At 62.9% G+C, this 57,671-nt stretch carries 39 protein-coding genes, 2 tRNA genes and 4 pseudogenes (2 of these 45 only partly in view); 10 read left to right on the forward strand and 35 right to left on the reverse strand.

Annotation, left to right across the window (positions count from 1 at the left end):
• The 14 genes and pseudogenes from CAI21_RS11890 to CAI21_RS11955 all read right to left on the reverse strand — a co-directional run.
• Positions 1-343, reverse strand: the 5' end (the start) of a protein-coding gene (locus CAI21_RS11890) for a Mur ligase family protein (RefSeq protein WP_116302483.1). It extends 3,299 nt beyond the left edge of the window; 343 of the gene's 3,642 nt are visible here — the first part of the coding sequence; it begins with the start codon at positions 341-343; its stop codon lies beyond the left edge, outside the window.
• A 225-nt stretch (positions 344-568) separates the two neighbouring features.
• Positions 569-1,495, reverse strand: a complete 927-nt coding sequence (flgL, locus tag CAI21_RS11895; protein ID WP_116302484.1) for a flagellar hook-associated protein FlgL — start codon at positions 1,493-1,495, stop codon at positions 569-571.
• A 3-nt stretch (positions 1,496-1,498) separates the two neighbouring features.
• Positions 1,499-2,902, reverse strand: a complete 1,404-nt coding sequence (gene flgK / locus CAI21_RS11900) for a flagellar hook-associated protein FlgK (protein ID WP_116302485.1) — start codon at positions 2,900-2,902, stop codon at positions 1,499-1,501.
• 211 nt (positions 2,903-3,113) lie between these two features.
• Positions 3,114-4,076 (reverse strand): flagellar assembly peptidoglycan hydrolase FlgJ, encoded by a 963-nt coding sequence (gene flgJ, locus CAI21_RS11905; protein WP_116302486.1) that lies wholly within the window; start codon positions 4,074-4,076, stop codon positions 3,114-3,116.
• A gap of 14 nt (positions 4,077-4,090) precedes the next feature.
• The gene (locus CAI21_RS11910; RefSeq protein WP_116302487.1) at positions 4,091-5,203 is read right to left on the reverse strand and encodes a flagellar basal body P-ring protein FlgI; all 1,113 of its coding nucleotides are present in this window, start codon (positions 5,201-5,203) and stop codon (positions 4,091-4,093) included.
• 17 nt (positions 5,204-5,220) lie between these two features.
• A complete protein-coding gene (gene flgH / locus CAI21_RS11915) occupies positions 5,221-5,895 on the reverse strand; it encodes a flagellar basal body L-ring protein FlgH (RefSeq protein ID WP_116302488.1) in 675 nt (224 codons plus the stop codon).
• 27 nt (positions 5,896-5,922) lie between these two features.
• Positions 5,923-6,707, reverse strand: a pseudogene (gene flgG, locus CAI21_RS11920) (flagellar basal-body rod protein FlgG).
• Between the two features lie 54 nt (positions 6,708-6,761).
• Positions 6,762-7,502, reverse strand: a complete 741-nt coding sequence (gene flgF, locus CAI21_RS11925) for a flagellar basal-body rod protein FlgF (protein ID WP_116302489.1) — start codon at positions 7,500-7,502, stop codon at positions 6,762-6,764.
• A gap of 11 nt (positions 7,503-7,513) precedes the next feature.
• Positions 7,514-8,791: a flagellar hook protein FlgE gene (gene flgE / locus CAI21_RS11930; protein WP_116302490.1), complete on the reverse strand. Its 1,278-nt coding sequence runs from the start codon at positions 8,789-8,791 to the stop codon at positions 7,514-7,516.
• 26 nt (positions 8,792-8,817) lie between these two features.
• Positions 8,818-9,483 (reverse strand): flagellar hook assembly protein FlgD, encoded by a 666-nt coding sequence (locus tag CAI21_RS11935; RefSeq protein ID WP_116302491.1) that lies wholly within the window; start codon positions 9,481-9,483, stop codon positions 8,818-8,820.
• 12 nt (positions 9,484-9,495) lie between these two features.
• Positions 9,496-9,915 carry a flagellar basal body rod protein FlgC gene (gene flgC / locus CAI21_RS11940; RefSeq protein WP_116302492.1) on the reverse strand — a complete coding sequence of 140 codons (420 nt, stop codon included), beginning with the start codon at positions 9,913-9,915 and terminating at the stop codon, positions 9,496-9,498.
• 6 nt (positions 9,916-9,921) lie between these two features.
• Positions 9,922-10,323: a flagellar basal body rod protein FlgB gene (gene flgB / locus CAI21_RS11945; protein WP_116302493.1), complete on the reverse strand. Its 402-nt coding sequence runs from the start codon at positions 10,321-10,323 to the stop codon at positions 9,922-9,924.
• Positions 10,324-10,652: 329 nt separating this feature from the next.
• A pseudogene (locus tag CAI21_RS11950) lies at positions 10,653-11,467 on the reverse strand (CheR family methyltransferase).
• A 167-nt stretch (positions 11,468-11,634) separates the two neighbouring features.
• A complete protein-coding gene (locus CAI21_RS11955) occupies positions 11,635-12,567 on the reverse strand; it encodes a chemotaxis protein (protein WP_116302494.1) in 933 nt (310 codons plus the stop codon).
• 148 nt (positions 12,568-12,715) lie between these two features.
• Between CAI21_RS11955 and flgA the strand changes: the two genes are divergently transcribed.
• The 3 genes from flgA to CAI21_RS11970 all read left to right on the forward strand — a co-directional run bounded on the left by flgA (position 12,716) and on the right by CAI21_RS11970 (position 14,414).
• Positions 12,716-13,477 carry a flagellar basal body P-ring formation chaperone FlgA gene (gene flgA, locus CAI21_RS11960; RefSeq protein WP_116302495.1) on the forward strand — a complete coding sequence of 254 codons (762 nt, stop codon included), beginning with the start codon at positions 12,716-12,718 and terminating at the stop codon, positions 13,475-13,477.
• Between the two features lie 141 nt (positions 13,478-13,618).
• Entirely contained in the window at positions 13,619-13,930 is a 312-nt protein-coding gene (flgM, locus tag CAI21_RS11965) for a flagellar biosynthesis anti-sigma factor FlgM (protein ID WP_116302496.1), read from the forward strand.
• Between the two features lie 7 nt (positions 13,931-13,937).
• Positions 13,938-14,414: a flagella synthesis protein FlgN gene (locus CAI21_RS11970; RefSeq protein WP_116302497.1), complete on the forward strand. Its 477-nt coding sequence runs from the start codon at positions 13,938-13,940 to the stop codon at positions 14,412-14,414.
• A 97-nt stretch (positions 14,415-14,511) separates the two neighbouring features.
• On the opposite strand, the gene ccmI is transcribed toward CAI21_RS11970, so the two are convergent.
• The 5 genes from ccmI to gltX all read right to left on the reverse strand — a co-directional run bounded on the left by ccmI (position 14,512) and on the right by gltX (position 21,897).
• Positions 14,512-15,378, reverse strand: a complete 867-nt coding sequence (ccmI, locus tag CAI21_RS11975; protein WP_116302498.1) for a c-type cytochrome biogenesis protein CcmI — start codon at positions 15,376-15,378, stop codon at positions 14,512-14,514.
• Between the two features lie 160 nt (positions 15,379-15,538).
• Positions 15,539-17,491, reverse strand: a complete 1,953-nt coding sequence (locus tag CAI21_RS11980; protein ID WP_116302499.1) for a heme lyase CcmF/NrfE family subunit — start codon at positions 17,489-17,491, stop codon at positions 15,539-15,541.
• Positions 17,492-18,006: 515 nt separating this feature from the next.
• The gene (locus tag CAI21_RS11990) at positions 18,007-19,947 is read right to left on the reverse strand and encodes a methyl-accepting chemotaxis protein (protein ID WP_116302503.1); all 1,941 of its coding nucleotides are present in this window, start codon (positions 19,945-19,947) and stop codon (positions 18,007-18,009) included.
• 420 nt (positions 19,948-20,367) lie between these two features.
• A tRNA-Ala gene (locus CAI21_RS11995) sits at positions 20,368-20,443 on the reverse strand.
• Between the two features lie 44 nt (positions 20,444-20,487).
• Positions 20,488-21,897, reverse strand: a complete 1,410-nt coding sequence (gene gltX, locus CAI21_RS12000) for a glutamate--tRNA ligase (RefSeq protein ID WP_116302504.1) — start codon at positions 21,895-21,897, stop codon at positions 20,488-20,490.
• Between the two features lie 129 nt (positions 21,898-22,026).
• Between gltX and CAI21_RS12005 the strand changes: the two genes are divergently transcribed.
• Positions 22,027-22,101: transfer RNA gene (locus CAI21_RS12005), tRNA-Val, on the forward strand.
• A gap of 221 nt (positions 22,102-22,322) precedes the next feature.
• Here the strand turns inward: CAI21_RS12005 and CAI21_RS23190 are convergent.
• Entirely contained in the window at positions 22,323-22,502 is a 180-nt protein-coding gene (locus tag CAI21_RS23190; RefSeq protein ID WP_181919401.1) for a hypothetical protein, read from the reverse strand.
• Here CAI21_RS23190 and CAI21_RS12010 point away from each other — a divergent pair.
• Positions 22,453-24,104 (forward strand): annotated as a pseudogene (locus CAI21_RS12010) (alpha/beta hydrolase). The gene CAI21_RS23190 and the pseudogene CAI21_RS12010 sit on opposite strands and share 50 nt — an antisense overlap.
• Positions 24,105-24,159: 55 nt before the next feature.
• On the opposite strand, the gene CAI21_RS12015 reads toward CAI21_RS12010, so the two are convergent.
• The 14 genes and pseudogenes from CAI21_RS12015 to CAI21_RS12070 form a co-directional block, all read right to left on the reverse strand.
• A complete protein-coding gene (locus tag CAI21_RS12015) occupies positions 24,160-24,549 on the reverse strand; it encodes a VOC family protein (RefSeq protein ID WP_116302506.1) in 390 nt (129 codons plus the stop codon).
• 72 nt (positions 24,550-24,621) lie between these two features.
• Positions 24,622-24,996, reverse strand: coding sequence for a VOC family protein (locus tag CAI21_RS12020; protein ID WP_116302508.1), 375 nt, complete (start codon positions 24,994-24,996; stop codon positions 24,622-24,624).
• Positions 24,997-25,246: 250 nt separating this feature from the next.
• The gene (locus CAI21_RS12025; RefSeq protein ID WP_220348068.1) at positions 25,247-27,001 is read right to left on the reverse strand and encodes an ABC transporter ATP-binding protein; all 1,755 of its coding nucleotides are present in this window, start codon (positions 26,999-27,001) and stop codon (positions 25,247-25,249) included.
• Positions 26,998-28,785 (reverse strand): ABC transporter ATP-binding protein, encoded by a 1,788-nt coding sequence (locus tag CAI21_RS12030; protein ID WP_220348071.1) that lies wholly within the window; start codon positions 28,783-28,785, stop codon positions 26,998-27,000. Before CAI21_RS12030 ends, CAI21_RS12025 begins: the two co-directional genes overlap by 4 nt.
• Positions 28,775-31,873, reverse strand: coding sequence for a thioesterase domain-containing protein (locus CAI21_RS23865; RefSeq protein ID WP_220348073.1), 3,099 nt, complete (start codon positions 31,871-31,873; stop codon positions 28,775-28,777). The genes CAI21_RS12030 and CAI21_RS23865 overlap by 11 nt, the downstream gene beginning before the upstream one ends.
• Before the next feature lie 71 nt (positions 31,874-31,944).
• Positions 31,945-32,301: pseudogene (locus tag CAI21_RS23870) on the reverse strand (AMP-binding protein); the annotation flags it as partial.
• Positions 32,298-34,313 (reverse strand): condensation domain-containing protein, encoded by a 2,016-nt coding sequence (locus tag CAI21_RS23875; RefSeq protein ID WP_220348076.1) that lies wholly within the window; start codon positions 34,311-34,313, stop codon positions 32,298-32,300. The pseudogene CAI21_RS23870 and the gene CAI21_RS23875, both read right to left, overlap by 4 nt.
• A complete protein-coding gene (locus CAI21_RS12040; RefSeq protein ID WP_116302509.1) occupies positions 34,313-35,713 on the reverse strand; it encodes an FAD-binding oxidoreductase in 1,401 nt (466 codons plus the stop codon). Before CAI21_RS12040 ends, CAI21_RS23875 begins: the two co-directional genes overlap by 1 nt.
• Positions 35,655-36,452, reverse strand: a complete 798-nt coding sequence (locus CAI21_RS12045; protein ID WP_116302511.1) for a VOC family protein — start codon at positions 36,450-36,452, stop codon at positions 35,655-35,657. Before CAI21_RS12045 ends, CAI21_RS12040 begins: the two co-directional genes overlap by 59 nt.
• Entirely contained in the window at positions 36,439-38,688 is a 2,250-nt protein-coding gene (locus CAI21_RS12050; RefSeq protein ID WP_116302513.1) for a Gfo/Idh/MocA family oxidoreductase, read from the reverse strand. Before CAI21_RS12050 ends, CAI21_RS12045 begins: the two co-directional genes overlap by 14 nt.
• Positions 38,685-39,773 carry a saccharopine dehydrogenase NADP-binding domain-containing protein gene (locus CAI21_RS12055; protein WP_116302514.1) on the reverse strand — a complete coding sequence of 363 codons (1,089 nt, stop codon included), beginning with the start codon at positions 39,771-39,773 and terminating at the stop codon, positions 38,685-38,687. Before CAI21_RS12055 ends, CAI21_RS12050 begins: the two co-directional genes overlap by 4 nt.
• 13 nt (positions 39,774-39,786) lie before the next feature.
• Positions 39,787-40,971: a class I SAM-dependent methyltransferase gene (locus CAI21_RS12060; protein WP_181919396.1), complete on the reverse strand. Its 1,185-nt coding sequence runs from the start codon at positions 40,969-40,971 to the stop codon at positions 39,787-39,789.
• Positions 40,972-41,053: 82 nt separating this feature from the next.
• A complete protein-coding gene (locus CAI21_RS12065) occupies positions 41,054-47,356 on the reverse strand; it encodes a non-ribosomal peptide synthetase (protein ID WP_220348089.1) in 6,303 nt (2,100 codons plus the stop codon).
• A gap of 55 nt (positions 47,357-47,411) precedes the next feature.
• Positions 47,412-48,200: a thioesterase II family protein gene (locus tag CAI21_RS12070; protein ID WP_116302517.1), complete on the reverse strand. Its 789-nt coding sequence runs from the start codon at positions 48,198-48,200 to the stop codon at positions 47,412-47,414.
• A gap of 177 nt (positions 48,201-48,377) precedes the next feature.
• Between CAI21_RS12070 and CAI21_RS12075 the strand changes: the two genes are divergently transcribed.
• The 5 genes from CAI21_RS12075 to CAI21_RS12095 all read left to right on the forward strand — a co-directional run bounded on the left by CAI21_RS12075 (position 48,378) and on the right by CAI21_RS12095 (position 56,119).
• Positions 48,378-50,018, forward strand: coding sequence for a (2,3-dihydroxybenzoyl)adenylate synthase (locus CAI21_RS12075; protein WP_116302518.1), 1,641 nt, complete (start codon positions 48,378-48,380; stop codon positions 50,016-50,018).
• Between the two features lie 22 nt (positions 50,019-50,040).
• On the forward strand, positions 50,041-50,928 hold the full coding sequence (locus tag CAI21_RS12080; RefSeq protein WP_116302520.1) for an ABC transporter ATP-binding protein: 888 nt from the start codon (positions 50,041-50,043) through the stop codon (positions 50,926-50,928).
• Positions 50,925-54,281, forward strand: a complete 3,357-nt coding sequence (locus tag CAI21_RS12085) for an ABC transporter permease (protein ID WP_116302522.1) — start codon at positions 50,925-50,927, stop codon at positions 54,279-54,281. Before CAI21_RS12080 ends, CAI21_RS12085 begins: the two co-directional genes overlap by 4 nt.
• Positions 54,282-54,383: 102 nt before the next feature.
• On the forward strand, positions 54,384-54,731 hold the full coding sequence (locus CAI21_RS12090; protein ID WP_116302523.1) for an isochorismate lyase: 348 nt from the start codon (positions 54,384-54,386) through the stop codon (positions 54,729-54,731).
• Positions 54,728-56,119 (forward strand): isochorismate synthase, encoded by a 1,392-nt coding sequence (locus tag CAI21_RS12095; protein ID WP_116302525.1) that lies wholly within the window; start codon positions 54,728-54,730, stop codon positions 56,117-56,119. The genes CAI21_RS12090 and CAI21_RS12095 overlap by 4 nt, the downstream gene beginning before the upstream one ends.
• A 70-nt stretch (positions 56,120-56,189) precedes the next feature.
• On the opposite strand, the gene CAI21_RS12100 is transcribed toward CAI21_RS12095, so the two are convergent.
• Positions 56,190-57,671 carry the 3' portion of a TonB-dependent receptor gene (locus CAI21_RS12100; protein ID WP_116302526.1) on the reverse strand. It continues 684 nt past the right edge of the window, so the window shows 1,482 of its 2,166 coding nt (coding positions 685-2,166); the start codon falls outside the window, past its right edge; it ends in the stop codon at positions 56,190-56,192.

Raw genomic sequence — 57,671 nt, forward strand, 5'->3', positions numbered from 1 at the left:
CGAAGCCCAAGCTATTACGGTAATCCGCGTTATGGGGCTCGACATTGGCGGCGCGGGTTAGCATGTTCTCGGCAATCTCGAGATTGCCCGTGCTAACCGCCATCAGCCCCGTCAGGTGCAGCGCGCCATCATGATCCGGTTGCAGCGCCAACGCCTTCTGACACGCAGCCATGGCTTGAACGACCTGCCCTTGTTCGTGCGCATGCATGGCCTGCTGCAACAATGACTCGATACTCGCGCTCTGCTCAGCAGCCGCTTTAGCAACAGCGGCACTGCTGGCTCCGCGACCGGAAAGCGTATGTTGACGTTTGTTCGCAGTACGATTGTTTTTCCTGCTGCTCATTATGGCGTGGTCCCCGCATCGGATCGCGCATACCAGCCCTATACGCGATAGAACTGTGGCGTTTTTTTGACATATACGGGGAGATTGCAGGTTGTATGCCAAGCGGGGCGGAAGTCCGCAAATAGACGGCGATTCTTAGAGGAACTGCGACCAACGTCGCACCGCCGGGAGGAGAGCTCAGCGTCCGCCGCCGAAGCACCGGACGCTGTCGCTGCGAGCTAACCGCTAGATGTAATTGAACAAAGACAAGCCCTGAATCTTCATATAGCTCATCTGAGACGCTTCCAAACCGACCAGCTCCAGCGTGAAACGACTGATCGCCTCGGCGTAGTCGAGATCCTCCGCAGCCGACAGCGCCGCTTTGAGTTCCACTAAAGCCATGCTGCTGCCTTCCATTTCGGATTCGATAACGTTGATACGGCCGCCAACCCGCGCCCGATTTTCGAGAACGTGTTCCGTCGCGCGCTGGAAATCGGCCATAACCTGGCCTAAATCCTCATGAATATCGATCGCCGCCGGGTCATCCGGCTGCAATGCGTTCAGCATATTGTTCATGGTTTCAAATAAGGAGCGGGTGCCGCCCTCGCCGTCGGGAATATCCATGAACGCGCGCTGACCACTATTGGCGATGGTGACCTCGCGGCTTGGGCCAACTTTAAACCGCCGCTCGCCTTCATCGCCCTGATACTCCACGTCACCGTCGCCGTCGAACACGAACGGCGGGGTCTGACTCTTGTAACCGCCGAACAAATACTCGCCGGTGCCGTCCATGGTGTTGCCCAACTGTACCGTTGCCTGCAACAACTCCTTGACTTCTTCGCCGATAAGGGCGCGCTCGGCAGGGCCGTTAGTGTCGTTTTTCGCCTGCATAGCCAGCGTATTGAGGCGAATAATAATGTCCCCCACTTGATCGAGCACGGTATCTTCCATGTTCATCCGCATCAATGCACGATCGGCGTTCTTTTGATACTGCTCAAGCTCGTCGATGGACCTCGTCAGGTCGAGCGCGCGCGCGGCTGCGGCCGGATCGTCCGCCGGCGTTAACACGCGCCGCCCGGTCGCCAACTGCTGCTGCGTTTTGCTCAGCTGCGCCTGCCGCTCAAGCATGCTCTGCAAGCTCACCGCCTGAAACTGACCGGTGGAAATACGCATGAATTACCTCCTCACCGCATCCAGCAACGACTGGAACAGGGTGTCGGCCACAGCAATCGATTGCGCAGCCGCGTGGTAGGACTGCTGTAGGCGCATCAAGTTGGCGGCTTCTTCCTCCAGGTTGACCCCAGAAACTTCTTCCCGCGCCGCAATCGCTTGATTCAGTAATACCTGCTGCGCATCCATGTTCATATTGGCGCGCATCGTTTGAGTACCGACACGACCGACAAGCGACGCGTAGAAGTCCTGGTACGATGCATTACCCAGCTCGTCGTGCCGCTCGTTGGCCAGCTCGATCATCGCCAGCATATTTTCGTTATCGCCAACCTGCGGATCGCCGTTCGGGTCTAGACTACCTGCGGCTGCCAATTGGCGCGCATCGTCGAGCGCCACAACTAAGCGACCACCCTCCATGGCGAAGAAATCGCCGCCCGGGTTACCGTCCAGGTCGTAACCCTGGGAATGCGCTTCGTTAAACGTATCGTGTATGGTTTCCGCCAAGCGCCGCAGCTCTTCCCGCTCGGGGTCGAGGATGTTCTCCCGGAAATCCAACAAACCGCTAATCGAGCCGCCGGTAAGATGACGCGTGATGTTAATCGGATCCCCGTTGCCGCGCACGATGCCAATCTCGACCCGAGAAGGGTCGTCGGGATTATGAACGGCGGGCTCGACGGTAGTCAGCTCAAATGCGCTGTGACCAACAACTAACGCCTGTCCGCTGCCGATAAACACGTTCATCGTACCGTCGCTTTGGATCACGCTGGAGACGCCGACGCGTTTGGACAACTCGCTTAGGGCATGATCCCGCTTATCGAGCAGATCGTTGGGCGGCCCGCCCGGGCGCCCTTCAAGCATCTGGATTTCTTTGTTTAACCGCGCAATCTCGCCGGCAAATTCGTTGACCTCGCGAATCTGCACTTCGATGTTACGGTTAATATCCTGATCCAGCTCGCTGAAACGATTCTCGAAGAAGGCAAACCGCGCCGCCAAATTATCCGCTTCCGCGATCACGATCTCCCGCGCCGAGATCGACGTCGGATCGGTCGTCACCTGCTGCATGGCGTCGAACAAGCCTTGCATAGCCGGTGCGAGGCCGGCGTTTTTATCGGCGACGAGATTATCCAGCCGGGCGCCAAGATCCGCGTAAGCCTTTAACTCATGGAATTCGGACTGATTAGTTCTGACCGAGTTGTTACGCGTCTCGTCCATTATGCGATTAATGGAGGTTACGTTAACCCCGGTCCCCATCCAGCCTCCCGGAGAGGGATGCGGCATCCGCGTACCGTAACTGACACTCTGACGGCTATAACCTTCGGTGTTCACATTACTAATATTATGTGAGGTCGTTGCCAGACCGCGCTGAAAAGCTAATAGGCCAGAAATACCAATGCCCAATAAGTCTGCCATGAGAAAGGCACTCCACTGATTCCCGGAATCCGCCGGGTTTCTCTATTCTTGTCAAGAATATCGGCGTGTGAGATAGCTTCTTTAGCCGATCGACGAAAAATCCTTGCAACGTTCCGGAGGGCGTCACGGGAAGAGAGGACGGCCCGCCCGAAGGGGCCTGCCGGTTGTCGAAAAAACATTTTCGGCAACCGGCTAGTGGCTCGGCATTGCCTTAGCGAAGACCTACGGGCGCCGCGGAATTGAGAATTCCGCCGTTCATAATGCGGGTAATTTTATCCGCGTAGTTAGGATCGGTAGCATAACCTGCATCCTGCAGGGCGCGAACGTAGGCTTCCGGATCGTCGGCCACCGCTAATGCATCCCGATAACGCGGATTACTGCGCAAGAAGTTTTCGTAGTCCTGAAAACTCTCTTCTATGGAGCGATAGGCACGGAAACTGGCCATCTCTCGTTCGGGAACGCCGTTTCGATACTCTAACGTCGGAACGTTGACGGTATCGCCGCTCCAATCGCGATGCGCCTTGATACCGAACAAGTTGAAGCTGCTATCGCCATCGCCGCGTCGCATAACGTGCTGCCCCCAACCGGTTTCCAGGGCGGCCTGGGCGACCAGGGCGCGGGCCGAAACGCCTAAGTTACGTGCCGTTTTCTCGGCAGCACTCCATACGGCGCGCACGAAGTCCTCGGGTTGATTAAAATTCAAGGTCCTCTCGCCGGCGTCCGCCTTCTGCTCGACATTGTCGGCGGCGGCAACGGCAGACGACTCAGCGTCGCCTGCCGGCGTGGCCGCTACCTGCACCTGGGTAGGGGTTGGTAAACGGTTAGCTAAATAGCGCTCCATGCTGGTGTCGACCTCGCCCGGCTTGTCCGGCTCAAGCCCCATGTTTTCCATAAGCTGCCGCTTAATCATCGGCGCCAGGCCGAGCCCTTGCCCTTGGGAGATCTGCAACGACATTTGCTGGTCGAATAAGCCGCGATATTGCTCTTCCTGGCTACTGCCGAATAAGGTATCGCCCATACTGGTACTGCGCATACTCTTCAGCATGGTTTGTACAAACAGGCTTTCAAACTGCTGCGCCACCTGTTGTAAGGTTTCGCGGCTCGGATTGCTCTGCAAATCGGCCTGCAGGCGCATCATCGCGCTGGTGTCGAAGATATTGCCGTAATCGCTCATGAGCACGGGCCCGCTTAGATAATGATCAATTCCGCTCGCAGCGAACCGGCACGCCGCAACGCTTCCAGAATCGCCACCAGGTCGCCCGGCGCCGCACCGACTTGGTTAACTGCGTTAACGATCTCTTGCAGCTCGGTTCCCGGGCCAAACAAGAACATCGGGTTTTGCTCTTCGGTAATCTCGATGTCGTCCTGCGGCACCACTACCGTTTCGCCGTCGGTAAAGGGCTGCGGCTGACTCACCACCGGGTTAGCCGTAATCGTAACCGTCAAGCTACCGTGGGTGACCGCCGCCGGCCGCACCGTCACATGACTGCCGATAACCACGGTACCGGTACGGGCATTCACGATGACACGCGCCGGCGCATCGCCCGGAGTGAAGCGTAGGTTTTCAAGATAAGAAACGAAGCTGACTCTCTGATCGCTGCTGGCCGGCGCCCGCACCGCGACCGATACCGCATCGCGCGCTTCGGCGGTACCCGGCCCCAATTGTTCGTTGATGGTTTCCGCCATCCGTTTCGCCGTCGTAAAGTCAGGCGTATGGAGATTCAACACAATGGATTCGCCCGTCGCAAACGGACTCTGCACTTCTCGCTCCACGGTCGCTCCGTTGGGAATCGTACCGCTGGAGGGAACGTTGACGGTCACGCGGGAACCGTCGGCACCGCCGGCGCCGAAACCGCCCACAATCAGATTACCTTGCGCGATGGCGTAGACTTCTCCATCGGCACCGCGCAGAGGCGCCATCAACAAACTGCCGCCCCGCAAACTGCTGGCGTTACCCAACGAAGATACCGTGATATCGATGGTTTGGCCGGGTTTAGCAAAAGGCGGCAGATCGGCCATGATCATGACCGCCGCCACGTTACGCGACTGAAAATTAACGTTCGGCGGGATCGTCACTCCTTGAGCGGCCAGCATCGCGCGGATGCTTTGCACGGTGAAGGGCGTCTGGGTCGTCTGATCGCCGGTGCCGTCAAGGCCGACAACCAGCCCGTAACCGACCAATTGGTTGCTCCGCACCCCGGCAACCGAGGCAACATCCTTGATCCGTTCTACCGCCTGTACCGGCGCGGCAACGAACAGGAAGGTCAGCAGAACGAATACGGTTATGCGATTACGATACATAGCTGTTCTCCGCCCGCTCACATCGGCATCCAGATACTGAAGAATAGGCGCTGCAACCACCCCATTTGACTGGCATCGGCCAAGGCACCGGTGCCGGTATAGCTGATCTGGGCGTTTGCAATCCGCGTCGACGAGATCGTGTTACCTGTGCCCAGGTCTTCCGGTCGGATAACGCCGTTCACCGTCACGTATTCGTCGCCACGGTTAAGCGTGAGTTTTTTCTGCCCCTGAACGACTAAATTACCGTTCGGATGGACTTCAATAACCGTCGCCGTCAACGTGCCTTGGAGCTGGTTGCTTTGCCCCGTCGTGCCGCCGCCTTGGAACGAGCGATCGGCCTCGGCCGAGGCCGATAAAGGATTACCGCCGATGGTTGCCGCCCGCCCGCCAAAGATCGGCACGCCGATATTGGCCTCGCTGCTGCGTGTGATATTGGCATTGGCGTCTTTGCTCGCCGCCGTCTGCTCTTCGAGAATAATCGTGACGAGATCCCCAACCCGGCGCGCGATGCGGTCCTCGTACAGACGAACATCGCGACCGGCCTGGAAAATACCGCCCGTAACCTCCTGCGGGGGAGTTCTTAACTCCGGCTGCGGCAATGGCGGCGGCGGATCGGGCTGAACGCGCGGTGCGGCGCAAGCGCTGATCAATACCACCACCGGCAACCAAGCCAATTTGAGCAGAGCGTTCATGCTAACTCCCCCTTTTCCGCCGTTGGCTTAGAGCGTGTTGGTGATGAACTGCAACATTTGATCGGTGCTGGAGATCGCCTTGGTGTTGGTCTCGAACGAGCGCTGAGTCTCGATCATGTTCACCAACTCCTCGGCAATGTTAACGTTGGAGCTTTCCAACGCGCCCTGCACCAGACTGCCCAAGCCGTTCAAGCCGGGCGTACCTTCTTGGGGTGCCCCGCTGGCAGCGGTTTCTACAAACAGATTCTGCCCGATCGGTTGCAGGCCGGCCGGGTTAACGAAATCGGCGAGCTGAACGTTACCGATCTGGATCGGCTGAGGCTGACCAGCGATCTGAGCAGTTACCGTTCCGTCCTTACCGATAGTGAGGTTCTGGATACCGTCCGGCAGCTGCAACCCCGGCTGTAAGCGTTGTCCGCTGGAGGTGACGACTTCACCTTGGTCGTTGACCTGGAAAGAACCGTCGCGAGTATAGGCGATGGTGCCGTCAGGTTGATCGATTTGGAAAAACCTCGCCCTTCAATGGCCATATCAAGGCCATTATCGGTTTGTACGAGATTGCCTTGGGTGTGCATTTTTTCGGTGCTGGCGACGCGCACACCGGTTCCCAAGGAAAGCCCCGACGGCATCAGGGTGTTTTCCGAGGTCTGACCGCCGGCCTGTCGTACCGTCTGATAGATCAGGTCTTCGAAGTTGGCGCGGTCTTTCTTAAAACCGGTGGTATTGACGTTCGCCAAATTGTTGGAGACCACGTTCATACGCGTTTGTTGCGCATCTAAGCCGGTCTTCGCGACCCACAACGCTGGGTTCATGAGATCACCTCATTCATTCTTGTCGTGAAACGAGTTAGCAATTACTGCGCCAGATCAGCTCTGACGCAATAAGCGCGTACTCACTTCGTCGTTTTCTTTCGCCGTCGACATTAATTTGACGTAGGTTTCGAACTGGCGCGCGTTATCTATCATCTGCACCAACGCATCGACCGTGTTGACGTTGCTGCCTTCTAGCACGCCACTGGCGATCGTGACGCCGGCATCGGCCACCGCTTCGTCGCCACCTACCAGACGGAACAGACCGTCAGCGCCTTTTTCCAACTGATTTGGCTCAGGATCGACCAGCTTAATCCGATCGAGCACCGCCAAAACATTGGCATCCTGGCCGAGCGGCACGATGCTGATCGTGCCGTCGTTGCCGATTTCCACCTTGTCCGCCGGCGGTATAGCCACGGGACCGTTATTCCCCATCACCAATTCGCCGGAACCAGTTTCCAACAAGCCTGCATTGTTAATGCGCAAATCGCCGCGCCGGGTGTAGGCTTCCGCGCCGTCCGGGGCTTGAACGGCAATCCAACCGTCGCCTTGCACGGCGATATCGAGATCGCGCCCGGTGTTCATCATCGTTCCACCGGACATATCCGCCCCGATCCCGGTTTCCTGCGAATAGACTCGGCTTGGCAAACCGGGGCCGTACACCGGCGCGCTCAAATACGCGTCGAGATCGGCCCGAAAACCGGGCGTGTTCGCATTGGCCAGGTTATGGCTGGTATGTTGCTGCGCCTGCAAATTGTGCTTAGCGCCCGTCATAGCCAGATAGAGAAAACGGTCCATGGTCGATCACCTTAACGGGTTGCGTTCATCAGTTCCTGCGTGATCGCATCCTGCGTACTGATCATCTTCGCGTTGGCCTGATAGCTCCGCTGAGCGGTGATCATCTTCACCAGCTGTTCGCTGATGTTGACATTGGATTGCTCCAAAGCACCCGCTTGCAAGCCGCCGAAATCTCCACTCTCCGGCGCCCCAAGAATCGGCTGACCGGAGTCGAAAGTTTCTAGCCACGCATTATTACCGTGCGGCTGCAAGTTATGCGGGCTCGGGAATTTGGCCAACGCGACTTGTCCCAACGGATCGGTTTGACCGTTCGAGTAACGCGCAAAGATCGTACCGTCGCTCTCCACCGTCACCGTGGTGAACTGGCCGGCCGCGAAGCCGTCTTGCGCCAATTCGCTGACGCTGAAGGATGAGCCGTACTGCGTCATGTTGCGCAGATCCAAGCCGGTGATATCCAAATCGGCCGCACCGGCGAGAGGGCTGCCAGGCCCAGTCGAGAACGTTACGTTCTGGAGGTCGGCATTGGTAAAATCAGGTGGCATCACGCCTGCCGGGCTGATGCCGACCATCATCCCGTTGTTATCGAACTGGACGTGAATGGGGTCCGAGTTATCCGGCTCCTGGCCGCCCAGTCGCGTATGAACTTCCCAGGTATTTTCGTCCGGATCGTCCGTTTTAACGAAGTAGAAGTCGATCATGTGCTCGCGCCCGAGGGAGTCGAAAACACTACCCGTGGTCGCGTAGGAATAGGTATTGGGATCGTCGGCATCGAAGGCGCCAGCCGGCAAGGTCTCCGCGAACGCATGCATGTTGGCGCTGACCCTAAAGTTCTGTGTCGCGTTCGGCGCGATATCGCCGGTGTTAATGCGCATCGGCCCCAAGGCATTGGTGACATTCCCGTCCGGCGACATCTGGTAGCCGGTCAACCGATGGCCGTCCGGGTTGACGATATAGCCGTCCGGATCAGGGTCGAAATTACCCGCCCGGGTATAGCTAATGGAGCCGTTGTTATCCATTCGGAAGAAGCCGGTACCGTTCACCATCATGTCCAAGGTTTTTCCGGTAAACTCCGGCTGCCCCTGCTCGAACAATTGCTTCACGTTGGTCAGTCGCACACCGTGACCGATTGCATTCTGCGCGACACCTAAGTGGCTGGTCGCAAAGATATCGGCGAATTCGGCACGCGACTGTTTGAAACCGTGAGTCTGACCGTTAGCAATGTTATTGCCCGTCACGTCAAGACTAGCGGACGCGGCTTTCAAGCCGGTCAATGCACTTTCGAAACTCATTTCGTATTCTCCGTTATGGTTCCCGATTACATGATCTGACGTACGTCAGCCAGACTTAACTCACCGAGCCCTTCCAAGCTCAACATGGGGCTTCCCCCGTTCTTGCTGAGGCTTACGCTAGTGACCTTTGCTCCCATTAGGGTTGCGACCTCGATGGTCTCGCCCATGAAGACGGTTTCGGCACGAACCTGATACCGCCCGGGGGGCATGGCGCGGCCTTCGCTATCGACCCCATCCCACGTAAAAGGCACTTCGCCCCCATTCTGAGCTCCGAGCGATATCTGGCGCACGAACTCGCCGCTCTCGCTGTAAATCCGCAGCGTCAAGTTATCGACACTACGCGGCAGCTGAATAAAACCTCTCATGCCGCCTTCTTCTTTAAGGCTACCTTTATTCGTTTCGACAATGACTTCGCGGTCGATCAGCGACGCTGCGCGCAGCGCCTGATCGCCTGCCAGATCCTGTTGAAACTTCTTAAAAGACTCTTGTAACTCAGTGATTCCGCTAGCCGTTGTAAACTGCGCGATCTGCGACAAGAACTCGCCGTTATCCATCGGATTGAACGGATCTTGGTTTTGCAACTGCGCAATCATCAGGGTCAGAAAATCCTGCTGCCCCAGCTCGTTCTGCGGATGGCTCGCTGACCGCTGTTCGCCCAGAACACCGCTTCCGCCTAATGCACTAAGATTCATCCCCTCGCCCCCTTAGCTACCCAATCGTAGGGTCTGTAGCATCAGTTCTTTGGAGGTGTTCATCACCTCGACGTTGTTCTGATAAGAACGCGATGCCGACATCATATTGACCATCTCTTCCACCGTGTTCACGTTGGAGCGGTACACGTACCCCTGCTCGTCCGCCATCGGATGATTAGGCATATACATCGCCTTAGCCGGCGCATCGCTCTCAACAATGCCGCGGATTTCCACCGGGACGTGCTGTTGCGGCGCGTTGCCTTGGGCATCCCGCAATGCAGCGGCAAATATGGGCTGCCGGGAACGATAAGCCTCGGCTTCGCTACCGGCGACGGTTTCGGCGTTCGCCAAATTACTGGCGGTCAGATTCAGGCGCAGCGACTGCGCCGTCATTCCGGAGCCGGAAATATCAAATACGTGAAACAGCGACATGGTCGATTATTCCCCCCTGAGTGCGCCGACTAAGCCCTGAATGCGATCGCCAAGGAAGGTCAGCGACGCCTGGTAATGCACCGAGTTTTCGGCAAACTTACTTTGTTCGGCATGCATCTCTACCGTATTGCCGTCCAACGCCGGGCCATACGGCACGCGGTAGAGCATTTCCGCACGGCCGGCGCTAAAGTTTGCAGGTTGCAGGTGGCGCTCGTTCGTCGTTTGTAACGGCGCCATTTTCTGACCGGCGGTGGCTTGCTGCATAGCCGCCTGAAAATCGAAATCGCGGGCTTTAAAATGGGGCGTATCGGCGTTCGCGAGATTCTCCGCCAATACTTTGGCGCGCTCGGAACGCAGGTTCAGCGCAGCGGGATGAGCGCCTAAGGCTTTATCGAAAGAGATACTCATGTCGCACCTCAAATAACGGACTTATGCCGTCATTTGCAATGTGCGTGCCAACAATCAAAAATTACCGGATAGGAGGTTAAATCGATCAGGACAACCAAAAGCGCCCGGCACGGTAAGCGGACTGCATCGCTCCGCCCAGGAGCATATGCCGCCGCCCCTGCCCACGGGTTCTTTCATTCAAAAACAAGCGGATATGTCTCGCAACGGACCTGGCGCTGCCGAAATTTTGACTCCTACCAGGTAGGATTTCCGTCACTATTCCGGCATACCGACACCCAAGATCGCCACCGGCTCGGCAGCAAAGCAAGAGGACGCTATTCCATGGCTCCTCAGTTACCGCGCACCTGATAGATCACCCCTTTCGGCAAGCGGATCATCTCATAGTCGTCGGCTTGCCGAGCTAAAGATTCGGATGCTCCGACAATCAGGTATCCGCCCGGATTTAGCGTCTTCGCCATCCGCGCCAGAATATCGGTGCGCGACTCAACCGAAAAATAGATCAACACGTTCGACAAAGATACACGTCGAAACGCCCAAGCACGGCAAAACTTTCAAGCAGATTATGAGTGCGAAAGCTCGCCCTTCGCTTAATTTCCGGTCTTACCTCCCACGTCTGCGGGTCAAGTTCGCGGAAGAAGCGAACACGCCTTTCGTCAGTCAGCCCCCGTGTGATCGCCGAGCTGTTATAGCGGCCTAAGGAAGCTTGCTCTACAATTTGCGGCGATATATCCGTACCCAACACCTCGCCGTCCAGACGGCCGCCCTGCTCGTTATATTCCTGAAGACTCATACTGATGGAGTAGGCCTCCTGCCCGGACGAACAGCCTGCCGACCAGACTCGGGCGTTATAAACCCGTCGCTTCTGCAGCTCCGGAAAGACGTATTCCTTTAAAATAGCGTAGGGATAATTGTCGCGGAAAAACTGCGTTTCATTGGTTGTCATCGCCTCGATGACTTGCGCGCGCAAGTTACCGCCACCAAAACGATCCAGTTGCGCCACCAACTCCCCCAGATCGTGAAAACCATGCTCCAACATAACAGGAGCCAACCGGCTGGCAACCAGATACTGTTTGTTCTCACCCAAGACGATGCCGCAGGCTCGTTCCAGAAACTCTCGGAAATCCTGATAATGCTCAGGCTTCATCAATGCTGACGCCAACGTTCATTAAACCTCTTCCGACCGCTGCATAGAAGGTGGCCATCACGTATCATCCAAGCTGCACGGTCACGGTTAAGAGTGCATCGAATGCCTTTGCGGCTCGATACCCTCCCGACAATCCTCAGTCTAGCTCATCAAACAGAACATCGACCTTAAGGTGCCAAGGCGTCAAGGCGAGCAACCACCAATCCCGCTAACTCATCGGGGTGAAACTTCGGCAAGAAATCATTCGCCCCAACCCGCTGCACCATACTCTTATTAAACATACCACTAAGCGAAGTATGAAGCAGAACATGAATGTGTTTCAGCCCTTCTTCACCCCGTATAGCTGTTGTCAAACTATAACCATCCATGCGCGGCATTTCGATGTCGGAAATCACCATGGCCAAACGCTTGAACGGAGACGAGGAATCCTTCTCCCATGCCTGCAAGGTCTCATAAGCGGATTGCCCATCATTAACCAAGGTATATTCGACGCCGATTTTCTCCAAGGTGCGCTTGATTTGGTTACGCGCGACAACCGAGTCGTCGGCAACCAGAATATGATACTGGCCGGCGCCTTCGTGTTGGCTCAGGCCGGTGGAATCCTGCAATTCCAGCTGTACGCCCCCAGCCCGGTTGACTTCATCAAGCACCTTCTCGACATCGACGATCTGCACCATCTTGCCGTCAACCTTGGCCACAGCGGTGAGATAGGCCCCGGCAGCATTTTGCGGCGGCGGCAGCACATCCTGCCAATTTACATTAACGATGCGATCGACACCCGCCACCAGAAAGCCCTGCACCGAACGATTGTATTCGGTGATAATGACCGCATTGCCAGCCGACTCCGCCAAAGCCCTTCCTGTAGTTGCCTGGCTTAAGTCGAATATGGAAATTGTCTTACCGCGAATATGCGCCACGCCGCGTACGATTGTGTGAGACTTCGGCATTTTCACCAACGGCGGGCTAACAATCACTTCCCGCACTTTAAAAACATTGATGCCGAATACTTGACTGCCGTTCATACGAAACAGCAACAACTCCATACGGTTGGAGCCCGCCAAATTCGTACGCTGATCAACGGTATGCATTATGCCTGACATGGTGCCCTTCCTCGTCGCCTCGTCCAGTTCATCGGCGGGCACCGGGAAACCTTTACAGCTTTTATGATTGCTTAGAGAACCGCGCGGCGGCACGGGAATTGCACAGACCCAGGCAAGCCAGGGCAAATGACCGGCCAGGAGCTACCGAATGCGTACAAGCGCTACGACCATAGTCCCACCGACGATGAAGAACGTCGGAATTTTGGCGCGTCTTACCTTACTGATTAACACCGTCCTAATCGGTACCTTAATGAGCACGAACGCGATTGCCAGCGGCAAATACCAGACCTTGGGCAGCATTCGGGAAACCGTTCGCATGTTCGCTATCGAGCAGCACGAAGGAAGCGGCCGAGATACCGAAATCGAAGTGGGACACTTGGACTCGCGGTTGCGCTTAGCAAGGTGTAGCCAGCCCTTATCGGCTTTTTCGCCGCACGATCAAGCTCGCCCCGGACACATGACCGTCGGCGTTCGCTGCGAAGGTAATCGCCCGTGGACGCTTTATGTCCCGGTCCGGGTTAACAGCTACATTAACGTACTCACGCTGACCGCATCGAAACCTCGCGGAAGCACCTTAAACCACTCAGACTTACGCGCGGTCCGAAAAAATATCGCCACCCTACCCCACGGCTATTTTACCGACATGGAGGAGGTATTGGGCATGGAAGTACGCCGCCCATTGCGCCCGGGCGACGTACTCTCGCCAAACGCCGTTACCCAACCGCGCATGGTCACGCGAGGGCAGGAAGTCTGGCTGATCGCGGAGGCTGGCAGCATCAGCGTTACCGCCAAGGCCACAGCCTTGCAGCATGGCTCCCAGGGAGACCGCATACAAGTGCGCAATCTTTCATCCGGGCGTGTAATTGAGGCAGAGGTCATAGACGAAAATCGGGTTCGGACGGCATTATAAAGAGCGGCTTAAAATCCGGATTAAAGTTCTCATAGTAATAGCCGATACGGGTTACTAGGGAATCGTACAGCGCTTCCCTAGACTAAGGAGAGGTCGACGACTGCATGACTTTCGGCGACCAGGATCGCTAAGGAGACGACAATGTCCAACCCAATCGACAACAACACGCGGCTTAACGGTACCTTGATCAATACCGGACGCACTCAAGGTACTGGCAATACGGGCAAAAGCAACGAGCCCGTCGCCCCGGTAGAAGGCAAAAACGGGACTGCGCAAGCCGGTGTAGAGTCCGAGCGTTTGCAGATGGTACGCGATCGTATCGACAGCACCCCCGAGGTAGATATCGAGCGCGTCGAAGCCATCAAGCAGAGCATCGCCGAGGGCCGCTACCCTCTCGATCCGGAGCGGATCGCGGACAAATTCGCGGAACTCGAAGGCTTACTTAATAGTTGAGTCGAACATGACGGCGCACACCGATCCTCTCACGATGCAAACCGTACTCGAACGTAGCCTAGAGACACTTGAGCACCTGCATCAACTGATGGAGCAAGAATCCAGGCGGCTGCAAGCGCGAGAAGTCACCGACTTGGAAGAACTCCACCAGGGCAAGCTCGACGCCTTACAAGCCTTGGAAGCGTGCGAGCAGGATCGGCGTGCGCTGGTCGCCGCCGCTGGCTTTGACGATCAAAGTGCGGAGGGCATGAGAGCCTATCTACTCGCGCAGGGCGACGAACCCCTAGCAGAGCACTGGACACAACTCACCGCCAGCCTTGTAAAGCTACAAGTTATGAATGAGGTCAATGCGCGCGTCATTCACCGGACCTTGTCGCACGTACAGCGGGATCTTTCGCTGATAAGCGGCGAAATTCCCACCAATACCTACGACCCGAAAGGGCGCCAAGCTTCCCCGCGGGGACGCACGATCACCCGCGCCTGAACACCGAGCGGGCCGCATCGCTGCACTCGTGTACCTTGCCGTCTCTCTCAAAAGCACTGAGCGCTATCGCTACGTGACGAAAACTCGGTCACCGCCATCATGTCGGCGGTGCGCTGGCCGACAAAGCTTGGATCTGAGCTCGCAGCGGATTATCGGGCGGCAACAAAGGCACCAATCGCGACCAGTAGTCATGGGCCTTGTCCATACTTCCAAGCTCTACCGCTACCCGACCCGCCAACCAAAGCCCTCCGGCATGCTCGGGCTCTAACTCCAATGCTCGCGCCAACAACAGACTGGCCTGATACAAATGTTGCTCGCCACCCACATGAAACAACTGCTGCGCCTGGGCAATTAACAAATCGGCACCGTCTCCCCGCAATCGCCGAACCTCCCCTAGCGCCTCTGCCGCAAGCGCATGCTTATTCAACATGATATAAGCGTTCGCCAACAGCAGCCAACGATCGGCCCGGGTAGGGTCCTCTACTACCTCCCGCTCCATATGCGCCAAATTAGCGCGTATTTGAGCCTTTCGAGCCTCGATGTCGGGACCTTCGTCGGCAACCCCGACTCTGGGAATGGCAGGCGTTCCAAGACGTCCCTCCACCGCCGCAACATGACCGCCGCCTAGGCCTAAATAGAGCGGAAACGCCAATAGCGGCACCATGGACGCGATGGGAATGATGCTCCAACGGTGCTTGCGGCGCTTACCGCTAACGCCACCCCTTCCTCGACACAGCTGGAGCAGCTCCTGTTCCAGCTCCGCCTGAGCACCTAGGTACTCAGGCCTGCTTAGCTCCCCCCGCCGATACTCGGCGCGCAGCTCCCGTAAGCGGCTTCGTAAGACAAGCACGTTGGAATCGGTAGAGGTATGCCGCGGACGATCGACCAGCCATAGCGGTCTCAAGACTATGGCCATAGCCAACAAAGTCATCGACAAAATAAGCAGCCAGAAAACAGTCGTCACGACTCACCTTTTCCTTAAGGAGTCTTCCTTTGTTCTTTATAGTCAAAAAGCATCCTGCTTACTTAGTAAAGGTAGCAGCAATGAGACGCGCCACAGAAATACGCAAACGTCCAAGAAAAGGCGCGCGGAACAATACCACATCCTCGTGGAAGAGCGTTATCTAACGAGCGACTACCGCCCTGGCGGCAGCGGCATGGCGGGCCAGCCTCTGATAGCGGCGGTCGCTGGCGGCCAATAAGCCTCCTAAAACCATAAGCAAACATCCCGTCCAGCCTAAATAAGTAAAAGGCTTGTATTGGATTTGCAGCTGCCAAGTTGTCTCCACCGGCGATTCCTCTAATCGAACAAACAGCTTCCTAAACGCCCCTACCCGCTGAACAAGCTCGAAGCGAATCGCTTGCTCGCCGCGATCAACGCGATGCTCGGGGTTAAGCTCCGCCAAGAAAACGCCAGCGCGACTAACACGGACAATGCCTTGACTCTCAACGTAGCCTTCCCCGCTGCCGGAAGGCACGTCATCGACATAAAACACATACCCCTGCACCTCAATGCTATCGCCCGAAATTACGCTGAACGTGCGCTCGCTACCGAAGCTGCTCGCCAGCGTTACGGCCAGTGCAAACTGCGCCAACCCCAGATGTGCGAGCGCCATACCCCATATAGCCCGCGGCAACCTTGCTAATGCCGGCAGGCGCCGGTCATTCTGCCGCACGCCATCCCACAGCCGCCAACCCGCACTTAACATTACCCATAGCGCCACCCCCACTCCCAGGCTCGCCAAGAAAGAGACACCACTGACGAAATGCATAGACACCATCGCACCAAGCAAGGACACCGACACGCCGATAGATAGTATCCGGACAAGCCGTCGGGCATCGTCGCCCTTCCAGCGCAACAGCGGACCGGCCCCTGCCAAAGCAAGCACCGCCAGCGCCAAAAACGCCCAAAGAAGCTTAAGGTAATGCATTACCGTCGCGGCAGGCCGAGCATCGAACACACCCAGCAAGACGAAATACGACAGGCTCGATAAAAGAACTGCCATCCCGGCAGCGAGTACCACATTGTTGAGCAGCAGCGCGGACTCACGAGAGATAGGGACAAGACCGCGCTTCCATCCGCCCCCAGGCGCACGCCGAAAATAGAGCAACAAAGCACTACCTACGACAGCGACAAAAAGCCCCCACAGGAAAACAGTCGACATTCTATCCGTCGCATACGCATCTCCCCCGGCGCTCGATAAAAGTACCGCCAGTAAACAGAAGGCAAAGGTAAGCACGGCCAGCAAAACCGTCCATCGACGAAATACACCTCGCTTTTCCGTTGCAGCAAGCGCATGCATAAGGGCGGTAGCCGCAAGCCAAGGTAAGAGAAATGCCTGCTCGACCGAAACCGGAAACCAGGCACCTTCCCACCCCGGCACCGGATACGCCCATAAACTATTCAGCGCCACCCCGCCAGTAAGAAGAGACCAGGTAACCGCGGTCCAAGGTCGCGACCAGTGTGCCCAAGTAGCGTCCAGGTCGCCCCCGATAAGTGCCGCTATCGCGAAACTAAACACCACCGCAAACCCCACAGCACCTATTAGCAATAGGGGCGTTTGAAGAGCGAACCCCAGACCCTGCGGAAGCGGATCGAGAGCAAGCCCCTCGACCGGAGCCGGCAAAAGACGCTCGAAAGGGTTCGAGACAAACAGAACAAAAAGCAAAAAACCGACGCCAAGCAACCCCATCACTCCAAGCACGCGAGCCGCAAAGCGTTCCGGCAAACTGTTAGAGCGGTAACTTAAAGCTTCGCCCCAAACCGATAGCATCAACACCCATAACAGCCACCCTCCCTCGGGGCCTTTCCACATAGCAACCAGCTTATAAAACGCAGGCAGCTCCGCATTCGTATGGTGAGCAACGTAGGCAAGCGAGAAGTCGTCCGTTAGAAAACCGTATGTTAGGGCCAAATAGGCAATGCAAAGAAAAATACACTGACCCCGTGCCACCGGTTGCGCAACAGCCATCCAGTCCAGGCGGCCGTAATGCGCCCCCGCTAAAGGCACAACTCCTTGCACGATAGCCAACACTAGCGCAAGAATCAGCGCGAAATGCCCGAGCTCGGGAATCATGCAAACCTCTTCTTATGATTCTGTGGGTAGGGATCTATCAGGCTACCGAAGCCTGATAGTGCGGCACATTACTGTGCCGGGGCACCGCGAGCCGAAAAGCCCATGAATGGGCTTTTTCGGAAACCTGCTAGATCGGCAACAAAACGGCAAGCGGCCGAGCAAAACCATGACGACTACCCGCAGCTTCAAGCACCCGCTGCCGCCGTTGTTTCTACAACCGGTCGCACTCGCCGAAATAAGACGCATTTCCGTATTTGTTCTGCGGCACTTCCCTAATGTGGCGAAAGTATAAACACAATATTGCGATGCGCCATATTTTTAGCGTTCGGCGGCTTACTCCTCGCCGGGCAGACACATTAACAAGGGCAGCGTTTCACCGCCAAACGCTACCCGGCACACTTTTGCTAAGAAAAATAAAAGAACGGCTACAGGCACCCGCCGCCGTCAAGCGACTTTGCCGATAGCCGTTGCGCGTATTCCTTACCGTTAGTTCGCCGAACAAGTAGTAAGGGACGCTAGGTCTTAAACCTTTGCATCAACATCCGTAACTGTTCCGCCGACTTCGCCAGCTCCTCGCTTGCTTTCGAGGTTTGCACGACGCTTTGCGCATTCTGCTCGGACACTTCGCTGATTACATGCAAATTTCCGTTGATTTCGTTGGCGGCCGCCGTCTGTTCTTCGGTAGCGCTAGCTACCTGCTGCGCCATATCGTTAATCCGACGAACCACCTCGGTAATACGGTCCAGCGACTCCCCGGCCTTTGTCACCTGGCTGACGCTATCTCGTGCTCGCATTTGACTGCTATCCATGACCGAGGAAGCTTGACCAGCCCGCTGTTGAAGCGACTCAATCATCGCCTGAATCTCCGTGGTCGATTCTTGCGTGCGATTAGCCAAGTTACGCACCTCGTCGGCAACCACCGCAAAACCACGCCCGTTCTCGCCGGCCCGTGCCGCCTCGATCGCGGCATTCAAAGCTAATAGATTGGTCTGCTCGGCTACCGCCCGGATGACTTCCAAAACCTCTCCAATGTTGTCGCTGTCGGTCTTCAGCGCTGCGATCACCGCAACCGCATTGGCCACCTCCTCCGCCAGACCATTGATAACGCCCATTGTCGTCGTCACGACCTCACGGCCGTCATGAGCCTGATCGCCCGCTTCTCGCGCACTGTCGGCTGTCAGTTGGATATTGCGCGCGACTTCTTCCGTGGTTGCGGTCATCTCGTTCATGGCCGTTGCCGCATCGTTGACTTGCGAGCTTTGTCGCCGCACGCCCTCGTCGGTTTGCTCGTTGATCTGAGTTAACTCCGTTGCCGCCGACGCCACCGACTCTGCATTCCGGTTAAGATCCGAGATAATCGAACGCAGGTTCTTCTGCATTGACGCAATGGCAGCCAAAAGGCTCTTATCGTCCCCCGCCTTTAGCTTAACGGCGACGGTAAGGTCCCCTTTGGCGACATATCGAACGATATCCGCCGCATAAGCCGGGTCGCCACCCAAAGTGCGAACGATAGACCGAACCACAGCTAAGCTCGCGATAACCGCGACTGCAACAATCGCACCCGCGAGCATGACAATCGTCCAGAACACCGTCCGCAGCTGCGCCATCGCTTCCGCCGCGTCGACTTCCAGCACAAGCCCCCAACCAAGCAATGGGATATTGGTATAACTTCCTACCACCGGGGTGCCCGCCGCGTTGACATAGCGACCGACTCCGCTCCGTCCTGCCGCAATAGCGTGGGCAGCCTCGGTATCGAGGGCCCGGTTGAGATCGCGAATCGAGGCCGCCGGCGTCACCGCTTTGCGATCCTGCGCCACCAGATAAATCTCGGCCGCTATCCCGACATCCAACTCATTGATACGCTCCACGATCCGGTCGATATCCACCGCACCGCGCATAACCGCAACGACCTTTCCATCCTGACGGATAGGAATCGCGACATTACTGATTCGCGAACCCGTCGCCCGAGAAACCAGCGGCTGAGAGAAAACATCTTCGCCCGAGATGGCTCTTTTGAACCAAGCCCTATCGTGCACATCAAACTGGTACGCCTCGCTAGCGCTCAGTACGCGCGTACCTCGCGAACTGTGAGCAACCCCGACGAGACCTCTACCCTCGGGGCTTACGACATAGATGGTGTCGTAATAGCCCTGACTCGCTGCAATTCGCTCTAGCAGATGATTTAGAGCCTCGGCATCCAAGTTGCGAGCTGGATCCAACTCAGCCAAATAACGCATTTCATCCTGCCTGGCCATTAGCCAGTCCATGAAGGCTTGAGCGTTCATCTCGCCCGTACCGCGCAGTTGGCCCAATGCGACTTCAGTGTATGAATTTCGATATTGCTGATAAACGAGCGTAGTTACCAACACAATGGCAACCAGCACAAGAGAGACGATCATGGCTGTTAATTGCCCGGCAAAACCGAGGCGGGCATAGAGGCGCTGCACAGCAGTCATAAAGTTTGCAGGCTCCCTTATCGATTAGGGTATCCAGTGTCGGCCCCTCCCTTACCGACAGGAGCGACCGGCGCACTTATTTTTATTCTTCCCCATTTATCGGCCGGAACCGGACTCGTTTAACCCCACAAGCGTGAAACACTCCCCAAAAAACCAAAAAAAGAAAAGCTATTAATTAGCATGCTAATTAATAAATAACTAACAAAAAGCCAGTTAATAAATATATAGCCAGGATTTTCTAGACAGATGACCGGCTAGCGGTTTCCATAGGCACAGCAATCCCGCCGGCGCCGAAATCGCGAAACAGACGGCACTGTTTTCGGAATCGTTCTAGAAAATAAAATGGGATGTATGTCGGAGGGAGAGGCGGGCGCTACCCGCCATTAAAAAAGGCCGAGTCGTGACTCGGCCTTTTTAATTTGGTGGAGCCAGGCGGGATCGAACCGCCGACCTCCTGCATGCCATGCAGGCGCTCTCCCAGCTGAGCTATGGCCCCGATGTCTCAGGAGCTGCGTATGGTACGCAGCTCCTCGACGTTCGTCAAGCCTCTTCGGCATCGATATACGCGATCGCCGCGTCAATGCGCGCTAAGGTCGCTTCACGACCCAGCAACGCCAACGTCACATCGATCGGCGGCGATACCGGACCACCCGCAACCGCTACCCGCAAAGGCTGCGCAACCTTACCCAGCTTCAGATCCAGCACCTCGGCGACGCCTTGCACGGCAGCGTGTAACTGCTCGCCTTCCCAGGCCTCGCACGCGTCGAGTACGCGCTTTAGCTCTTCGAGCACCGGCCGCGCCTCGGCCTTCAGATTCTTCTTAGCGGCCTTTTCGTCGTAGCTCTCCGGCGTACGGTAGAAAAACACACTGTTTTGCGCCATTTCCACCAAAGTCTTCGCACGTTCGGCCTGAGCCTCTGCCACCTTCTCAAGCGCCGGCCCCTGACTCGGATCGATGCCGAGCTCTCCCATATGCCAGCTCAAATAGCGAGCGACATGCGCCGGCGCCAGCGTCTTCGTGTAATGCTGATTCAGCCACGTCAGCTTGGAAGGGTTAAGACTGGAGGCAGCACCGTTAATATCGGCAATATCGAACAGGCCGATCATCTCATCCAACGAAAAGATTTCCTGATCGCCGTGGGACCAACCCAAGCGTACCAAATAGTTCAACACCGCCTCTGGCAAAAACCCCTTATCGCGGTATTCCATAACGCTGGCCGCACCCGTGCGCTTAGACAGTTTCTTGCCGTTCTCGTCGAGAATCATCGGCACATGGGCATAAACCGGCGGCGTAGCACCAAGCGCTTTAAGAATGTTCATCTGACGCGGGGTATTGTTAAGGTGATCGTCGCCACGTACGACATGGGTAATTTCCATGTCCATATCGTCGACCACAACCGTAAAGTTGTAGGTGGGACTACCGTCGGCTCGCGCGATGATCAAATCATCCAGCTCGCTATTGCGGAAAACGACCGCTCCCTTGACCTTATCGTTGACGACTACCTCGCCTTCCGTCGGGTTGCGGAAGCGAACGACCGCCTGCTCGCCGGGCGCCGGCGTCTTATTCAGATTACGGCAACAAGCGTCGTACCGCGGTTTTTCTTTCCGCGCCATCTGCTCTTCCCGCAGCTTCTCCAAGCGCTCCTTAGAGCAGAAGCAATAATACGCCTTACCTTCGTCCAACAGCTGCTGGATGACTTCTTTATAACGGTCGAAACGCTTGGTCTGATAAAACGGCCCTTCGTCGTACTCCAAACCGAGCCACCCCATCCCTTCAAGAATGGCGTTGACCGCCTCCGGCGTGGAACGCTCAAGGTCAGTATCCTCGATACGAAGCACGAAACTACCGCCGTGCTTACGCGCATACAGCCATGAGAACAACGCGGTACGCGCACCACCGATATGTAAATAGCCAGTAGGGCTGGGAGCAAAACGGGTTTTGACCTTCATCGCCTGTCCGGTGCTGTTGAATGAGGTGAGTATGTTACCAAAGTCCGTGGCTGCACAAAAAAGGCGCTAAACACTATTTGGCCAGCAATTGACAAGCACGAATAGGCTCCCTAGAATTCCCCGCTCTTCGGGCGCGTAGCTCAGCGGGAGAGCACTGCCTTCACACGGCAGGGGTCGCTGGTTCAATCCCAGCCGCGCCCACCAGAAAACTTATAAAAGCAGCGACTTACGAAATTATCGGGGTCGCTGTTTTTGTTTCTGGCCGCAGTCCCCTACCCCATGCACAGCCTCCAGTGACACGAACGACGCAGGATACTCCGCTAGCGGCAGCTTGACACCGGCACTACAAGCGGTTGACACCGAGAAACAAAAGAATGCAAAAGAAGCTATCGGGAGCTTGGCCATAGGGTGCCGCGCGATTCTTATTACAGCGCCTGTAGAAAATCCTTCATCAGGCGCTTATCGTCTGGACTATGCGCTTTTTCCTGCGCGGAAGCGCCCGACAAGGGAGTCGCCGCCTTGTCTATCCGCCTTCGGTAGCTACTTAAGTCAGCGATGATTAAAGAAAGAATGAACCGCCTTAGAATTAAAATAAACTTCTCCACGGCAGGGCTGCTAATAGGAACGCTCTTCTTTGCTTTCTCGTTAACGCCGAGCCTAGTACCGAGAGATCCTGTGGTACAGGGAGTCCTTTCCGGGCTTTCCTTTGCCGCCGGATACGGAATCGGTGCTTTTGCACGCTGGCTCTGGTTCTACCTCGAACTCCCGGTACCGAAGGCACGCACGGAAAAAATCGTCACCCTCACGGCAGCCTCCGCCTGCGCGCTAACGGCCGTCCTGTTCCTATGGCAAGCCGCCGAGTGGCAGAACTCGGTGCGGCAGCTGATGCAATGGAGCCGGTCGGCACCGCGCAACCGCTCAGCGTCGGCCTGATCGCCCTCGTCGTCTTCGGTGTACTATTCGCCCTTGCCCGTCTTTTTCGCCGGACTTTCCAGGCGCTGTCGCACCAACTTCAGCGGTTTATTCCGCGGCGGGTGTCCAATGTTATCGGCGTGGCGCTCGCGGCCGTGCTGTTCTGGTCGGTTTTCGACGGCATCCTGTTCAGTTTCGCCTTACGCGCCGCGGACTCCTCTTACCAACAGATCGACGACCTCGTCGAGGACGACGTCGCCCGCCCGACCGATCCGCACCAAACCGGTAGCCCGATGTCGTTAATCGACTGGCACGATCTAGGCAGGCAAGGCCGCGGGTTCGTCTCGTCCGGACCGAGCGCCGATGACATTGCGGTTTTCCTCGGCACAGAGGTGCCGGCGCCGATCCGCGTCTATGTCGGGCTTAATTCCGCTGCCACTCCCGAAGCGAGGGCCCAGCTTGCCCTTGAAGAGCTCATACGCGTGGACGCCTTCGAACGCTCGATTCTGCTCCTCCTTACCCCCACCGGGACAGGTTGGATCGATCCGGCCGCCATCGACACCGTGGAATATCTGCATCGCGGGGACATCGCCAGCGTTGCCGTACAGTACTCGTACCTGCCGAGCCCATTATCCCTGCTGGTTGAAGCCAGCTACGGCGCGGAAACCGCCCGCGCGGTATTCGACAAAATCTACGGATACTGGACAGAACTTCCCGAAGACTCGCGCCCGGCGCTTTACCTGCATGGCCTGAGCCTGGGCGCCCTCAACTCGGATCTCGCCTTCGACATCTTCGACGTGGTAGCCGACCCGCCGCACGGCGCCTTGTGGAGCGGGCCGCCATTTCGCAGCGAAACTTGGCGCTCGGTAACCGCACGACGAGATCCGGACTCTCCCGCCTGGCTACCTCGATTCAGGGACGGCTCCGTGGTCCGCTTCACGAACCAAAAAAACGGCCTGGAAATTCCGGGAGAACCTTGGGGGCCTTTTCGTATCGTTTACCTACAATACGCCAGCGACCCCGTAACCTTTTTCGAACCGCAAGCCTTTTACCGGGAGCCGGACTGGATGCGAGAACCTCGCGGCCCCGACGTATCCCCCGAACTGCGCTGGTATCCGGTCGTAACCATGCTACAACTGGCAGCGGACATGGCGGCCGGGTCCGCCCCCAATGGCTATGGCCACGATTATGCGGCGGCAGACTATATCGAAGCCTGGGTGGCGCTTACCGAACCCCCGCGCTGGACCAAGGCCGATACCAACCGGCTCAAGACCCTATTTGCCGAAAAAAGATAAACGGCAACCGTCGCCATACCAACCTCTGAAGACGCGCGCTGTTTGCCCGACAGCCTTACGAGGCCGGACCGCAGACCATCAGCATATTGCCTTCGCAGTCCCGGAAGGCGAACCAATGCCCGTTCTGAATGGCCCGGCCGCCATACTCGATCACCTCGACGCCACGCGCCCTCATAAACGCAAGCGAAGCCTCGACATCGTCGGTGGCGAGCATAAACAGTGGATAGTCGCCTCTCTTTACGCTGGCCCCCACATCATTCGGCGTCAGTTTCTGATCCAGCAACAAGCCGGCACCGCGCTCCATGGGGATACAGCACAGATGCCCCGCCAGTATTTCCCCAACCGGCAATCCCAACACATCCCGGTACCAGTCGCGCGCCCGTGCAATATCGCCGACGGGAATGAAGACGTTTTCCACTTCGCGCTTGATCGGTGTTTCCAACACAGTCCGCTCCCCACGGGTAATAGATAAAGATGTTCGCAGAAAGCTTTGGGAATGCCGAAACCCGGCAAACGCCTACCAGGAAACCACGCTCAACAAATTGCCGTCGAGATCCTCGAACAGGAAATCTTTAACCTGACCGTGATCGCTGATGGGCCGAACGCTCACCCCCTTTTCCCGTAATAATCGATGCACCTGCTCAATGTCTTCGACGTAGAGGTTGAACGACACATGACGATTAGGTTCGAAAACGAACCCGTCCGGCGGCGTCGGATATCCCGGATAACCGTACTGAAGTAAGCTAAGCGCGGTTTCTCCCGCCGTTAGCGAACCGACACATTCGTTCTGCCAGGCAATGTCGAAGCCCAAGGTATCGGCGTACCAGACCAACGCCTTACTCAGATCGCGCACGGGCAGAAATACGGTATCGATACGCTCAAAAGTCACCATAACGATAATCCTCCGCTACTTCATAGCTATCTTGGCCGCAGCATGCTTGCACTTATACCTCACGCCAGCCCGCACCGAAACCGGGCCGCATCGGCCTACATAGCGATAAGCACCCGATCGTCTCGCAATCCAGAGGATTAATCGACGCCCCAGCAGGCTGCTACCGGTAGATCGTCGTCGCAAACAACAAGGGGGGGCGCCATTCTTCACAGCGCGGTAGGAGTATGCGAAGAAGGCAGGCTCCAGGATTTCAAGGCTTGCTGGGCCTCCCACAGGCGCCGGTACAGCCCCGGCTCGGCCATGAGTTCGTCATGCCTCCCCTGCTGGACGAGCCCCCTTCGTCGAACACGAGAATCCGATCGGCACCGACAACGGTAGACAACCGATGCGCAATCACCACCACCGTGCGATCCCTGACCAGCTCGTCCACCGCTTGCTGAACGGCGACCTCGCTTTCGGTATCCAGCGCCGCCGTCGGCTCGTCGAGTATCACGATAGGCGCATTCTTGAGCAATGCGCGGGCGATGCTGATACGTTGTTTCTCGCCGCCCGACAGCCGGCCACCGATATCGCCGACCTGGGTGCAATAGCCTTGAGGCAAACGACTGATAAACCCATGACAATGCGCCCGCCGCGCCGCCTCCTCGACCTCCGCATCGGTCGCATCGGGCCGCCCCATGCGAATATTGTTCAGGATGCTATCGTTAAACAGATAAACGTCCTGAAACACCGCCGAAACTAAGCCCATCAGCCGCTCCGGCTCCAACGCCCGCAGGTCGCACCCTCCCAGGCGAATGCACCCCTCATGCGGGTCCGCATAGCGCATAATCAGCCGCACGGCCGTCGTTTTCCCCGAACCGGACGGCCCGACGAAAGCGATCATCGACCTTTCGGGGACAATAAAATTAAGATCTTTTAATGCTCGCTCGTCACTGCCCTCGTAGCTAAAGCTTACCTGCTCGAACGCGATATCCAGACCCTTAGGCGCCGCCCCCGCAGGCGCTACCGGCAACGGTTTTATGGCGAACAAGGCTTCGACGCGGCGCAGGCCCGCCTCCATATAGTCGAACACCGACGCCACGCCGATAAACAGCGATAAGGGTTCGGCAAACCGCGCCGCGATCACCAGCACGGCGGCCAGCGTAGCCAGCTCAAGGGTACCGCTGGCAACCAACCACGCGCCGAGCGCCACCGCCAACCACAAACCGACCTCGACGAGGCTGGCAAAGAGTAGCCCCGGTAGGCGCCCGGCCTTTTGATCCTGCCGCTGTACCTCTTCCAAACGCGTCAGCGCCGTCTGCAAACGCTCGGCGCGCGCCCCCGTCCGGTTGGTCGCACGCAGCACCGGCAGGCCCTGTACATACTCGACGATTTCGGCCGACGTATCGGCATGCGCCGCCGCCAGCCGCCGCATACTCTTGGCCAGCGCACGGCGACGACGGCGATACAACCACGCCGCCGCCGGTAACAAAGCGGCCAGCAACAGCGCCAACCGCCAGTCCCAATAAGCGACGACAAGTAAGGCTACCGACGGCGCGATCAGCGCCCGCAGCAACAGCGCGGATACCATGCCCATCGGGGTCGTCAGCTCGTCCACGTTCCCCGCGAGCGTGGCGGTCAACTCCCCCGTGCGCCGCTGATAAAGCTTTTCCAGCGGCATCCGTCGCAGCTGTTCGCCCAGCCGCAGTCGGAGCTGATGCCCCACTTGGGCATAGTGATGCGAATAGGTAAAGCTACCGTTGGCCCACCACCGCAGCGCGCCTTCGAGAGCGACCAAAGCCCCCATCAAGACGAGCCAGCGAGCCGCCGCTGCGCCATCCGCGGGCGTTGCCAACAGGGCGTGAAACAGCGGAAACAAACAGCCTAGCGCCAAACCTTCGACCACTGCCGCAGCGGCAAACAACCACAGGCTGCGCCTGAGCGCCGGCGCCTCGTCGCCGGCCGCTACCAGCATGCGGCGGAAGGATCGGGCGAGGCTGTCGACGGTTGTTGCTGTAGTCGTCATTCGCTGGCCTCTATTTTCGTCGACGAGTCGGTCGCTGTCAGCGTCCACGCCTGGGCGGCTTCATGGCGCCGCCAGAGCCGCGCATAAGCCCCGTCGGCGGCAAGCAGTTCGGCGTGCCGACCGCTTTCGACCGCGCACCCTGCTTCCAGCACCAGTATCTGGTCGGCGGTACGGATGGTGCCCAGGCGGTGGGCGATCACGATCACCGTCTTGCCGCGCATCAACCGGCTCAAAGCCGCGATCAAGGCCGCCTCGCTCTCCGGATCGGCGAACGCTGTCGCCTCGTCCAACACCAGAATGGGCCGGTCCTGCAAAATCGCCCGTGCGATAGTGATGCGCTGCCGTTGCCCGCCCGACAAGCGCCCGCCGCGTTCGCCGACGAGGGTATCGTAGCCCTGCGGCAGCGCCTCGATGAACGCATGCGCCTGCGCGGCGCGGGCCGCGCGCTCGATGTCGGCCGGGGACGCATCGGGCCGCCCCAGCCGAATGTTGTTGGCGATCGTGTCTTGGAACAAAAAGTTGTCCTGAAATACGAAGGCCACCTGCTCCATCAGCACCTCCGGGCGCAGGGCGCGCACGTCCGCACCACCGACACGGACACAGCCCTCCTGCACGTCCCAAAACCGCGGAATCAACCGCGCGACCGTGCTTTTACCGGAGCCGGACGCCCCCACCAGGGCGGTCACCGTCCCGGGTGCAGCGTAAAAGCTGACGTCCGCGAGCGCGTTTTCCTCGCGGCCGTCATACGCAAACGAGACCTGCTCGAAGCGCACCGAGCTGTCCTTCGGCGACTCAATCGTCTCGGCTTCCGGCAGTGCCGGCGTCGCGAGTACGGCCTGAATACGCTTGGCGCTGCCGTTTGCCTTATGAATGAAATGCTGTAGCCACATGAGCGGCATGAAGGAATCGGCCAGCCCCGTCCCAATCAGCAGCGCGGCGACCCAAGGCGCAAACCCCAAGCTGCCCTGGCCTAGCAACAGGACTCCGGCCAAGCTGAGGGCGAACAGAGTCGGCAACGGACCGAGGAACACCAGGCTCAGGCGCGCGCTGACGCTGGCGAACGCCAACCATTCCGTCATAACGTCGCGAAACCGCTCCAGCGCCGCCTGATAGCGGCTGAACGAGTTCGCGCCGGCATCGAAGGTCCGCACCACCGGCATGGCCTGCACGAACTCCACAACCCGGCTGTTGACGTTCTCGTTCTCCTGGTCGTAGCGTCGCTGTAAGGTGTCGCGATTGCGCATGGACAAAGCCAAGGTCGCGACGCCGACGGCTAATACCGCCAGCGCCGCCAGGGCAAGCCGCCAATCCAGCCACACCAGAAGCGCCAGCGTCGCGGCGGGCACCGCAAGGCTGCGGCCGAGAAACGGCGTGCTGTCGGCTACGAACGCGTGCAAGTTCTTGACGTCGTCCTGCATGACCTTAGCCAGCGAACCGGTACCGGCGGTCACCAGATAGCCCATCGGCACCCGCGCCAGGTGGTCGCTCAGGCGAGTGCGCAGCAGCGTCTCCAAGCGGAACGCCGCCAGATGCGAGACCTCGAACGCCAACGCCCGCGCCAGGAAGGCAAGCACGATCAGGGCACCGGCACCGCCTACCCACAGCCAAGGCGGTGCCTGCCCGAGCAACGCATTAACGGCCAGCGCCAACGACGCCACCCCGCCCAGGCCGCACAAGGCGCCGCTAGCAGCCAGCGCCATGGCCAAGCGGATGCGGCCCATGATCGGCCGCATCAGATGCCACACGCCCTGCGGCTCGCGCCCGTCGTCGGGATTACCGACCATCGCGCCCCCTCGTCTCGGTAACCCGCAGCGGTTCGGCGATCAGCTCCGCCACCCGGGCGGCGTTGGGCTCTTCTATGCAACTGAAGTGATTGCCTTCGATGTCGGTGACCATCACCTCACCCAGGCAAACGTCGCGCCAGAACGCCAGCGTGGTGTCGTCCATGCCCGGCGCGAAGCCGGACTCACCGCAAGGCCGCAGGAAGCGAATGTCGCCGACGTACGGCGGCGGCGTGAAGCGGGCGGCGCGGAAACTCTGGCGGAACACCGTAAACAGGCCCAGCGCCATCTCCAGCGGCATCGCCTCGCCGGAGGCTGCGGCCACGGCTTGGACGTAATCCCGAAACCGCGCCTCGCGGCTACGTTCGGCCATGCGCCGGAAGCACGCGCCTACCGCCGCCAGAGCCGGCTCGCCGTCGATGCCGCTCAAGGCGCCTTCCGGCACCCGCCCCCCGTGCTTCTCGATCACCTGCATGAAGCCACGGGCCAGATCGTCGGACGCCACGCCGGCAAAGCCGGCCTGCTCCAGGGTGATGTGCAGGTTGGGCACGAACAGCGCCTCGATCATCAGATCGTCGTCGACGTCGAAGACCACCGGATGGCTGCTGACCAGCACCAGGTCGACCACCTGTACGCCCCGCTCGTCCAGCCGTCGCGCCACCTCAGTGGCGAACAGGCCGCCTAGGCAATAGCCGATCAACTGCACACGGTCATGCCCGCTCTCGATCAACCGTTCGGCGTAGTCGTCCGCCAGCCGTTCGACGGCTTCGGCCGGGTCCAGCGTGCAGTAACGTTCGGTGTCGGCAATCACGACCCCCAGCACCGGGCCGAGCGCTTGTGCGGAAAGCTGCGCGAGCAGCGGTCGGAAACAGTCCATGGTGCCGAGGCCGGCGTGGAAGACGACCCGCAACGGCCCCTCCCCGCCGCCGCCGAAGGGAATCAGCACGCCGTTGCTGCCCTCCGCCCGCTGCCCTTCGGCAAGCTGCGCCTGCGCCGAATGTGCGCTCTCGTTCTCTATCCGCCCACGGACGAAAGCCGCCAGCGCAGCGACCGTGGGGTGGTTGACCAGCTGCCGCAGCAAGGCGTCGAACGGGACCGTATCGAGCCGGTAAGGTGGCGCCGCCCACTCGTCGCGCAGCCGGCCGGCCATGCGCGCCATGATCAGCGAGTCGGCGCCCAGCTCGTAGAAGCTCCGCGACGGCTCCACGTGGGCGCCCCCCAAGGCGTCGGCCCAGAGGGCGCAGAGATCCGCCGTCAGCGCATCGTCGGTACCGGCGGCCACCGCGGCGTCGCTCGCAACCTCCGACGGCGGCGGCGCCGGGCGCCAGCTCGCCAAACGACGGCGGTCGAGCTTACCGTTGCCGGTCAGCGGCAGCGCGTCCGCCAGTTCGATGTGCGAAGGCACCATCGGCGCCGGCAGGCGTTGCCGCAGATAATCCTGCAAGGCCTCGGTCGTCACCGCCTTGCGGTCGGTCTTGACCTGTTGCGCGAACAGATGCAGCCCTTGCGGCGCCAGGGCATGCGTAACCTCCGGCAGACTGAGCACCGGGCCGGCGTCGCGCTCGGCCATGAGCGCCTGCCAATCGTCGCGTCCCAGGTAGGAACGCTCGCGGCGCAAGGCGTCGTCCGGCTCGGTCATCATGAAGGCCTGGGAGAGCAAGATCCAAGCATGCTCGCGGGTGGGCTCGGTAAGCACCAACCAGCCGCCCGGCGCGGCAAGCTCGCGCAGCCGGTCCAGGGCGGCCGGTATGTCGCGAGCATTCTCCAGCACCCCCGCGGCCAGGACGACGTCGAAGCGGTTGCTCGGCAGCCCCTGCGCCCGCGCGTCTTGATCGACATCGAACACGCCGAAGCGCAGCCCCGGGATATGGCCGAACCGGGCGCGCGCTTCCGGTAGGAAAAAGCGGGCCACGTCGGTGAACCAGTAGTCGATGCGGGTACCCTCCAGCGCTTCCAGCACGCTGGCCGTCGTCCCGCCGGAGCCGGCCCCCACTTCGAGGATACGCAGCGGCCGTTGCGGATCGTGGCCGGCGGCAAGCCGTGGCAGCAAGGTGCTTACCGCCTGATTGAGATAGCGCGCCATCGCATTGTCGCGATACATCGCCCGAACGTGGTCGAACCGCCCCTCGGGAAACAGCAAGGCCACCGGGTCTTGCTTGCCGGTGAGCAGCGCCGGGCCGGCAGCGGCGTTTTCACGCAGATAATCGATGAAAGCCGCAGAGCCTAGCCCTGCGCACCATGAGGCTTCCGCCTCGTCCCAGGCCGCCGCGATGGCGGCCTCGTCCGGCGCGGATTCGCACACAAATCGTCCGACCTCGTCCCGAGCCAACCAGCCGCCCTCGTGCAACAGGGCGATCCAGCGCCTTGCCAACCAACGCAGACGGGGCGGGATTCCGACCTGTTCGAGCAAGGCCTCCATACCGGGCCGCGCACCGTGCTCGAACAGGCCTAGCTTGCACAACGCCTGTAACATGGAAAGCCGCGCGGCCCGATCCAGGCGGTCGGCGGCGCTTTCCACAGCGGCCCGCTCAAGCCCCACCACCGCCGCATCGCCCGCCCCGGCGGCATCCTTGGCGAGCCGATCGAGATCCGCCCGTTTTCCGTCGGCCACCCGCGCCGGTTCGGCCACGGCAAGCAGATCGGGCTCGCCGCGCGGCGTATCGACCACCACGGCGGCAGCGGCCACGGCCGGATGCGAGGCCAGCGTCGCCTCGATCTCGCCCAGCTCGATGCGGTGCCCCTTGAGCTTGACCTGGGTATCGTCCCGGCCCAGAAACTCAAGCTCGCCACCGGGGGTGTAGCGGCCCCGATCGCCGGTGCGGTACAGCCGCTGGCCGTCGACCGGATGGTTAACGAACTGCCGGTCGGTGGCTGACGGGTCATTGAGATAACCGACGGCCAGACCGTCGCCGCTGATGCACAGCTCGCCGGGCACCCAGACCGGGCAGTCACGCCCCCGCCGGTCCAGGACCCGAAAGCCCTGATTGGCCAAGGGGCGGCCATAGGGAATGCTGCGCCAGCCGGGCTGCAAACCTCGATAAACATGATAGTTCGACCAGATCGCCGCCTCGGTGGCGCCACCCAGCGCCACCACTTGCAGCCCGGCACGTGCCCGGCGACGGCGTCCGGCAACGCGAGCGGAATCCAGTCTCCCGACAGCAGGGCCAACCGCAACGAGTCCAGCCCCGGCGCCGCTTCCGTGTCCAGATAGGTCACCAGCATCTGCAGCAGCGCCGGCACGGTGTTCCACACGGTCACGCGCTGCTCGGCGATCAAGGCCGCCCAGTGCGACGGGTCGGTGAGACGGTCCGGCTCGGGCAGCACCAGCGCGCCCCCCACGGCGAGCGGGCCGAAGATGTCGTAAACCGAGAGATCGAAGCCGAGCTGCGCCAGGCCGAGCACACGATCGCCCGCGCCGATCTGGAAACGGCGGTTGATGTCTGCAATGGTGTTGGCGGCGGCGCGATGGCTGATCACGACGCCCTTCGGCTTACCGGTCGAGCCGGAGGTGAAGATCACATAGGCCGGCTGGTCGGGGTCGACCGGCGCCGGCGGCTCGGGCGGGATCGGCGCGAGGCGGTCGACGCGATAGCCTGCACGCCCTCCGGCCAGTCGTCATCCACGATCGAGGTCGTCAGCACATAGCGCACGCCGGCATCGTCGAGCAATGCTTGCCGCCGCAACGGCGGCTGCGTGGTGTCGATCGGCACGTAGGCCGCGCCGACAGCCAAAACGCCGAGCACGCCGCTTACCTGATGCGCGCCCTTGTCCATCACGACCGCCACCCGTTCGCCCGGCGCACAACCGCGCTCGCGCAAGGCGGCGGCAACGGCGGCGGCACGGCCGGCCAGTTCCGCGTACGTCACCGTGCCGGTGCTGTCGATCAGCGCCGGTTGCGTCGGCGTGCGCGCCGCCTGCGCCAACACCGGCTCGTGCAGCCCGTGGTTGGGCCGCTCAGCGGCAGTGGCATTGACCTGGGCGCGCTCCTCGCGCTGCCAGTCGGGCAATGCCACCGGCTCGGCCGCCTCCCAGGCCTCGTCGGTGCGGGCCAGCGCCGTCAGCAGCGCTTCGAAGGCGGCAAACATATCGTCGGGCAAGCCGGCCGGGAACACGTCGTCGCGCACGTCCCAATTGACCTGCAAGCCGTCCGGATCGTCCATGGCCTGGCAGTCGATGAACACCTGCGGCGTCTGGGTGATGCCGCGGCCGTCGAGCCGCCCCCGGGCCCGTTCGCCCTCGGCCTCGGCCTCGGTGAGACCGATGGCGCTGGTAAACACCACCGGCATGAGGGCCGCTTCGCGGCCGCGGCGGCGCGCGATTTCGCGCATCACTTCCACTCCCGAGCACAGCCGATGGTCCAGGTCTTCGAACAAGCGCTCGCTGAGCGCTCGCGCCTGCTCGGCAAAGGCCGTCTCGGCCGTCCAATCCACGGCCAGTAGCGATACCGAGGTAAAGTCGCCGACCAGGCGATCCACCTGCGGGTGCAGAGGCAGGCGGTTGAGCACGGTCAGGTTCAGGCAAAAGCGGGAGGAACGGCTCCAGCGTTCGAGCACGGCCGCGTAGGCCGCCATCACCACCGCTGTGGGGGTAAGCTCGTGCCGGCGGGCGCGCTGTGTCAACGCCTCCCAGGCCGCTCGGTCGAGCCGCAGACAGCGACGCCGGAAACGCGGCGCGACCGCCTCGCCCCGCCCGTCCGCCAACGGCAGCTCCGGCGCGGCCGGCAAGGCGTCCAGGCGCGACCACCAATAGTCGCGGTCGCGGCGGTAAGTAGGGCTATCGCGCAAGGCGCGCTCGGCCAGCACATAGTCGCGGAAGCTCACGTCCAGCCGCGGCAGCGGTCGCGCCGGATCGGCATACAGCGCCTCGAACTCGGCGAGCAGCCGCCAGAGGCTGGCCCAGTCGGCGATCAGAAAATCCATCGACAGGTGCAGCACGGCACGCTCGTCGGCCTGAGTGAGGCGCACTTCAAACAGCGGCCAGCGCGTGGTCTCGTAGAGGCGGTGCCCCATCGTCTCGCGCGTTGCATCCAGTGCCGCCGTCAGCCGCTCGGCGCCCATGCCGCGCGCATCCAGCGTCGGCACGCTCAACCGTGGCACCTGCGCCAGAATCTGCTGAAAACCGGCCGGATCGATCACCGCCCGCAGCATCTCGTGCCGCTCGATCAAGCCGTTCCAGGCGGCCTCCACCCGCGCCGGCTCCAGCGCCGGATAACTCACCTCCAGATACACATGGCAGGCGACGCCGCCGTAGCCGAAGGCATCGTGACGGCCGAGCAGATAAGCAGCCTGGACGTCGGTGAGCGGAAACGGCTCATGGCGCCGGTCCGGCTCGGGCACCAATGCCGGCGCCGCCGACTCGGTCCGCAGCAACGCCAGGATTTCCGTCTTACTCTCGCGCAGCGCTTCCAGATCGGCTTCGGCAAGGGCACCACGCGGTGCGCGATAACGCAGCTTGCCGCCCTCTTGCCAAAGTTCCACGCCGCTGCCGCGCAGGCGGTCCAATAATTCTTCGGCGGTCGTCTCCTGCAACATCACGATACCTTCTCCTTGGCTGACTCGACGGCCGCCTCCGGCCGAACGTTGACGTTGAAACGGAACAGGTTGTCCGGGTCCCACTCGCGCTTGAGGCGCGCTAGGCGCGCGTAGTTGGCGCCGTACGCGGCCCGCGCCCACTCCGGTTCGGGATCGGGCAGCAGATTGCCGTACGGCCCCTGCGATACCGCCTGCAGCGAACGCCAGCCGGCCTCGGCCTCCGCCCGATGCCGCGTATCCCGCGGATCGCCGAACCACTGGGCGCAGATCTCGACGAACCAGCGGGCGGCGCGATGCGGATAGGCGGTCGGCCCGGCCGGTTCGCGGGCGATGGCGCCGCCCAGGGCGCCGAACACCAGCGAGAAGTTCGGCCCGGCGCGCTGGAAGCGATCGAGCAGCCGTTCCAGCGTGGCGTCCGTGAGCTCGGCGAGCATCTCGCCGCGGTTGTAGACATGCTGCTGGCGGACGTTTGGCGGCTCGGGCAGCAGGCGGTGATAGGCCAGGTAAGACATCGGTCGGATACCGTCGTACACGGGCGCCTGCGGCCCGCTGCGCAAGGGGGCGAACACCGCGTCGGCGTGCGCCGGATCGCCGAACCAGGTCGGGATCAACACCACGCAGCGCTCCAGGTGCAGCGCTTCCGGCAGCAGGCGGGCCGGCGGTGCGGTCCATACCAGGGCGATGAGCGACGCCTCGTCGGGGGCGGCCTCCAGCCAGTCGCGCGCCAGCGGCAAGATGCGATGCGCCGCCTGTAGCGGGAAAACCAATGGCCCCGCCACCACCCGCTCGACCGGATGCAGGCGAAAGCCGATCCGGGTGACCACGCCGAAATTGCCGCCGCCGCCGCGCAGGCCCCAGAACAGTTCCGGCTCCGTATCGGCGCTGACCCGCAGCGACTTACCCTGCGCCGTTACCATGTCGAAGCAGGTCGCGCTGTCGCAGGTGAGCCCGAACTGGCGCGAGAGATCGCCCACCCCGCCGCCCAGGGTGTGCCCCGCCACACCGACGCTGGGAATGCGCGGCCCCGGCACGGCCAGGCCGTAACGCTGCGCGGCGGCGTCGAACGCGCCCCAGCATACACCCGGCTCCACGGTCGCCCGCCGCGCGTCGGGCTCGATTTCGATCCCGCTCATGGCGCCGAGGTCAAGCAACACGCCGCCCTCGCAGGTGCCGCTGCCCGCCACGTGCGCACCGCCGCCGCGCACCGCCACCGGCAGGCCGCGCTCGCGGGCGTAACGAACCCCGGCGGCGACGTCGGCGGCGTCGCGACAACCGACGATAAGCGCCGGTCGGCGATCGATGCGGGCATTGCGCACCCGCCGCGCCGCCTCGAAGCCGGCATCAGCCGGCGTCAACACCGTCCCGCTTATCTGCCGCCGCAACCGATCGACCGTATCCATGGTTTCTCTCTCCTTGTTCTTGTGCTCCATAAGCGAACGCGGCGCCGTGTGTCAGCCGCGCATCGAGCGGGCGTTCCAAGCCGGCCAAGGCCACCTCCAGCACGGCCGTGCGCGGCCCCGGCTCCGCTGCCAGCCAAGCGTCGCCTGCCGTCAGCGCCTCGAACCGGCCACGATCCGCCGGCGCAACGCTCATCCGCACCCGCTCGATGCGGCGGGCGCCGTTGGGGTGCTCGATGCGAGGCGGTCGCTGCGGCGGGTCGTACGGTGAGACCACGAAGGGCAACTGCGCCGGTTCGGGGGCAAAGAAGCGGTAGCGGACGTCGGCGCCGTCGGGGCGGGTGCGACGGCCACGGGCCGTCCGCGATAGCGGCAGCCCGGTACGACTCAGCGCCGCATGCACGGCGCTAAGATCGGTCGGATCGTCCGCCGTTCCCGTACGCCCGGCGGGTTGCGGCGGCTCCAGTGCGACGTCGCACCACCCTTCCGCGCTCTCCGCCCAGCGCGCCAGGCGCGATCCCGCCGCTCGCCCGTACACCCAGCCCAGCGGCCGGCGCAAGTAGCGAAAGCCGCGCGGCAGCTCGAACAGCTCGATGAACGGCCCCTCCTCGAACCACAGCAGCGCGTTGTGGGCCCGGCGCGGGGCGCTACCCCACGCCACGCTGAAACCCAAGCGCTCGAAGTCGCGCACGGCGGTCCGGATGTCCGCCACCTTGCACAGAACGTGACTACAGATCAGCATCGGCGCCCCTCCTGGCGACGAAGAGCCGCTGCCCCAGCGGGGCCAGCACGTGATCCGCGCCCGGCAGGACCGTCCAGCTCTCCGCGCCGGCCCGGCGCAGCACGTCCTGCCACTGCGCGACCGATAAGAAGGTGGTGCGCGTTCGCTGCCGCGCGTCCGCCGGCGGGGTCATCATGAACGCCTGCGAGATGAGGATTTCCAGATGCTCTCGGGTAGGTTCGGTGATCAGCAGATAGCCGCCCGGCGCCAGTAGCCGCAACGCGCCGCGGACGCTGGCATCGGTGTCGCGGGCGTTGTTGAGGACACCGGCGGCGATAACCACGTCGGCCGACCCGGCGGCATAGCCCTGCTCGACGGGATCACGGTCGATGTCGAGCAGTCCGAAGCTCAGCCAGCCGTGGGCGCGGAAACGCGGGCGGGCGTTGGCCAGGAAGAAATTGGAGACATCGGTAAAGCGATACTCCACCGCCAGACCGCCCGCCGCCTCCGCGGCGAGCGTACGCACCACCGCCTCCGTGGTCGCACCGGTGCCGGCGCCGATCTCGATCGCCCGCAGCGTGCGGCGGCCGTCGCCGGCGATGCGCCGTACGGCCTCGGCCACGGCGGTGTTCAGGTAGCGGGCGGTGATGGTGTCGCGATAGACGGCGTCGGCCAACTCGGTCCGCCCCTCGGGGAACAGCAGCAGCGCCGCCTGTTGTTCGTCGCGCATCAGGCGCGGCAACTGCTCGGCGTTATGGCGCAGGTAATCCAGGAAAGCGGCGGCGCCCAGCCCGCCGTTCCAGGCTTCCGCGGCCCGCTCCCAGCGCTGAGCCAGGCTTTCTGCGGCCACCAGGGAGACACCGCGCCACCGCTCGCCGTGCCGCTGCAACCGGCCCCGCTCGACCAACACCTGCAACCAGCGCTCGATCAACGGCCGGTGCCGTTCCGCTGTGCCGGTGCCGGTCACGATCTCGTCCAGGTCGTAGTCGCGGCCGGGGTCGGCCAGGGTTTCCCGCGCCTGTAAGGCATGCAACATGGACGCGAGCACCGCCTCGTCCAGCGCGTCGACGAACTCGTTCACCTGCGCCGAGGTCACACCGCGCACGAGCGTTTCGGCCGGCTCGGTACAGCCGAACACGTCGTGCTCGCCCACCCTTGTCGCCGCCTCCTCCGGCTCGACGGCGGCCACCGCTGCCTGTAGGTGCTCGACCGGCAGCGGTTGATGACGCCGCCCTTCCTGCACGGCCGGATAGCCCAGGCCGGCGGTCAGCCCCTGCCACAGTCGGGACAGGGTCAGCCAGCGTTGCTCGGCCGGGCCGGTCGCGGCACCGCCGACGACGGCGTCATGCAGGGCAATCAGATCCCGACCGATGGCCTGCGGCCATTGCCGCTCCAGCAGTTGCCGATACGAGGGCGGTTGCGGCGGACCGAGCGGTACCGTACTGGGCAATGCGAGGTGGGCCGAATCGGGGCTGTCGAAGTCGAAGCGCGTCTTGACCGCGTCCGGAATGTGCAAGCGTGGGTTCCAGGTGACCGGGCCGTGAGTATCGGTCAGGCTGAGCGAGCCGCCTTCGAAGCCGAGGGTAATCCGGTGCAGCAGGTGGATGTGGTTATCCGGGTCGGCTGGATCCACTTCGTTGTGGGCTCGCAAGGTGAACGGAATGCCGCCGACGGTGCCGGTAAGCACCTGGAGCGGGCCTTGCCCGGTCGCGGCCTCGGCGAGCTGCCAGGGGCGCACGGTCGGTAGGGCCGCGCCGAGGATGTGCGCCAGCGGGAAGGACACTTGCGTCGAGCAGGCGGCATCGATGAACAGCGCCGGCTTCCGCACCTGGGCGGCCTGCGCCGCCGCGTTGAAACGCCGCACGGCCGGCAGGTGGACGTACAGATCGCCGAGCTGGAAGCGCACTCCGCACTGCCGCGCCGTCCGCAGGCAGGCGGCGATGTCGTCGTGGTGCACCGGCTGTTCCTGGATCACGTGAATGCCGCGTTTGAGCAGCGTCAGCGCAAGCTCCGTGCCGACGCCGCCCATCACGCCCGAGCGCAGCACCACGCAAGCAACGTCAACGTCCGTCGGCAGCTGCTCGACCGCTGTATACACCGGCACGCCGTAGCGCCGCGCGCAGTCGTAGGTGCGTTCGCTGCCGCGGCCGAGCACGCCGACGATCTCGAACCGCTCCGGCAGCTCGGCCAAGGCGGCAAGATAAAATTGCCCGAAGGTGGAGCCGCAGACCACCGTTCGTAACCGCCGCATCGTCATACCTCGCCTCCCACCGTATCCGTTAACGTCTCAATACTGCTGTCGAACACAGCGACGTCGCAGCCATCGGCAGCGCTCAACACGTCGATCACCGGCGCGGGATTCGGTAGTGCCGCGGCCGGCCGCACGCCGGCGGGTACCTCGCCGCGCAGTAGCGCCACCGTCACCGCCGCGGCCATGGCGCCGGTCAGCGGGGCGATGCCGGCCGCCTGCACCCGCACAGTGCGGGTTGCCGGCGTGCCGTCGATGCGGCCGCTCAGTTGGAGCAATAGGCTGGCGTAGGGCCGCCGCCCCGCCGCATCCAACGCCGAGGCACGACACACGTGTTCCACCGCCGCCGCGCGATCCAGTCCGGCCGCCGCCGTCAATGCGGCGGGCAGGCGTTCGCCGTCGAGAGCGATGTACCAGCGGCCGTCGACCAGCGATAAATGGCGGGCGACGGCCTTGGCCTCGGCATCCAGGTAAGGCAACAGCGTCAGCGGGCGGGGAAAGAAGGGCAGCGTCACAGCGCTTAGGCGGCTGAGCGCGCCGGGGCACGGCGCGCCGGCGCGCCAGGCGGCGAGCGCGGCGTTGTCCTCCCCCAGCACCCCGGCCAGATAGTCCTCGGCGCCGGCAGCGGTGAAACGGTCGAGCACTCCGGTGTAAGCGGTGAGTTCGCTCACCGCGTCGAAGCCGCACGCCAGCCAACGCGGTAGCAGACCGGACAGCCCCGGCAAGGCGCCGGCGGCGAACACCGCCGCGGTGCCGATAGCCTCGCCCGCGCGCGCCGCAAGCGTCGGGTCGCTGCCGGCGTCCACATAATGCACACCGGCGGCCTGCGCCGCCCGCGCCACCCGGCTTGCGGTGCGATGAGACGGGCCGGCGCAGTTGACCACCACCCGGCAGCCGCGAATGAAGGTGCGCAGCGACTCGGCGTCTTCGATATCCACCGCCGTCCACTCGGCTTCCGGCAGCGCGGCTCCGAGGCGGCGCCGGGCCGCCTCCGGATCGCGCCCGCCGAGGCGCAACGGCTCGCTGCCCTGTGCCGCCAGCAGGCGCGCCGCGTATCGACCGACCGCGCCATAACCGCCCACTACGCCGATCATAGGCTGCCCTCCTCTACCGTCTCGAGCAGGGCCTCGCGCTCGCGGGCGAGCGCCGCGGCCACATCGGCCAAGGCCGGCGCGGCGAACAGGCGCGCAACGGCAGCTCGATACCGAGCCGTTCGCGGATGCGGGCTAGAAAACGGGTGGCCTGCAAGCTGTCGCCGCCGAGTTCGAAGAAACGACTGCCGCGGCCGACCGCGGCCACCCCCAGCAGCTCCTGCCACAAGTCGGCGACGAGCTGTTCCATCTCGCCGCGTGGGGGCTCGTCGCGGGCCGCCGTCGGCGCGGCAAGCTCGGCCAGCGCCTCTCGGTTTACCTTGCCGTTGGCGGTCAGCGGCAACCACGGCAGCACCGCGACCCGCTCGGGCAGCATGTGCGCCGGCAGGCGGACACCCAACTGATCCCGCAGCGTCGTCGGCTCCAGGTCGACGGCATCGGCCGGTCGCCGTGCCTGTATCCGGTCGACAAAGGACGTCGCCACCGGCCCGTGGGTAACCTCGGCGAAACCCGCCTCCCGCAGCCGGCGCGCCCATTGCGCGCCTGTCAACATGGGGCTGCGCGCACGGCGACGGTCCGCCTCCCAGTCCAGGTAACCGCGATCCAGCACCGCCGCCGTCATAGCGGCGACCGGCGTCAGCTCGCAGCGCTCGAGAACGACCACCGAGCCGCCGCGCCGGGCCAGCAGTGCCGCCAGCGCCGGCCCTTCGGCGGCACGGCGGTAACGGTGCAAAGCATTCACCGCCAGCACATAGTCGAAGCGGTAGCGCAGCGAATCCGGGATGCTTTGTTCGACCAGCACCTCACAGCGGACCTCGTGGCCGCACGCGGCCAGTCGGCGCTCGGCGGCCGCGATCATGGACGCGGAAGGATCGGTCACCGTGTAGCGCACCTGCTCCGGACGCAGCCGCTCGAGCAGGAAGGCGGCGTTACCGCCGTCGCGCGCGCCGAGTTCGAGTACGCGCACCGGCCGACCCGAGGCGGCAGCCGCGGCCGCGATCTCGTCGGCGCAGGCCGCCAGTGCGTGTTGCGTGCCCGGATCGGCGGCGGAGAGCCGATCGGGCGCCAGGATGTCGTCTTCGAGCAGAGCGCTGGCGGGCAGGCGGCCGGCAAGGATGGCGCGATAGTCGTCCAGACGCTGCAACAAGCGCCGGTACGCGCGCTCGATCAGATACCCGTAAGGGGCATCCGTGGCCGACACGGGTTCGGCCGCGCCACTACCTCGGCCAGCCGCGGCCCGGGCCGGTAGCTCCCGCCCTGCTCTACCAACACGCCGCGTTCCGTCAACCAGGCCAACCAGAGTCGCAGCACGGGCAGGTGTTCGTCCGCCACGGCGAGCTCCGCCGGCGGGTTCCAACCGCTGCCACCCGCCGGCAAGGCGGGCAGATCGAGCAACCGGGCCAGTACCGACTCCACGGCCACCGCCTCGCACTCGCGATCCGCCGCCCGTGCCGGTGCGGCGTCGGCATAGGCCGCTGCGTCGCCACGGGTCTCGACGACTTGACCGCTGGCGGCGCCGGTACCGCCGCCGCCACGAGGTGACGGCCGCCACCGGCGCCGATCACCGCCGCCACTGCCTGCCCGACACCGGGGCAGTCGCGCAGCGCGGTTTCGATCTCGCCCAGCTCGATGCGGTGGCCGCGCAGTTTGACCTGCTGATCGGCACGACCCAGAAACTCCAGCGTCCCGTCCGGCCAGTAGCGCCCCAGGTCGCCGGTGCGATACCAACGGTCCACTCCCGCGCCAAGAAAACTGTGAGCCGTCAGCTCCGCTTGGCCGCGATATCCGCGCGCGACGCCGGCGCCGCCGATCCACAGCTCGCCCGCCACGAAGTCGGGGCAGTCGCGGCCGAAGGCGTCCACCACCCGGTAGCGTTGATTGGCCAGCGGCCGGCCGTAGGGGATGGAGCGCCAGTTCGGCTCGACCCGCTCGACCTCGAACAGGTTGGACCAGATCGACGCCTCGGTCGCCCCGCCCAGCGCGAGGAAGCGGCAGCGGGGCACCAGAGTCGCGAGTCGTTCCGGCAGGTCGAGCCCCACCCAGTCGCCGGATACCAGCACCACGCGCAGGCTGTCCGGCGGCTCTGCCTCGTCGGCCGCGGTCAGCAGCATGTCCAGCAGCGCCGGCACCGAGTTCCAGACGGTCACCCGCCAACGCTGGATCAAGCTGAGCCAGGCGCGGGCTTCGCGTCGCTCTACCTCATCGATGAGCACTACCGCGCCACCGACAGTCAGCGGCCCGAACAGGTCGTAGACGGAGAGATCGAAATCCAGCGCGGAGATCGCCAGCACGCGGTCCGAGGCGCCCAGGCCGCAGCGGGCGTTGACGTCGAGCACGGTGTTGGCGGCCCCGCGATGGGTGATCTCCACGCCTTTCGGCTCGCCGGTGGAGCCGGAGGTGAAGATCACGTAGGCCAGCTCGTCGGCGCCGACGGCCATCGGCTCCGGCAAGGGTGCCGTGTCCAGCGCGGCTGCGATCGGGATCGGCTGTGCCGACTCGGCTCGCTCGCACGTCACCTGGCCGGCGGCGTCGGTGATAACGAAGCGCACCCCGGCGCGCTTGCAGACGCGATCCCGACGCGCCGCCGGCTGGTCCGTGCCGACCGGTACGTAAGCGGCACCGGCGGCGAGCACGCCCAGCACCGCGACCACTTGGTCCGGCCCCTTGGGCAGGCTGATCGCCACCGCCTCGTTGGCAACGACGCCGCGGGCGAGCAGCGCGGCGGCCAGCCGCAAGGCCCGCTCCGCCAGGGCGCCGTAGCTCAAGCTTGCCTCCCGGCCGTCGGCGTCGCGCCAGCAGAGGGCCTCCCGCTCGGGCGCAGCCCGGGCCTGCTCGAAGAAACCGGCATGCAGCAGCCGTGCGGGAGGGCTTATGCCGGTATCGTTGACTGTCTCGCGCACCCGCCGCTGCGCCTCCGGCAACAAGTCGGGCGCGGCCTCTAGCCAGTCCGCTTCGGTCAACCAGTCCAGCAGGCGTATATAAGCCTCGAACAGGGTATCCAGCAAACCGGGCGGGAACAGTTCGTCGACGGCATCCCAGGTCAGGCAGACGCCGCCGTCTAACTCCGTAACCTGATGATCGAGCCAGACTTGCGGCGTCTGCGAGACACCCCAGACGTGGCGCTCGAAGGTCCCCGCGGCCTCATCCTCGTCGTCGGGCGTGACGCCCAGCGCACTGGTGAACACGACCGGCATGACGGCTTCCGCTGCGCCGGTTCGCCGCGCGCGCTCGCGCAGGACACGCACCGCGGAAACCGCACGCTGGTCCAAGGCTTGCCATAACTCCGCTTGCAGGCGGCGGGCGCTGTCCAACCAGCTCTCGCCGGCCTGCGGCTTCGAGCTCACTAGAACCAGGGACGTGAAGTCGCCCAGCACGCGATTGACGTGCGGGTGCAGATCCTGACGGTCGAACAACGTGAGGTTAAGCGTTAGATCCGGCCGCGCGCTCCAGCGGCCCAACACTTGGGCGTAAGCGTTGAGCAGCAGGGCGGAAGGGGTCAGCCCGTACTCACGCGCCCGCGCCTGCAAGCGCTGCCACCGGTGCCGGTCGAGGTGGCGCTCGCGACGGCTAAACCGGGGCCGTTGCACGGTGGCCGGATCCACGGCCAGCGGCAGCTGCGGGCCGGGCGGCAGCTCGTCGAGCCGCCCGTTCCAGTAGTCCCAGGCGCTGCGCTCGGTCTGCGGCTCCACTCCGGCGGCGAACACGTAATCGCGAAAAGACACCTCGACCGGCGGCAGTACCGCGTTCGGGTCCCGGTACAGTGTGCTCAGCTCGCGATAGAAGATCAGAATACTCAGGGCGTCGAGGATCAGATTGTCGATCCCGATGCCGACGCGGGCACGCCGCCCGTGGCGTACCACGTCGATCGCGAACAACGGCCACACGCTCGGCTCGAAGATACGATGCGAGGCCTCCGCCCGCAGGCGGGTAAAGGCGGCTTCGGGGTCCGCGCCGGCCTCCGCGACCGGAATCTCGTAGTGGGGCGTTGCCGGCAGAATGCGCTGGCGCCCCTGCTCGTCGAACACCGCGCGCAGCATTTCGTGACGTTCGATCAGGCGATTGACGGCCGCTTCCAGGCGGCCGATATCGAGATCGTCGACGTCGAACTCGCGATAGAAGTGGCAGCCGATGCCGCCGAGGGCGAAATCCTCGCCACGGCCGAACAGATAGGCGCGCTGCACATCGGTGGTTGGAAACGGCTCGTGGCGGTGCGCGGGGGCCGGCACCAGGCGCCTATCCGCGGCTGCGGCCTCGGCCGGGCGCAGCCGGGCGGCGAAATCGGCCAGCGTCGGGGCGGCGAACAGATCGCTCAGCTTCGCCTCGGCAAAGCCTGCCGCCCGCAGCCGGGCGATGAGGCGCGTGGCTTGCAGGGAATCGCCGCCCAAGGCGAAAAAGCTATGCTCGCGGCCGACCTCCGCCACGTCCAGCACCTCGCGCCAGGCGGCCGCCACGGCGTGTTCGGCCTCCCCCTGCGGCGGGGCGACGACTTCCCGTTCCGGCGTCGCTTCAGCAATCGACCGCCGTAGCGCCGCGCGGTCGACCTTGCCGTTGGCGCTCAAGGGCAAGCGCTCCAGCACGACGATAGCGCCCGGCATCATGGCGGCCGGCAAACGCTCGGCGAGATGCTCGCGCAAGGCCGGCAAGGCTATCTCGGCGTCGGGCTCGGGAATAACCGCGGCCGCCAGCCGCCCCCGTTCGACCACGGCCACGCCCCGCGCCACGGCGGGATAATCGTCCAACGCGGCTTCGATCTCGCCCAGTTCGATGCGTTGCCCGAGCACCTTGACCTGATGGTCCAGGCGACCGAGGAACTCCAGGGTGCCGTCCGGCCAGTAGCGGGCCAGGTCGCCGGTGCGATACCAACGCCGGTCGTCCACCACGACAAACCGCTCCGCGCTACGGGCGGCATCCCCGCGGTAAGCGCGCGCCACGCCGGCACCGCCGATCCACAGCTCGCCAGGCACGCGATCCGGCCGATCCCGTCCGAGCGCGTCGACGACGCGACAGCGTACGTTGCGCAGCGGCACGCCATAGGGTACCGAAACCCAATCCGGCGGCACCTCCGCGAGCTCCTGAATGGTGGAGTGGATGGCGGTTTCCGTGGTCCCACCCAGCGCGATGCAGCGGCAGTTCGGGGCAACCTCGGCTAAGGCACCCGGCAGCGTCAGCGGCACCCAGTCGCCGCCGAGCAAGACCAGCCGCAAGCTGGGCAGTTCGGAGTCGGCCGCGCTCGCCAGCATGTCGGCCAAGGTCGGCACGCAGTTGAGCACAGTGGCCTCGTGGCGGCGGAGCAGTTCCACCCAGGCGGCGGCATCGCGCCGCGCCGACTCTTCCACGCAGACCACGGCACCGCCCACGGACAGCGGCGCGAAGATATCGAACACCGAGAGATCGAAGTCCAGCGCCGAGACCGCCAGCGTGCGGTCCCGCGACCCGAGCCGCAAGCGCTGGTTAAGATCGGCGATGGTGTTCATCGCCGCACGGTGTGTCACCTCCACCCCTTTGGGCTCGCCGGTGGAGCCGGAGGTGTAGAGCACATAGGCCAGGTCGTCCGCCGAACCGGCCACGGGGGCGGCGAGCGGTTCGACGGCGTCCGGTAGCGCCGTATCGTCCAGCACCCAGCGCACCTGGGCAGCGGCCAGCACCTTTTCCCGCCGCCGGGGCGGATGCTCGATGTTCAAGGGCAAATACGCCGCGCCGGCCGCCAATACCCCCTGCACGGCGACGACCTGCTGCGGTCCTTTGGGCAGCGAGACGGCCACCACATCGCCGGGTCGCACGCCCTGCCCCCGCAGGTACGCAGCGACGCGCAACGCGGCCTCGGCAAGCTCGCCGTAGCGCATGATGCCCCCCTCCCGCCACAAGAGCGCGGGCGCTTCAGGCGTCCGCGCCGCCTGCGCAAAGAGGCCGTCGTGCAGGCGTGTCTCGGGCAGCGGGCCGTCGGTGGCGTTGACCGCCGCGCGCACTTCAAGCTGCGCCTGCGGCACCAACAACGGCGGCGGCTCGGTCCAGGCCGCGGGCTCGGCCAGCAAACGATCGAGTAAGGTGCCGAAGGCGTCGAACATCGCGTCCAGCACGCCCGGCGCGAAAGCCGACTCGCGGGCGTCCCAGTTGACGAGCAAGCCGCCGTTGAGTTCGGTTACCTGCGCGTCGAGCCAGACCTGCGGGCCCTGGGAGATGATCCAGGCGGCCTCGCCGAAGGTATTCCGCACCTCCTCGCCGAACAGGTCGCCCAGTCCCAACGCACTGGTGAAGACCACGGGGGCGTATACCGGCCGGCCGTGCAGGCGGGAAGCGTCGCGCAGTACCTCCACGCCCGAGTATCCGGCGTGGGCGACATCCTGGTGGAAACGCTTCTGTAGCCGCGCCGCCCGCTCGGCGAAGCTGCCGGCTTTCCCGCCCCGCCAGGTCAACAGGATGGACGAGGTGAAATCGCCGACCACCGCGTTGACATCCGGGTGCAGCGGCTCGCGGTCGAACAGCGGCAGGTTGAGCAGGAAGTCGGGCTCGGCACTGTAGGCCGTCAACGTCTCCGCCAGGACGGCGGCCAGTGTCATCGCCAGCGTCAGTCCGTGTTCGCGCGCGGCGTGCTCCAGGCGCGCCTTGGCATCGGCATCCAGCCACCGGTGCCGACGCACGACGCGCGGCGAAGCCGAGCGGTCCGGCACGGTGGGCAAAACCGGCGCCCCCGGGAGTTCGGGTAGGCGCCGCTGCCAGTAGGCCTTGTCGCGCGCCAACGCCGCCGCCCGCGCTGGTCCGGCCCGCAGCGCCCGTCGGTCCGCGAGGTAACGCGGATAGCTGTAGTCGATGCAGGACAACGCCTGCTCGCCCGCCTGGTACAAGCGGGCCAGATCGGCGAGCAGGCCGCGCAGGCTGAGCGCATCGGCTGCCACCATGTCCAGGTTTACGTGCATCCGGGTGCCGTTGGGGCGTAATCCATCGGGCAATAGCGACAAGCGTATATCGAAGACTTCGCCGGCGGCGATATCCATCCGCCGATGCGACAGCGACTCCCGCAGGGCGGCCAGTTCGCGGCGCGCCTCCGCCTCCGTTCGGTCGCGTAGATCGTAAACCGTCAGGCCGGGCCAGGCGGCCGTGGCCGGAATCTGCTGGCGGCCGTCGTCCAGCACTCGCACGCGCAGCATGCCGTGGCGCGCAAGCAGGGCTCGCACGGCAGCCTCCAGCCGTTCGGGCGCCACGTCGTGGCCGTCGAATTCATTATAGAAATGCGCAGCCACGCCGCCGAGATGCTGCCCTTCGCCACGGCCTACCCAGTAGGCATGCTGCATCAGCGCTAGCTCGAACGGGGCCTGTTCGTCCACCGCCGAGTCCTGCGGCTCGACGCCCGGCAGCGCGGCCTCGCGCTGCAACAGCCGGCGCCACGCCGACAACCTGGGCGTCGCGATGAGGTCGGCGAAGCCGATGGGATGGCCCGAACGGCGCAACCGGCCGGCGATACGCATTATATTGACGGAATCGAGGCCTAGTTGCAGCAAATCGGCATCGACGTCGACATGTTCCCTCGGCAGACCAAGCGTTGTCGCTACCTGATCGACGACTTCGGAGAAAAAAGGATTCTGAGCCACCACGAACTCCCTTTCGTTGTTATTGCGGACCGGCTTAGTCTAGCGCTCTTCACAATTAGCATTGATTATCATTCTCGTCTACAACCGATACGATCTCCGGCATCTCGCCCGACCGTCCCAGGCTCCGCAGGACTTGAGTCACCACGTCCCGCGGTCGATCGGCCAGGTAGAAATGCCCGCCCGGAAACAACTGCAAACGAAATTCCTTTGCGGTCCAGCGTGCCCAGCCCAGCGCTTCTTGTTGTGTCAGTTCGGTATCGTCATGGCCAAGGAAAGCCGTTAACGGACAGTGGAGTTGCCCTTCCGGGCGGGCGTGGTAGGTTTCGATCAGGCAATAGTCATGGCGAACAGCCGGCAGGATAACCTCTCGCACCTCAGGCTGGTTTAGCAGCTCCGGCGCGGTACCGCCGAGACGCGTTAGTTCGGCACACAAGCCGTCGTCGTCCAGCCGGTGCACGCCCCTGCTTCGATGATGTTGCGGCGGTTGCCGGGCCGAGGCGAACACGTGGCGGAGTTGCCGATCTCCCTGCCGCGCCAACGCCAGCGCCAGTTCATGCCCCAATACCGCACCCATGCTGTGGCCAAAGATCGCCCATGGACGGTCCAGCAATGGCCGTACGGCCCAGGCAAGCTTATCGATCAGCGCTGGGATGTCCTCGGAAAAGGACTCGCCAAGCCGAGTCTCGCGCCCTGGCAGGCATACCAGCAGCGGCTCCACATCCCGCGGCAGCCAAGTCGTCCAGGAGCGAAACAAACCAGGCGTGCCGCCAGCGTGCGGGATGCACAGTAACCGCAGGGCGGCCCCGGGCCGCGCACACGGGCGTTGTATCCATACTCCTTCCATGAGTCGTTATCCCCGTTGCTCAATCGCCGTAAAGCGCCGTCGACCCGTTATGCGGTTACCTCTTACCAGTCGCGGCTTGTCTACCTCATGATGTTACGTTATAACGTTTCGTGCAAGAGGTTATCGATCCGAAACTGCTCGACGGACGGAAACACTCATTCGCCAAGGAGTTGTGCTATGTCAGGCGATTTACTGCAAGGATTTGTACCGCACCCCGAGGACCAACGACAGCGCTATATCGAGCACGGAGTCTGGGACAATAAACCGCTCTGGACCCTGATTACCGATGCCCACCCGGATCGACCGGCGGTCGCCGATGGCGAGCACTCGCTCACCTACGCCGAACTGCTGGCGCAAGCCGATGCATTGGCGGCCGGACTGCTGGCAGCGGGGCTCCGGACAGGGCAACGGGTGGTGCTGCAATTACCCAATACGACGACATTTGCTGTCGTATTGATGGGGGTACTGCGGGCCGGACTGGTCCCTGTTATGGCCTTACCGGCGCATCGCCTTGCAGAGATTGAGTATTTTATCCGTCTTACCGAAGCCGTCGCGTATATTACCAACGACGATCAGCAGACCCTTGTCCGGCAACTGCAAAGCGCCAGCCTACCCTTACAGCACATTTTCGTAACGAACGCCCCGGATGGGCGCGACTCTTTACCCATGGGCGATTCGGACGAGTTTGTCCCGCCGCCGGTAAACCCCTGCCATCCCGCGCTGTTCCTGGTATCCGGCGGCACGACAGGGCTACCTAAGCTTATTCCGCGCACCCACAACGATTATCGCTACAACGCTATACGCAGCGCCCAAATCTGCGGGCTGACGGCCGACGACATATATCTGGCGACGCTGCCTGCCGCACATAACTTTCCGCTCGCCTGCCCGGGGATGCTGGGCATATTTGCCGTCAGCGGATACGTAGTCATGAATCGGGATCCGAGTCCCGAGCACGGTTTTAAGCTCATCGAGCGCTATGCGGTCACCGCCACTGCGCTGGTTCCAGCTCTCGCCCAGCTATGGTCCGCCGCGACCGAATGGGAAACCGCCGACCTCGGCTCGCTACGGTTGCTGCAAGTGGGCGGCGCGAAGTTTCCCGAAAACGAGGCGCGGGCCGCCCTACGGGCTTTTCCCGGCGCTCTGCAACAAGTATTCGGTATGGCCGAGGGGCTGATTTGCTATACCCGGCCGGGCGACAACCCAGATACCGTCGCCACCACCCAAGGCCGACCGATGAGCCCGCTGGACGAGCTCCGCATCGTCGACGCCGAGGGAAAGGATGTCGGACCCGGTGAGGAAGGCGAGCTACTGGTGCGAGGTCCGTACACACTGCGCGGCTATTACCGCGCCGCCGAGCATAATGCCGACGCGTTCTCGCCCGAGGGTTTCTACCGAACTGGCGATCGCGTGCAGCTAACGCCCGCAGGCGACCTCATCGTAACCGGGCGCATCAAGGATGTCGTGAACCGCGGCGGCGAGTGCATCGCGGCCGCGGAAATCGAACAACATTTACTCGCACACCCCCGAATCCGCCAAGCGGCTATCGTGCCGGTGCCGGACAAACTGCTGGGCGAACGAATCGGAGCGGCCATTGTTTCCGCAGGCCTACCGCCCACACTTGCCGAGCTGCGCGAGTTTCTCGCAGCCCGCGGCCTGGCCGCTTTCAAGTTGCCCGAACGTCTGGAGGTGTTAGCAACCATGCCCGTCACAGCCGTGGGCAAGATCGACAAGAAACAGATTATCCGCGCGCTGCCGACGAAACGACTCTGTCAGGCGTTGTCGACAGCTGATACGATAATACGTCTCATTAGTATATGAAATAAAATAACAGGTATACAGCATGCCCCAGTCAAGCGGATTAGTCGTTCAAGGCCTGACCAAGACGTACGCCAACGGCGTACAGGCGCTGCAAGGCGTGGATCTGGCAGTGCCATCCGGGCTCTACGGCCTGTTAGGGCCCAACGGTGCCGGTAAGAGCACCTTGATGCGCACGCTGGCGACGCTGCAAACGCCGGACCGGGGCAAGATCCGGCTCGACGGCGTCGACGTGCTGGCCGATCCGGACTATCTGCGCCTGCGGCTGGGCTATCTGCCGCAACAATTGGGGGCGTATCCGGGGGTAAACGCGCGCGATCTGCTGGAGCGCTTTGCCTGGCTCAAGGGGCGCGTCAACCGCCGCGAACGGCGCGCCGAAGTCGAGCTGTTGTTGGAAAAGGTCAATCTGACCGCGGCCGCCGCTCGGCCCGTTGCCACCTATTCGGGCGGCATGCTGCGCCGTTTCGGTATCGCCATGGCGTTGATCGGTTCGCCGCGTCTGTTGATCGTCGACGAGCCCACGGCCGGCCTCGACCCCTCCGAGCGCAACCGTTTCCATCGCGTGTTAGCCGATGTGGCCAGCGAGGCGGTGGTACTGCTATCCACCCACATCGTCGAAGACGTGGAGAATCTGTGCCGACGGCTGGCGATTCTCGCCGACGGGCGTATCGTCGCCGAAGGCACGCCGGGTGCGCTCGCTGACAAGCTGGCGGGGCGGTTGTGGTCGCGGATCATCCCACGCGGCGAGGCCGTGCCCGAGGCGGTGCACCTATCCGCGGCGCCGGACGGCACGCTGGCGGTGGTGGAGGCCGACGCGCCGCCCGGCGAAGGCTACGCGCCGCATCGCCCGCGGCTGGAAGATGCCTATCATGCGGTTCTGGCGGCTGCCGGGGTGACGGAGGTGGCAGGATGAGCTTCTTCTGGCGCGAGGCCCTGGCGGAGTTTCGCTCCGGCCTGCGCGGCGGCATCGTCCCGCTGATCTACATCGGCCTGGTCGGCTATCTGCTCATCTGGCTGACCGACGCCGAGTATCTACGCGACATGGGCGCAGTGGATATTCCGCGTAACGCGCCGGGCCTGGTGTACCTCATGACCTCGGGCGCATCGTTCTTTCTCTTCTTTGCCTGGGCCTGGGTATTCGCACAAGCCATCGTGCGGGATCGGTCCGCACAGTTGCACGAGGTCGTGCTCGCCGCGCCGATTCCACTGCGGCGCTGGCTGCTCGCCCGTTATGTGGGCGCCCTCGGCGTGGCGCTGGTGCTCGGCAGTTCGCAGGTGGCCGGTTTCCTGCTGGCGCCGGGACTGGAATGGATCGGCGCCCTCCCCGCCGGCTCCGTCGGCGCCACCCCCTGGTTGGCGTTTGCCTGGTCGGCACTGATCTTCACCCTTCCCCTGGCGCTGGGCGCCGGCGCCCTCTATACGGTGGCCGCCATCCACACCCGCAGTGTCGCCGGGCCGTTCGCCGTCGCCGCCTTCCTGATGCTGTGCTGGATGGTGGCGATGATCGTCTTCAAGGGCAATCATGCCGATCAGGCGATTGCCACCCTGCTCGATCCGTCCGGCTTCGCCGAGGCGGAGTATCAGGTCGAGAACTGGACACCGCGCGAGAAAACCACCGCACTACTGGAGCTCACGCCGGCTTTGCTGGCTAATCGGCTGCTGTGGGTACTGCTGCCATTAGCACTGTTCGCGGTGGTTTTGGCGCGGATCACGCGGGAGAAGCTAAGCCTGGAACGGGCGCCCCGGCGCCGCACCAAGCCCGCCGCTGGCAAACCGCAGGCGGTACCGGCTCCTACCAGGGTTGCGCTGCGCCCGATCGACAGCCGTCCGCGCTGGGGGCGGGCCGTGGCGGCGGAGGCCGCTTGGCAGATCAAGCAGACACTCAACCGGCGCTGGTTCTGGCTAAGCATCGTCCTGCTGGTGGTGCTGGCGGTCGGCGGTGCTTTCGTGCACGTCGTACAGCATGCCTACGGCCCCCTCGTGCCGCGCACGGAGCTGGTCACGCCGCTGCTGACGACCATGTTCTACCTCATCATCGCGTTCGTGGTCGCCGCGCTGGCCGGCGTGACCCTGCGGCGCGACCACCAGCCGGGCTTCGGCGAGATGTTCGATGCCACGCCCGCGCCGGCCGGGGCGCGTCTGGTCGGCGCCGTCGCGGCGGTAGCCGCCGTCACGCTGGTGCTGGCGCTGATTCCCGGGCTGGGCGCGATCGTAACGGCAGCGCTGGCGGCACCGGACAGCCTCTCGGTGCTCACTCCGCTACTGCATCAGATCGCCGTGCTGGCGCCCGGGCTATTAGAGCTTGCCGCGGTCAGCCTGTTGCTGCACGCGCTGATTCGCCGCCCTGGACCCGCCTACGCGGCCTCCATCCTGGCGGCGTTCATCATGATCGTCAATCACGAGACGGGTCTGGTGCCCTATCCGCCTTATCAGATCGGGCTGCCGGTGGTGGTGAGCCTGTCGGGCCTCGCCGGGCTCGCGCCTTGGCTGGATAAGCTCCTGATCAGCAACGGTTTCAAGCTCGCGCTGGTAGTCCTGTTGATTGCCTGTGCCGCCATGGTCATGCAACGCGGCACGGACTCCGGCTGGCGGCTGTTCGTCCGGCGGTTCCGCATCCGTTTGTTCGGCCCGGCCGGCGCGATCGCCGCCACCGCGTCGCTGGCCCTGGTCGGCTTCGGCGCGCTCATGCAGCAACGCTTCGTCGAGTACGGCAATTACGAGTCTCGGGAGCAACGGATCGCGGACTACGCGCAATGGGAACAGGCATGGCTGTCGACGCAGGCACCTTTCGCCGTCGCCGGCGGTAGTGTCGATCTCGTCGTCCGGCCGCAACAGCGCGAGCTTAGAGGGCACTGGCGGCTTGAAGGCGTACGGACAGCGGGCGCTTTTCTGCATGCCGGCACGCCGACCGGCTTCCGGCTCGGCGAGGTCACGGTACAGGGGCAGCCGGTGGCGGTACGGCACGCAAACGACCATCTGGCCATTCCCCTGCCCGATTGCCCGGCAGCGGGCTGCAACGTCGAACTGGAATGGTCCTTAAATGCTACCGGCTGGGACACCGAGGGAGGCCATCCCTGGTTGCTTGGCAACGCTTACTGGCTGCGCGCCGTGGATGTCATGCCGCGCCTGGGCCTGGACCCGGACCGCATACTACGCGTTACCGCCGACCGCGCACGCCATGGCTTAAGCGAAACGGTGTCGCTCCCCGCCTACCCCGCCACACCGGCCAGCGGGGCTGTCGCGCCGGCCGGCCGCTGGCAATGGCGGGTACAGATCGACGGGCGACACGTACGAGAAGGGGAAACCACCGGCCTGCTGGATTTCGCGGATGCCTGGGCAGCCACGGCGGTGGCTTCCCGCATCGAGGGCTATCGCGTTCTGCACGACCCGCAGCGGACGCGAACGGCGCAGGCGGTCGCACAAGACCTCGACGCCATGGCCGCCTGCGTCCACCGCCGCTTAGGTGCTGCCGTGGAGATAGACACCATCGCGCAATGGCCGCGCAAGCTCGGCGACACGACCGCCGCCGGCCGCTGGCTCATTGTCCGCGAGGATCCGCATTGGGATGTGGACGACCACGGCACCGGCCGCACGGTGAGACGAGCGGCAATGGCCACCGCCCTCGCCCGCCGTATTGTTCAGGATAGCGCCGATTTACGGCAAGGCAGCGGTGCGGTGTTGTTCAGCGAGGGGCTACCCGGCGCCATCGGTTTATTGTGCGCGGGCGAGGCGGACGGCGTTCCTGCCCTGGCAGCGCTTATGCACCGCAGTACGGACCGGATCACCGAGGCCCTGGCCGGCAGCAGCGTTCCCGTCGGCGCGCTGCGCGATGCCCATGCGGGCGGTTGGGCCGCGGAGTACGCCCCGCAGGCCGCTCGCGATTGGGCTGCTCGCCAATCTCCCCAGCAACTGCAGGCGTTACTCTCGCAGATACGGGCAACGGGCGATGTCGAGGGCGCGCTGGCGGCAGCCGTCGGCGAACCCGTGGCCACGCTACTGCTAGGCCCGCCGCAGGCGACGGAGCTGCGCCTCGATAGCGCCGGACTGATCGCCGGCGGCGAGCGCTGGCGTTGGGAGGCCGGCGGCTGGTCGCTCGTGCCGGAATCGCCGGAGCCCGGGCTTTACAGCGTGCGGGACAATCAACTGGTCGTACAACCGGCACATAGCTGGAACGGAACGCCATCACTCGCGGTGGATATGTGGCCGTCCTATGAACGCGAGCCGCGTAATAATGTGCTCGCCCCAGGGGCCGGTCATGTTCGTTGATCGACTTCGGAAGGTTCCGCTGAAACAGGCCCAGGACAAGCTGTTTCGGCCGTCTTCGCACGGAGAGAAATAGCGCCGCATCACTCAGGGAGAAAAACTGCGATGGACACGGCAACATTAAAAGAACCAAAAGAACCGGCCGCTTGCCAGGGGCTGGAAGACATCCGAGCGGCAATCGATCACCTCGACCGGCAACTCATTGAGCTACTGCGGCGACGCAAGGCTTATGTACTCTCGGCCGCCCGCTTCAAACCGAACGAGGCGAGCATTCCGGCACCGGAGCGAGTAACGCGCATGATCGCCGACCGGCGCGTTTGGGCCGAGGAAGCGGGACTCGATCCGGAGTTCGTCGTATCGCTATTCGAACCCACGATAGACTGGTTCATCGAACTGCAAATCCAGCATTGGCGCCGCCAGCAAAATCTAGTCGGCGGGAGCCGGACGCCATGATCGACGAATCCGACATGGCGCTCTTACGGCAGGGGGTAAACGCTGCCAAACAGCGGGCCTGCGAGCAGGGTTCGCCCGTCCTTGCCTCCTGTTCGCTACCTCACCCCAACATCGATTTCGTTCAAATATTCGCCGCTAACCATCGTTCCGAGCAACCTGCCACCTTGTGGGCTATGCCGGAAGACAATTTTGCACTGCTTGGCCTGGGCTGCACCCACGAATTTCAGTGTCCAGCGGGCCGCCCCTGGTCGGATCTCCAATCCGCTTGGGAAACGCGAATCGCTAAGGCGGTCGTCATCGGCGACCACCGGCCAGTCCTCTGCGGCGGTTTTGCCTTTGATCGCCGCACTCGCCGGAGCAAATTATGGCGTGACTTTCCCGCTGCCGCGCTCACTCTGCATCGTTATTTCCTACAAGCCGAAGGCACCCGTATCAAGCTGGTGCTCAACACGCTCGTGGACGGCCGCAGCGACTGCGAGAAGCTATGCGATGAGCTACTGAAAGGCTGGCAAAAGATCGTTGCGCGCTCTTACTCGCCTCCTGCCGAGGAAGTTGGACGCTCCCTCGGCACATTAGTCTCTGGCCAGGCCTGGCGCGACAAAGTCTCCGCCGCGGTCGAGGCCATAGGGGCGGAGCGGCTCCGTAAAGTCGTTTTGGCCCGCGCCGAACAGATCGCCGTCGACGTGCCTTTGCCGGATATCCTCGACGGCCTTCGGCAGCTGCATCCCGGTGCTTATGTGTTCGCTTTCGCCCGTGGCCGGTCCTGTTTTCTCGGGGCCTCGCCCGAACGGCTAATCGCGCGGCGCGGGAACCGCGTTCACACCTGCGCTGTCGCCGGCACCGCGCCGCGGCACCATGATCCGGAGATAGATCGTCAACTCGGGCGGGAGCTATTAATCAGCGACAAAAACCGCTATGAGCATGCGCTTGTGGCCAACGAGTTGAAACGCGCGCTCGGCCTGTATTGCGATCATGTTGCGTCTCCTCCCGAACCGCGACTGCGCAAGTTACGCCACGTCCAGCATCTGGTCACACCTATTCGGGGCGAGATTCATAGCAACATGCCGCTGCTCGCGCTCTTGCAACAGCTGCACCCGAGCCCAGCGGTAGGCGGCTTTCCGACAAACGAGGCTATGGCGTATATCCGCGCCCACGAAGGCATGGACCGCGGTTGGTATGCCGGCCCGGTGGGATGGTTGGATGCGGCCGGCGACGGCGAATTTGCGGTGGCACTCCGATCGGCTTTACTCGCGGGGCGCGATGCGGTGCTCTTCGCCGGCTGCGGAATCGTCAAGGATTCGAAGCCGGAAGATGAGTACTGGGAAAGCCGCTATAAAATGCAAGCTATGATGACCGCCCTGGCTGCAACCGGGACCGAGCCGGCTTAGCAGGTTACCGCCCTCGACACGCGCCTTCGCGCAACCGCTCGCCAGCAAGCTGCTGGCGAGCGGCCTGCCCTTACAGGGCCACTCTCAATGTCGCCCCGTAAGTACGACCGATTTCCGCAATAGCAAAGTCGGCGCCGGCACCGTACCGGAAGTAGCCGGCCAGCTCTTCTTCGTCCAGCAGGTTGTTACCCCAAACGGTTAAGCGCCAACCCCCGCCGCTCACGCCAATGCTTGCGTTAACCCTATGCACGGAAGACTGTTCATAGTCGCTATCCGGCGTCAGGGTATAAGGGCTAGTCCATCGATACAGCAGCGAACTGACTAAGGCGTAGGTATCGCCCCACGGAAGTCGATGGTCGGCCTGTAAGGTTGCCGTATGCCGCGGCGAGTAAGGCAGCCGTCGCCCGCTGTAGTCTTCGTTCAGCTCGTCGACCACAAAATCGTCGAAGCGGGCGTGCAAATAGCCGTAGGATGCTCTTAAGCTCAGGGTATCTATCGGTAGTAGGTTAACGCTGGTTTCGAAACCGGAGGTCGTCGCGGAGGCGGCATTGCCTACGACGCGGCTATACGGATCGACGAACACCCGCTGTTGCATATCCTCCCAGTCGACGTAAAAGGCGGCCGCATTCCATTGCAAACGACCGTCCCACCACAAGGACTTGATACCGCCCTCGTAAGTCCAGGCTTTCTCCGAACGATACCGGTTAGGCCCGCCGCCGGGCATCATGAACTGACTCACGCCGCCGGACTTAAACCCACGCGCAGCCTTAACATAAGTCAGCACGCCCGGGGCTAATGTGTAATTCAGCCCTATTTCGGGGCTGACATTGCTATACGATTCCCGGTACGAGACCTCGTCTGGCATGCCGAAGAAGTTGGTACCGCTTTCGCTCTCGACACCGGCCACTCCCGACTTCAGCTCATAGGAGTAACGTAGCCCGCCGGTTAATTGCAGCTCGCGGGTAAGGTGATAGTTCGCCATACCATAGACGGCATAGGTGTCGGTATCTTGCTCTAAATAGTTTCTACTGAACTGCTCGCGCGGCACTAAAGTGGTATCGAGAAGCTGAACGCCGTCGAAATACTCGTGCATGTAAAATACGCCCCCCGTCCAGCTAAAAAGCCCGGCCGCCGGGGGCGCGTCGATGTTGGCCGAAGTCAGGCGTAATTCCTGACTGAACTGCCATTGCCGTTCGGTTTGGCCCGTTCCCAGACACGTCTCCGGCGTGCAATCGTCGCCGGCGACGGAAGAGAAATCCCCATCGCCGAACTGCTCGAAATCGTAAGTGCGGTAAGCCGTTATCGAACTGAGAGAGATAGCAGGAAAGTAGTGGTCGTAATGGGCGCTGACGCCGTATCGACTGACTTCTCGTTCGGGCGGCGTATTAAGATCGGCACGATGCCGTTTCGCCATCTCAAGCGGAGCCCAGGACATTTGCGCGCCGTCGCTATCGTCCCGCTCGAAGTCCAGGGATAGCTTGAGCGACGAGTCCAGCGACGGAAACCCTAGCGCGGTCAACCGTCCTCCGTAGCGCTGAGTATCGTGCAGGTC

This window comes from Alkalilimnicola ehrlichii, from assembly GCF_003399765.1.
Taxonomy (GTDB): domain Bacteria; phylum Pseudomonadota; class Gammaproteobacteria; order Nitrococcales; family AK92; genus AK92.

What these genes read in the sequence shown, in the direction of transcription:
- CAI21_RS12080 (WP_116302520.1), top strand. Translation starts at nt 50,041, where the DNA reads ATGCCCCAGTCAAGCGGATTAGTCGTTCAAGGCCTGACCAAGACGTAC.
- CAI21_RS12040 (WP_116302509.1), bottom strand. Translation starts at nt 35,713, where the DNA reads ATGGATACGGTCGATCGGTTGCGGCGGCAGATAAGCGGGACGGTGTTG.
- flgF (WP_116302489.1), bottom strand. Translation starts at nt 7,502, where the DNA reads ATGGACCGTTTTCTCTATCTGGCTATGACGGGCGCTAAGCACAATTTG.
- CAI21_RS12050 (WP_116302513.1), bottom strand. Translation starts at nt 38,688, where the DNA reads ATGACGATGCGGCGGTTACGAACGGTGGTCTGCGGCTCCACCTTCGGG.
- CAI21_RS12045 (WP_116302511.1), bottom strand. Translation starts at nt 36,452, where the DNA reads ATGCTGATCTGTAGTCACGTTCTGTGCAAGGTGGCGGACATCCGGACC.
- flgM (WP_116302496.1), top strand. Translation starts at nt 13,619, where the DNA reads ATGTCCAACCCAATCGACAACAACACGCGGCTTAACGGTACCTTGATC.
- CAI21_RS11910 (WP_116302487.1), bottom strand. Translation starts at nt 5,203, where the DNA reads ATGTATCGTAATCGCATAACCGTATTCGTTCTGCTGACCTTCCTGTTC.
- CAI21_RS12095 (WP_116302525.1), top strand. Translation starts at nt 54,728, where the DNA reads ATGATCGACGAATCCGACATGGCGCTCTTACGGCAGGGGGTAAACGCT.
- CAI21_RS11980 (WP_116302499.1), bottom strand. Translation starts at nt 17,491, where the DNA reads ATGATTCCCGAGCTCGGGCATTTCGCGCTGATTCTTGCGCTAGTGTTG.
- CAI21_RS11935 (WP_116302491.1), bottom strand. Translation starts at nt 9,483, where the DNA reads ATGAATCTTAGTGCATTAGGCGGAAGCGGTGTTCTGGGCGAACAGCGG.
- CAI21_RS12030 (WP_220348071.1), bottom strand. Translation starts at nt 28,785, where the DNA reads ATGGTCGGTAATCCCGACGACGGGCGCGAGCCGCAGGGCGTGTGGCAT.
- CAI21_RS11970 (WP_116302497.1), top strand. Translation starts at nt 13,938, where the DNA reads ATGACGGCGCACACCGATCCTCTCACGATGCAAACCGTACTCGAACGT.
- flgC (WP_116302492.1), bottom strand. Translation starts at nt 9,915, where the DNA reads ATGTCGCTGTTTCACGTATTTGATATTTCCGGCTCCGGAATGACGGCG.
- CAI21_RS11990 (WP_116302503.1), bottom strand. Translation starts at nt 19,947, where the DNA reads ATGACTGCTGTGCAGCGCCTCTATGCCCGCCTCGGTTTTGCCGGGCAA.
- CAI21_RS12070 (WP_116302517.1), bottom strand. Translation starts at nt 48,200, where the DNA reads ATGGAAGGAGTATGGATACAACGCCCGTGTGCGCGGCCCGGGGCCGCC.
- CAI21_RS11955 (WP_116302494.1), bottom strand. Translation starts at nt 12,567, where the DNA reads ATGTCAGGCATAATGCATACCGTTGATCAGCGTACGAATTTGGCGGGC.
- gltX (WP_116302504.1), bottom strand. Translation starts at nt 21,897, where the DNA reads ATGAAGGTCAAAACCCGTTTTGCTCCCAGCCCTACTGGCTATTTACAT.
- CAI21_RS12055 (WP_116302514.1), bottom strand. Translation starts at nt 39,773, where the DNA reads ATGATCGGCGTAGTGGGCGGTTATGGCGCGGTCGGTCGATACGCGGCG.
- flgB (WP_116302493.1), bottom strand. Translation starts at nt 10,323, where the DNA reads ATGAGTATCTCTTTCGATAAAGCCTTAGGCGCTCATCCCGCTGCGCTG.
- CAI21_RS12020 (WP_116302508.1), bottom strand. Translation starts at nt 24,996, where the DNA reads ATGGTGACTTTTGAGCGTATCGATACCGTATTTCTGCCCGTGCGCGAT.
- flgE (WP_116302490.1), bottom strand. Translation starts at nt 8,791, where the DNA reads ATGAGTTTCGAAAGTGCATTGACCGGCTTGAAAGCCGCGTCCGCTAGT.
- flgH (WP_116302488.1), bottom strand. Translation starts at nt 5,895, where the DNA reads ATGAACGCTCTGCTCAAATTGGCTTGGTTGCCGGTGGTGGTATTGATC.
- CAI21_RS12075 (WP_116302518.1), top strand. Translation starts at nt 48,378, where the DNA reads ATGTCAGGCGATTTACTGCAAGGATTTGTACCGCACCCCGAGGACCAA.
- CAI21_RS12085 (WP_116302522.1), top strand. Translation starts at nt 50,925, where the DNA reads ATGAGCTTCTTCTGGCGCGAGGCCCTGGCGGAGTTTCGCTCCGGCCTG.
- flgK (WP_116302485.1), bottom strand. Translation starts at nt 2,902, where the DNA reads ATGGCAGACTTATTGGGCATTGGTATTTCTGGCCTATTAGCTTTTCAG.
- CAI21_RS12090 (WP_116302523.1), top strand. Translation starts at nt 54,384, where the DNA reads ATGGACACGGCAACATTAAAAGAACCAAAAGAACCGGCCGCTTGCCAG.
- flgJ (WP_116302486.1), bottom strand. Translation starts at nt 4,076, where the DNA reads ATGAGCGATTACGGCAATATCTTCGACACCAGCGCGATGATGCGCCTG.
- CAI21_RS12025 (WP_220348068.1), bottom strand. Translation starts at nt 27,001, where the DNA reads ATGACGACTACAGCAACAACCGTCGACAGCCTCGCCCGATCCTTCCGC.
- flgL (WP_116302484.1), bottom strand. Translation starts at nt 1,495, where the DNA reads ATGCGTATTTCCACCGGTCAGTTTCAGGCGGTGAGCTTGCAGAGCATG.
- flgA (WP_116302495.1), top strand. Translation starts at nt 12,716, where the DNA reads ATGCGTACAAGCGCTACGACCATAGTCCCACCGACGATGAAGAACGTC.
- CAI21_RS23875 (WP_220348076.1), bottom strand. Translation starts at nt 34,313, where the DNA reads ATGTTGCAGGAGACGACCGCCGAAGAATTATTGGACCGCCTGCGCGGC.